The 56,725-nt window shown below is 57.2% G+C and carries 50 protein-coding genes and 6 pseudogenes (1 of these 56 cut by a window edge); 23 read left to right on the top strand and 33 right to left on the bottom strand.

The genetic code is table 11. The annotated features are described in order from the left end of the window. Positions 1-73: 73 nt before the first annotated feature. The 9 genes and pseudogenes from AC0L8G_RS07180 to gcvA all read right to left on the bottom strand — a co-directional run. Positions 74-605 (bottom strand): annotated as a pseudogene (locus AC0L8G_RS07180) (integrase core domain-containing protein); the annotation flags it as partial. Beyond that, a pseudogene (locus tag AC0L8G_RS07175) lies at positions 591-764 on the bottom strand (efflux RND transporter permease subunit); the annotation flags it as partial. The pseudogenes AC0L8G_RS07175 and AC0L8G_RS07180, both read right to left, overlap by 15 nt. Before the next feature lie 56 nt (positions 765-820). Then, positions 821-3,001, bottom strand: a complete 2,181-nt coding sequence (locus AC0L8G_RS07170) for a zinc-dependent metalloprotease (RefSeq protein ID WP_473388830.1) — start codon at positions 2,999-3,001, stop codon at positions 821-823. Positions 3,002-3,038: 37 nt separating this feature from the next. Beyond that, on the bottom strand, positions 3,039-3,488 hold the full coding sequence (locus AC0L8G_RS07165) for a hypothetical protein (protein WP_473387989.1): 450 nt from the start codon (positions 3,486-3,488) through the stop codon (positions 3,039-3,041). A gap of 94 nt (positions 3,489-3,582) precedes the next feature. Further along, positions 3,583-4,836, bottom strand: a complete 1,254-nt coding sequence (locus tag AC0L8G_RS07160; protein ID WP_473387987.1) for a TonB-dependent receptor — start codon at positions 4,834-4,836, stop codon at positions 3,583-3,585. Continuing rightward, a complete protein-coding gene (locus AC0L8G_RS07155; RefSeq protein ID WP_473387986.1) occupies positions 4,721-6,640 on the bottom strand; it encodes a TonB-dependent receptor plug domain-containing protein in 1,920 nt (639 codons plus the stop codon). Before AC0L8G_RS07155 ends, AC0L8G_RS07160 begins: the two co-directional genes overlap by 116 nt. Before the next feature lie 100 nt (positions 6,641-6,740). Continuing rightward, positions 6,741-7,745: a FecR family protein gene (locus tag AC0L8G_RS07150; RefSeq protein ID WP_473387984.1), complete on the bottom strand. Its 1,005-nt coding sequence runs from the start codon at positions 7,743-7,745 to the stop codon at positions 6,741-6,743. Next, entirely contained in the window at positions 7,742-8,308 is a 567-nt protein-coding gene (locus AC0L8G_RS07145) for an RNA polymerase sigma factor (RefSeq protein ID WP_473387982.1), read from the bottom strand. The genes AC0L8G_RS07150 and AC0L8G_RS07145 overlap by 4 nt, the downstream gene beginning before the upstream one ends. A gap of 493 nt (positions 8,309-8,801) precedes the next feature. Further along, on the bottom strand, positions 8,802-9,695 hold the full coding sequence (gcvA, locus tag AC0L8G_RS07140; protein WP_473387981.1) for a transcriptional regulator GcvA: 894 nt from the start codon (positions 9,693-9,695) through the stop codon (positions 8,802-8,804). Positions 9,696-9,804: 109 nt separating this feature from the next. On the opposite strand from gcvA, the pseudogene AC0L8G_RS07135 reads away from it, so the two are divergent. Together AC0L8G_RS07135 and amaB are read left to right on the top strand one after the other, a co-directional pair. Then, positions 9,805-11,089 (top strand): annotated as a pseudogene (locus tag AC0L8G_RS07135) (NAD(P)/FAD-dependent oxidoreductase). Between the two features lie 36 nt (positions 11,090-11,125). After that, a complete protein-coding gene (gene amaB / locus AC0L8G_RS07130) occupies positions 11,126-12,643 on the top strand; it encodes an L-piperidine-6-carboxylate dehydrogenase (RefSeq protein WP_473387979.1) in 1,518 nt (505 codons plus the stop codon). A gap of 97 nt (positions 12,644-12,740) precedes the next feature. On the opposite strand, the gene AC0L8G_RS07125 is transcribed toward amaB, so the two are convergent. The 12 genes from AC0L8G_RS07125 to AC0L8G_RS07070 all read right to left on the bottom strand — a co-directional run bounded on the left by AC0L8G_RS07125 (position 12,741) and on the right by AC0L8G_RS07070 (position 26,503). Continuing rightward, on the bottom strand, positions 12,741-14,120 hold the full coding sequence (locus AC0L8G_RS07125; RefSeq protein ID WP_473387978.1) for an FAD-binding oxidoreductase: 1,380 nt from the start codon (positions 14,118-14,120) through the stop codon (positions 12,741-12,743). 12 nt (positions 14,121-14,132) lie between these two features. Next, on the bottom strand, positions 14,133-15,041 hold the full coding sequence (locus tag AC0L8G_RS07120; protein ID WP_473387977.1) for a M14 family metallopeptidase: 909 nt from the start codon (positions 15,039-15,041) through the stop codon (positions 14,133-14,135). A 13-nt stretch (positions 15,042-15,054) separates the two neighbouring features. Then, entirely contained in the window at positions 15,055-16,569 is a 1,515-nt protein-coding gene (locus AC0L8G_RS07115) for a DUF885 domain-containing protein (RefSeq protein ID WP_473387975.1), read from the bottom strand. A gap of 275 nt (positions 16,570-16,844) precedes the next feature. Then, a complete protein-coding gene (locus AC0L8G_RS07110) occupies positions 16,845-18,458 on the bottom strand; it encodes a gamma-glutamyltransferase (RefSeq protein ID WP_473387974.1) in 1,614 nt (537 codons plus the stop codon). Between the two features lie 92 nt (positions 18,459-18,550). Then, entirely contained in the window at positions 18,551-20,275 is a 1,725-nt protein-coding gene (locus AC0L8G_RS07105) for a prolyl oligopeptidase family serine peptidase (protein ID WP_473387973.1), read from the bottom strand. Next, positions 20,265-20,678 carry a hypothetical protein gene (locus AC0L8G_RS07100; protein ID WP_473387972.1) on the bottom strand — a complete coding sequence of 138 codons (414 nt, stop codon included), beginning with the start codon at positions 20,676-20,678 and terminating at the stop codon, positions 20,265-20,267. The genes AC0L8G_RS07105 and AC0L8G_RS07100 overlap by 11 nt, the downstream gene beginning before the upstream one ends. A gap of 15 nt (positions 20,679-20,693) precedes the next feature. Beyond that, entirely contained in the window at positions 20,694-21,545 is an 852-nt protein-coding gene (locus tag AC0L8G_RS07095; protein WP_473387970.1) for an alpha/beta hydrolase, read from the bottom strand. Between the two features lie 145 nt (positions 21,546-21,690). After that, positions 21,691-22,983 carry an MFS transporter gene (locus AC0L8G_RS07090; RefSeq protein ID WP_473387968.1) on the bottom strand — a complete coding sequence of 431 codons (1,293 nt, stop codon included), beginning with the start codon at positions 22,981-22,983 and terminating at the stop codon, positions 21,691-21,693. 173 nt (positions 22,984-23,156) lie between these two features. Continuing rightward, complete coding sequence (locus AC0L8G_RS07085) at positions 23,157-23,942, bottom strand: TonB-dependent receptor domain-containing protein (protein ID WP_473388828.1); 786 nt, start codon at positions 23,940-23,942, stop codon at positions 23,157-23,159. After that, the gene (locus AC0L8G_RS07080; RefSeq protein ID WP_473387967.1) at positions 23,888-24,919 is read right to left on the bottom strand and encodes a TonB-dependent receptor plug domain-containing protein; all 1,032 of its coding nucleotides are present in this window, start codon (positions 24,917-24,919) and stop codon (positions 23,888-23,890) included. The genes AC0L8G_RS07085 and AC0L8G_RS07080 overlap by 55 nt, the downstream gene beginning before the upstream one ends. Further along, positions 24,903-25,244: a TonB-dependent receptor plug domain-containing protein gene (locus AC0L8G_RS07075; protein ID WP_473388827.1), complete on the bottom strand. Its 342-nt coding sequence runs from the start codon at positions 25,242-25,244 to the stop codon at positions 24,903-24,905. The genes AC0L8G_RS07080 and AC0L8G_RS07075 overlap by 17 nt, the downstream gene beginning before the upstream one ends. A 251-nt stretch (positions 25,245-25,495) precedes the next feature. Then, positions 25,496-26,503 (bottom strand): GlxA family transcriptional regulator, encoded by a 1,008-nt coding sequence (locus tag AC0L8G_RS07070; protein WP_473387966.1) that lies wholly within the window; start codon positions 26,501-26,503, stop codon positions 25,496-25,498. 56 nt (positions 26,504-26,559) lie between these two features. On the opposite strand from AC0L8G_RS07070, the pseudogene AC0L8G_RS07065 reads away from it, so the two are divergent. The 5 genes and pseudogenes from AC0L8G_RS07065 to AC0L8G_RS07045 all read left to right on the top strand — a co-directional run bounded on the left by AC0L8G_RS07065 (position 26,560) and on the right by AC0L8G_RS07045 (position 32,843). Beyond that, positions 26,560-27,826, top strand: a pseudogene (locus AC0L8G_RS07065) (sarcosine oxidase subunit beta family protein). Between the two features lie 3 nt (positions 27,827-27,829). Next, entirely contained in the window at positions 27,830-28,087 is a 258-nt protein-coding gene (locus tag AC0L8G_RS07060) for a sarcosine oxidase subunit delta (RefSeq protein WP_473387964.1), read from the top strand. Further along, positions 28,084-31,037, top strand: a pseudogene (locus AC0L8G_RS07055) (sarcosine oxidase subunit alpha family protein). The gene AC0L8G_RS07060 and the pseudogene AC0L8G_RS07055 overlap by 4 nt, the downstream one beginning before the upstream one ends. Continuing rightward, positions 30,931-31,530, top strand: a complete 600-nt coding sequence (locus AC0L8G_RS07050) for a sarcosine oxidase subunit gamma (RefSeq protein ID WP_473387963.1) — start codon at positions 30,931-30,933, stop codon at positions 31,528-31,530. Before AC0L8G_RS07055 ends, AC0L8G_RS07050 begins: the two are co-directional and overlap by 107 nt. Before the next feature lie 65 nt (positions 31,531-31,595). Next, positions 31,596-32,843 (top strand): metal-dependent hydrolase family protein, encoded by a 1,248-nt coding sequence (locus tag AC0L8G_RS07045; RefSeq protein ID WP_473387961.1) that lies wholly within the window; start codon positions 31,596-31,598, stop codon positions 32,841-32,843. A gap of 51 nt (positions 32,844-32,894) precedes the next feature. On the opposite strand, the gene AC0L8G_RS07040 is transcribed toward AC0L8G_RS07045, so the two are convergent. Then, positions 32,895-33,782 carry an alpha/beta hydrolase gene (locus AC0L8G_RS07040; RefSeq protein ID WP_473387959.1) on the bottom strand — a complete coding sequence of 296 codons (888 nt, stop codon included), beginning with the start codon at positions 33,780-33,782 and terminating at the stop codon, positions 32,895-32,897. A gap of 572 nt (positions 33,783-34,354) precedes the next feature. Here AC0L8G_RS07040 and AC0L8G_RS07035 point away from each other — a divergent pair. Both AC0L8G_RS07035 and AC0L8G_RS07030 read left to right on the top strand, forming a co-directional pair. After that, on the top strand, positions 34,355-35,089 hold the full coding sequence (locus tag AC0L8G_RS07035) for a cysteine hydrolase family protein (RefSeq protein ID WP_473388826.1): 735 nt from the start codon (positions 34,355-34,357) through the stop codon (positions 35,087-35,089). 212 nt (positions 35,090-35,301) lie between these two features. Further along, the gene (locus AC0L8G_RS07030; protein WP_473387957.1) at positions 35,302-35,787 is read left to right on the top strand and encodes a YHS domain-containing (seleno)protein; all 486 of its coding nucleotides are present in this window, start codon (positions 35,302-35,304) and stop codon (positions 35,785-35,787) included. A 70-nt stretch (positions 35,788-35,857) separates the two neighbouring features. Here AC0L8G_RS07030 and AC0L8G_RS07025 read toward each other — a convergent pair whose 3' ends face one another. Continuing rightward, on the bottom strand, positions 35,858-36,166 hold the full coding sequence (locus AC0L8G_RS07025; RefSeq protein ID WP_473388952.1) for a hypothetical protein: 309 nt from the start codon (positions 36,164-36,166) through the stop codon (positions 35,858-35,860). Here AC0L8G_RS07025 and AC0L8G_RS07020 point away from each other — a divergent pair. Next, on the top strand, positions 36,071-36,562 hold the full coding sequence (locus AC0L8G_RS07020) for a GFA family protein (protein ID WP_473387955.1): 492 nt from the start codon (positions 36,071-36,073) through the stop codon (positions 36,560-36,562). The two genes, AC0L8G_RS07025 and AC0L8G_RS07020, sit on opposite strands and share 96 nt — an antisense overlap. An 87-nt stretch (positions 36,563-36,649) precedes the next feature. Here AC0L8G_RS07020 and AC0L8G_RS07015 read toward each other — a convergent pair whose 3' ends face one another. Both AC0L8G_RS07015 and ligA read right to left on the bottom strand, forming a co-directional pair. Further along, the gene (locus tag AC0L8G_RS07015) at positions 36,650-37,492 is read right to left on the bottom strand and encodes a class III extradiol dioxygenase subunit beta (protein ID WP_473387954.1); all 843 of its coding nucleotides are present in this window, start codon (positions 37,490-37,492) and stop codon (positions 36,650-36,652) included. A 4-nt stretch (positions 37,493-37,496) separates the two neighbouring features. Then, complete coding sequence (gene ligA, locus AC0L8G_RS07010; RefSeq protein WP_473387952.1) at positions 37,497-37,901, bottom strand: protocatechuate 4,5-dioxygenase subunit alpha; 405 nt, start codon at positions 37,899-37,901, stop codon at positions 37,497-37,499. A gap of 350 nt (positions 37,902-38,251) precedes the next feature. Between ligA and AC0L8G_RS07005 the strand changes: the two genes are divergently transcribed. After that, on the top strand, positions 38,252-39,475 hold the full coding sequence (locus tag AC0L8G_RS07005; protein ID WP_473387951.1) for an MFS transporter: 1,224 nt from the start codon (positions 38,252-38,254) through the stop codon (positions 39,473-39,475). On the opposite strand, the gene AC0L8G_RS07000 is transcribed toward AC0L8G_RS07005, so the two are convergent. Continuing rightward, on the bottom strand, positions 39,472-41,073 hold the full coding sequence (locus tag AC0L8G_RS07000) for a phytoene desaturase family protein (RefSeq protein WP_473387950.1): 1,602 nt from the start codon (positions 41,071-41,073) through the stop codon (positions 39,472-39,474). The two genes, AC0L8G_RS07005 and AC0L8G_RS07000, sit on opposite strands and share 4 nt — an antisense overlap. Before the next feature lie 83 nt (positions 41,074-41,156). Between AC0L8G_RS07000 and AC0L8G_RS06995 the strand changes: the two are divergent. From AC0L8G_RS06995 to AC0L8G_RS06980, 4 genes and pseudogenes are all read left to right on the top strand, one after another. Then, a pseudogene (locus AC0L8G_RS06995) lies at positions 41,157-42,300 on the top strand (aromatic ring-hydroxylating oxygenase subunit alpha). 11 nt (positions 42,301-42,311) lie between these two features. Continuing rightward, positions 42,312-43,640: an NAD(P)/FAD-dependent oxidoreductase gene (locus tag AC0L8G_RS06990; protein ID WP_473387948.1), complete on the top strand. Its 1,329-nt coding sequence runs from the start codon at positions 42,312-42,314 to the stop codon at positions 43,638-43,640. 79 nt (positions 43,641-43,719) lie between these two features. Beyond that, on the top strand, positions 43,720-44,556 hold the full coding sequence (locus AC0L8G_RS06985; RefSeq protein ID WP_473387947.1) for a metallophosphoesterase family protein: 837 nt from the start codon (positions 43,720-43,722) through the stop codon (positions 44,554-44,556). 47 nt (positions 44,557-44,603) lie between these two features. Then, positions 44,604-44,936, top strand: a complete 333-nt coding sequence (locus AC0L8G_RS06980) for an anti-sigma factor family protein (protein ID WP_473387945.1) — start codon at positions 44,604-44,606, stop codon at positions 44,934-44,936. 88 nt (positions 44,937-45,024) lie between these two features. Here AC0L8G_RS06980 and AC0L8G_RS06975 read toward each other — a convergent pair whose 3' ends face one another. The 4 genes from AC0L8G_RS06975 to AC0L8G_RS06960 all read right to left on the bottom strand — a co-directional run bounded on the left by AC0L8G_RS06975 (position 45,025) and on the right by AC0L8G_RS06960 (position 47,158). Further along, entirely contained in the window at positions 45,025-45,201 is a 177-nt protein-coding gene (locus AC0L8G_RS06975; RefSeq protein WP_473387944.1) for a hypothetical protein, read from the bottom strand. A 116-nt stretch (positions 45,202-45,317) separates the two neighbouring features. Then, complete coding sequence (locus AC0L8G_RS06970) at positions 45,318-45,830, bottom strand: RNA polymerase sigma factor (protein WP_473387941.1); 513 nt, start codon at positions 45,828-45,830, stop codon at positions 45,318-45,320. Between the two features lie 319 nt (positions 45,831-46,149). Then, complete coding sequence (locus AC0L8G_RS06965; protein ID WP_473387940.1) at positions 46,150-46,413, bottom strand: hypothetical protein; 264 nt, start codon at positions 46,411-46,413, stop codon at positions 46,150-46,152. Positions 46,414-46,591: 178 nt separating this feature from the next. Next, positions 46,592-47,158 (bottom strand): hypothetical protein, encoded by a 567-nt coding sequence (locus AC0L8G_RS06960; protein ID WP_473387937.1) that lies wholly within the window; start codon positions 47,156-47,158, stop codon positions 46,592-46,594. Positions 47,159-47,291: 133 nt separating this feature from the next. On the opposite strand from AC0L8G_RS06960, the gene AC0L8G_RS06955 reads away from it, so the two are divergent. Then, a complete protein-coding gene (locus AC0L8G_RS06955; protein ID WP_473387935.1) occupies positions 47,292-48,197 on the top strand; it encodes a diacylglycerol/lipid kinase family protein in 906 nt (301 codons plus the stop codon). Positions 48,198-48,201: 4 nt separating this feature from the next. Here the strand turns inward: AC0L8G_RS06955 and AC0L8G_RS06950 are convergent, their stop codons facing one another. Together AC0L8G_RS06950 and AC0L8G_RS06945 are read right to left on the bottom strand one after the other, a co-directional pair. Next, the gene (locus tag AC0L8G_RS06950) at positions 48,202-48,651 is read right to left on the bottom strand and encodes a hypothetical protein (protein ID WP_473387933.1); all 450 of its coding nucleotides are present in this window, start codon (positions 48,649-48,651) and stop codon (positions 48,202-48,204) included. 3 nt (positions 48,652-48,654) lie between these two features. After that, positions 48,655-48,996, bottom strand: a complete 342-nt coding sequence (locus AC0L8G_RS06945) for an ElaB/YgaM/YqjD family protein (RefSeq protein WP_473387931.1) — start codon at positions 48,994-48,996, stop codon at positions 48,655-48,657. Between the two features lie 323 nt (positions 48,997-49,319). Between AC0L8G_RS06945 and AC0L8G_RS06940 the strand changes: the two genes are divergently transcribed. From AC0L8G_RS06940 to AC0L8G_RS06925, 4 genes are all read left to right on the top strand, one after another. After that, positions 49,320-49,976: a hypothetical protein gene (locus AC0L8G_RS06940; RefSeq protein ID WP_473387929.1), complete on the top strand. Its 657-nt coding sequence runs from the start codon at positions 49,320-49,322 to the stop codon at positions 49,974-49,976. Positions 49,977-50,078: 102 nt separating this feature from the next. Beyond that, a complete protein-coding gene (locus AC0L8G_RS06935; protein WP_473387928.1) occupies positions 50,079-51,296 on the top strand; it encodes an AI-2E family transporter in 1,218 nt (405 codons plus the stop codon). Positions 51,297-51,393: 97 nt separating this feature from the next. Continuing rightward, a complete protein-coding gene (locus AC0L8G_RS06930) occupies positions 51,394-51,567 on the top strand; it encodes a DUF1328 domain-containing protein (protein ID WP_473387926.1) in 174 nt (57 codons plus the stop codon). 207 nt (positions 51,568-51,774) lie between these two features. Beyond that, on the top strand, positions 51,775-51,972 hold the full coding sequence (locus AC0L8G_RS06925; protein WP_473387924.1) for a CsbD family protein: 198 nt from the start codon (positions 51,775-51,777) through the stop codon (positions 51,970-51,972). 102 nt (positions 51,973-52,074) lie between these two features. Here the strand turns inward: AC0L8G_RS06925 and AC0L8G_RS06920 are convergent, their stop codons facing one another. Then, positions 52,075-53,535, bottom strand: coding sequence for an SLC13 family permease (locus AC0L8G_RS06920; RefSeq protein WP_473387922.1), 1,461 nt, complete (start codon positions 53,533-53,535; stop codon positions 52,075-52,077). 557 nt (positions 53,536-54,092) lie between these two features. Between AC0L8G_RS06920 and AC0L8G_RS06915 the strand changes: the two genes are divergently transcribed. The 3 genes from AC0L8G_RS06915 to AC0L8G_RS06905 all read left to right on the top strand — a co-directional run. Beyond that, positions 54,093-55,496 carry a CmpA/NrtA family ABC transporter substrate-binding protein gene (locus AC0L8G_RS06915; RefSeq protein WP_473387920.1) on the top strand — a complete coding sequence of 468 codons (1,404 nt, stop codon included), beginning with the start codon at positions 54,093-54,095 and terminating at the stop codon, positions 55,494-55,496. Between the two features lie 195 nt (positions 55,497-55,691). Then, on the top strand, positions 55,692-56,690 hold the full coding sequence (locus tag AC0L8G_RS06910; RefSeq protein ID WP_473388824.1) for an ABC transporter permease: 999 nt from the start codon (positions 55,692-55,694) through the stop codon (positions 56,688-56,690). Positions 56,691-56,702: 12 nt separating this feature from the next. Next, positions 56,703-56,725: the start of an ABC transporter ATP-binding protein gene (locus AC0L8G_RS06905; RefSeq protein ID WP_473387918.1), read on the top strand. 1,738 nt of this gene lie beyond the right edge of the window; only the first 23 of its 1,761 coding nucleotides appear in the window; its start codon is at positions 56,703-56,705; its stop codon lies off the right edge, out of view.

Raw genomic sequence — 56,725 nt, 5'->3', positions numbered from 1 at the left:
CGACATAAACGTGGCCTGACCCATCGAGGTGATCCGAGCCATTTGTTCGACTCTGCGGGTTCTGGGGCGGCGTTCATGCCGCCACGCTCTGAACGTAAGACGGCACGAACAGCCATGGCAAGATGGCTTTCGGCGAAGATGGTTTATAGCCGCGCGATGAGTGCGAACGAAACGTGTTAAAGTGCGCCCGCCACCATTGATCAGGGTTTTTGCTTCGTTCATCGTGTAGAAGATCTCCCGCGCCAGCAGCTCGTCTCTGAGCTTGAAGTTGAAGCTCTCGCAATAGCCGTTCTCCCATGGCTGCCGGGCTCGATGAACAAGGTTTTGACGCCAAGTCGGCCAAACCATTCACGAAGCGCAGTCGCAATGAACTCAGGATCATTATCGCTGCGAATATTTTGCGGCGGCCCGTGCTTGAGGAAGAGATCGGCGAGAATTTCCAGAATAATCCTGGCGTTGAGGCGACGTCCAACGCGGGTCGCCAGGCATTCACGCCTGAACTCATCAATCACGCACAGCATGCGGAAAGGCTTTCCATCATAGGTGCAATCCATGACAATATCACAACCCCAAACATGATTGCGACGTTCCGGCCGCAAGCGCAGTTCGGTGGCGCGCGGAACGGCGTCGCGCACGTCAAAGCCGGGTTCACGTTGTTCGCTGATGAAATTGACAAGCACGATGCCGTTCAGCATAGCGACGCCGAAGACAGCGATGAAGCCGACTGCCGACGACACGGACAGATACTGCCCGGTGACGAACAGCGCAAAGAGCTCGCTTCTGATCGGTTTTCCGTTATGGGTTTTGTCCCTGACCGCTCCTAATGCGCTGTCATTTTTCGACGTAAATGATTTCGGTGACCGGCGATTTCGCTACCGACTACAACATTGCACAAACCCGAGATGCGTCCGGAAACCTTCGATAGACTTACCTCGGCCGCCGCTTTGGCGTTGTCGTCATAAGCACTATCAGATGCAATCTGAATTAATTTTTCAAGATAGCTGGCCTGCCCTGCACGTAGAATGGGATCCGGCTTTGAAAAACACGACTTTCCGAAAATCGCATCCGTAAGCGTATCGAGAAGTTCGTGCGATGTGTATTCGCCGCCCAGCGCCTCATGGGCGCTCAACCTGTTCAGGCGCAAAGGCGACACCAAATACGAAAGAAGAAATTCCCGCTCCGAAGCGACGGCATCCAGCACTGACAGCGGCTCGCCCCGTCCTGGCGCGCCATAATCGAATCCGCGCCGGACATATTGCGCATGTTTCAACAAAGAGGGCGACAGCGCGTCATAAGCGCCGGGCGCATACACAAGCTTGACAATCAGATCGACAGCACGCGCCTGCTCTTCCCGGGAAACAGGCTCGAACGGGGTCTTTCCACTCTCATTCAGTTGTTTCGTGGTCGCCACTTCCATATGCGCGCCGCCAACAACCATTGCGACTGTGGTGACCAGTTGTCGCCGGCTCGACAGCAATGAATTCAGAGTATCTCGAAGATCCTGAAAAATCTCGTCGCTGTTCGTGTGCGTTGCTTCCAGCCTTGCAATCGCCGCATCAATATTCTCCGCCTGCAATGACGCCCAACCAATAAGGTCGCTCGACATATCGTAAAGTAGTGTGCGTGGATCGACGCCGAGATTATATTGCACGACTTCCGCATCGTTGCCGAAGGCGAGCGCTGGATCAGTTGATTGGGCGAGAAGAGTCCGCACGCGCTCCGCTTCCGCCGCCGGTTCATCAAGCGAGGGAAGATAACCGAACTCGATCGCCCAATAATCATAAGGACCAAGTTCGGTTTGATAATATTGTTTGCGAACGCCATTGGTCGGCATAAAATTCGCCGGCAAATAGTCCATGATCGAGCCTGTGATCAGGCCGTCTGGCTCCTTAAGCGTATCTAGCGAAACCGAGCTCGAAGCTTTCATATTGTGGGTCAATCCCAGTGTATGACCGACCTCATGAATGACAACGGAAACCATAAGCTGGTCAATGACCTGCTGGCGCTTCTCCTCGGAAACACCGCGCGAGCTCAAAATGGCGCGCGTCACCGCGGACTGCGCCTGCATGAAAGCACCCATTTGGCATTTCTCGGCATTTTCAAACGAAAACATTCCGTCAATCAATGAACCGCCAAACGCCTCATCGCCCGCCCCAAAAGACCGCGCGTAACGATCGCCGTTTCTCACAATCCCAAACTCAAGGGCAATGTCAGCGCCAAGTATCTGTCCCGTCCGTGGATCAACAAGAGAGGGCCCGTATCCAAGAAATGGAACTCTGGGGCCGGATGCAAAATAAAGCGTATTGTAACGCAGGTCCCCGGCATCCCATTCCGCATCGTCAGGTTGCTGGCGCACAATGATGGCGTTGCGGAAACCGACACGCTCCAGCGCTTTGTTCCAAACAAGAACACCACGCTCGACCTCATCGCGATATTCAACTGGCGTTGAGTTACTGATCCACCAGGTAATCGGCTCCACAGGTTCCGAAACGGCCTGTTCTGGATGCTTCTTCCTCAAGTCCCAGCGTGAAATGAAGTCATGATATGGCGTTGCGCTCAGGGTTGAGAGGTCTTCCCGCTTGGGCCCAAAATAGCCAACGCGGAAATCCGCGCGGCGCGGCGCAAAACCGTTATTATCCGGCGCCTCAATCAGGGTATGGCTCACTTGCAGCGAAACGTTGCGCGGATCCGCGAGCAACGCTGCATTCGCGCCTACTGAAAACCGTTCACTGTCGGGATGGGATAATACGTATTCGACGCGCACGTCTGTGTTTTTTGGGTAATTGCGATGATCGATAATCTTTGATTTGGATGCATCGACATTGCCCACACTGTATTTCGCCGGGACGCCGGGCTCGCCAGTCGCCGACCCCCGGCGCGGCGTTACAGATGCAAGCGCTTCGCTTTTAAAAACCTCGTTTGCGCATATCAAATAGCGCGCGTCATCGCCCGCATCATCTTGAGCGAGGATTTTTGTGGAAACCAACAGCCCGTCGCTAATGCCGTCTTCCGCCGCACGCGCGAGCGGGCTCTCAGGGTCAACATAGAAATTCGTATTCTTTTGTTCTATCTCGATCTTTTCGAAGTGCCGAACTCAGTTTCAACATTTTTGTTGGATGATAGACAGTCGGAACGGCGCCCATAATGACCGTCCCCTGTATTACCTGCATGTGATAGATAAAAGACTTATCGTCGTTCATTTGGGCGCCGCTGATCTCCATAAAGAGATCACCGTTTTTCGGGTTTTCATAAAGCGGGAACAAACCGTCAGTGCGCGTCAGACCATTCGTTGCGTCGGCCAGCAAGAGAGGACCTGGACTTTCAGCATCAGGTCCGTTCTTGCCGCCTTTTTGGGAAGGAAAAGGCTGACAAGACGCCCCGCCTGATCTGGAAGGCGGCTTGCCAGGCTGAGCCCAGACCGGCGCCGCCGCAAAAGAACAAGCGGCGCAAAATGCGAACAGCATCACGTAACGCACAGACATCATCATGTAATTTCCTCGGGTATTGCGGCCGTGTCAGGCGGAAAACTCCAGCCCTACAGCACCGGATCATTTCCGGCGCTGGAGAGAATTTGTGAGGCGTTTAAAAGTCTTTGGATACAGAAAGTGAAAACCTTCGCCCGAAAGGGTTGCCATTCAGAACGTCGAAACCGAGCGTCGTATCCAGAAACGGGGTCTTTTCGTCGAACACATTATTGACACCTGCAAAAATGCGCCAACCACCCGTGAACGGATCATACGTCTGGTCGAGACGATATGAGACGAACAGGTCAAACATCGTAAATGAATCAACTTGCTGCACAGTTGTAGAGCCAGTCGACGTGTCGCGACCACGCGCGCCGACGAAATGGCGGTATCCAGGCAGGTGATTAATATCCAATGTCAGCGTGGCGTTAGGCAACACGGCCGGACTGAAACTCATACTCGCCCGATGACGCCAATACGGTCCGCGATAGCTCGTACCCGCTAGCGCTAACGCCGGCGTCCCTGGCAAAATGGTTTCGTTCAACCGCGCCTGATAAGTTCCGTCATAAGACAGCAGCACCCTTCCCATACCGGTTGCGAAATTATAGTCAGCAAACACATCGTAAGCCCGGCTTTGGGTTTGTGCGAGATTAATCGGAATCGCGTTCAACGACATGAGCAGGCCTGCTCCGTCCCGCACTATGATGCCCGGGAACAACGCCGTATTCGCCGTTGTAAATTCCAGCCCGAACTCGCCAAGCGGATCGATAATACGGCCGGTGAAATCGATGTTTTGCATTTCGGCGCCAAATCTCAGGCCAGGCGCGAATACAGGCTTGATTTCCACGCCAACGGCCCAGCTTTCGCCCTTTTCAGGTTCAAGATCGGCGTTGCCGCCAAAGTTGTTTTGCGTCAGCCCGAAACAAGGCGGCCCTCCCGCAAGCGCTTGCGGGCAGCCGAAATCCGGAGTCGGTGTGTTGATGCCGCTGAGTGGTTCGCTGAGGTCGAAGACGCTCGGCGCCCGGAACGAGGTGCCGTGAGAAGCCGTCACTTTCATGCCTTGAACAACAGTCCAGCCGAGACCAATACGATAAACAGTTGCATCGCTGACATCAGAGGAATGCGCATATCGCACGGCGCCCGTCAGTAAGAGCTCCTGAAATCCGGGAATGGCGTAGCCTTCGCCAATAATGGGAAAAGCAAGTTCGCCAAAGACAGACGTTGTCTTGCGCGACGCCGTTCCCACAAGGTCCTGGTTAGTGCCGATGCCCTGTATATTCGTGCCCACCGCCGCGGCGCGGTCTTCCCGAAACTCCCCGCCAACGAGACCGACGACAGCGCCGCCGGGCAAACTGAAGAGATCGCCCTGCATGTGACCCGAGAGCATCCGAAGGCTGGTCTTGGAATCGTTGACTCTCAGAATCATTCAGCTCAAGAACCGCAAAGGCGACAGGGTCGGCATTCAGCCCGTCTCCGATGATGTTGATGGCGCCAGCGAGCGCGCCGGTTCGGAGCGCCTGTTCAAACGTGTACCGATCAAGCGACGCCTTGTCGCTCGAGTAAAAACCGGTAAGGCTCCATTTCCAGCTCGGCAGGAAAGGCGCCTCTCCGGAAAGGTTGGCGCTGATCGCCAATTTTTCGGTATTGCTCTCCCGTGTCACATTCGGCAAAAGGCCCGCCGCCGATTCATTTTCAAACTCGTAAACATAACTTGCGGACAAAGGCCCAGGAAACGCCGCCGAAAGAAATGGCGCCGACGACGGACTGGTTATCGTGAAACCCAGCGAATGCGGTCCGGAATCTGTATTCACCTCGCGTTTCGACGCCAGAACGTCGAGCGAGAAGTTTATGGTTTCCGAGAGTTCGGCTCCTGCGTGGAGGAAGGCTGAGTACACATCGGATTCGCCGGTGAATTGTCCGTCTTCAAAGTCGTCTGGCACCGCACCGGGCTGAAGGTCGCCCAGAGTGAGCGTATCGCGCGCGCCCGGAAGCACAGTCGCAAAAGTGCCGCCAATCCCGGGAAGCGAGCCTGCAATGCTTTGAAATCGCCCCGGCTGCGCTAGATTATTGCGATAATCCCCTCCTCCCAGCGCCGTGTAATCCCGGTTTGTGCGCCCGAGATCCACATAGCTCGTTGCATCGCTGGTCAGATAGGAAAAGCTGCCCAGAATGTTCCAGCGATCACCGCTAACGCCACCAAACAACGACGTCTGAAGACTATCGCCGCCAACGCCATTGCCGTTGAAATTAACGCTCGCCTGCAGCCCGTCATAACTGGTGCGCGTGATGATGTTGACAACGCCGCCAATAGCGTCCGTGCCATACACAGCCGATGCGCTGTCGTTGAACACCTCGATGCGCTCAATCGCGGACGACGGCAAACCGGCGATATCTGCAAAATTTGCACCGCCCTGCGCCAGCGCACTCGCTGTGATGGGGCTTCCATTGAGCAGCATCAGGGTCGAGCCAGAGCCAAGCCCGCGCAGATCAGCAGAGGCGCTTTGGTTAAAGTTATTAAAGCCGCTACCCGTGGTGCTGTCATTGCCCGGCGTTGAGGAGCCGACCGCCGAGTTATTTTGCAAAAGAATAGAAAGGGCATCCTCGGCGGTTTGAAGATTGCGCAGCTCCATTTCCTCGCGGGTAATCACCGTGATCTGCGACGTGGGTGCGAATTGTTGCAGGCGCGTGCCGGTAACAACGATGACATCGGAACCGTCGTCCTCGGACCCATTGCTGAGTTCTCGCCCGGCGCCTGTCTGTTCCTCAATTTCAGTCTCAACAACCGTTGGCGCCGCCTGCCCTGACACGTTCGGCCCTTGCGCACCTGCGGCCGACACAGCGTTGTCAGCAATCAACATGATTGCGCCGGATGGGTCGCGACGCGCCACCAATGCGGATTCGCTCAATAGCGCGCCCAAGGCTTCATCGGCGGAATAGGCGCCGGAAACAGCCCGGGCTTGCTCGCCGCGAATCTGATCTTCGACGTAAAGCAGTTCCTGATCCGATTGCGTAATATAGGAGCGTAGCGCGACGACCATGTCGCCGGCCGGAATATCAAATTGCTTCACATGACCAGGCGTAGTCGTCTGCGCCTGCGCCCCCGCAGCCATAACAATTGCAAGTAGACTTACGCCGGCGGTCGCCGCCGCCTGCCTTACCCTGATTACCTTGTTCATTGACTTCGTATCCCCTGTAACAGACGCCGCGTATGCACCCTCGCATACTGGCTCGTTCACAGAATTAAGACGAAGCTCTCCCAATTATCCGGCACCCGGATTACGAATAAATTATGATGCGGTCGCCTTCGCGGCGCAAATTCAAAGAAAAGGCCTCAGAAAGGAGGCGGGAGAATGCCTCTACATTATTCACCCGAAAGCTGCCGCCAACACGGATTTCTGCGATATTCGGGTCTGTGATTTCAAGCTGAACAACATTGTACCGGTTAAACTCACTTACAGCCACGGACAGCGGCGTCTGATCAAAAACCAGAAACCCTTTTCGCCAGGACAGCGTTCTCTCGACTTCCTCCGGCGCCTTATAAACGACCAGCACGCCGCCATTATCCGAACGTGCTATCTGTCCGCCATTCAATACAGTCGACGGTTGCGCAGCATCATCGGCGCGGTTGGAAACGCGGACACGCCCTTCGGTCACCGCCACTTCAATGCCCGCGCCAGTGCGTCGCACTGAAAACCGTGTGCCCAGCACCGTCACCTGTTGTTCGCCCGCATAGACGACAAAGGGCTTGGCGTCGTCATGGGCTATTTCGAAATACGCCTCCCCCTTGGTCAACACCACCGACCGCTTTTCTTCAGTCACATTCGCCGTAAGGGTCGTATCAGTGTTGAGTTCAACGCGGCTGCCGTCCGGCATCGCGACTGTCTCGTATCCGCCTACATATGTCTGGTACACCGGAGATGGCGCGGCGACGCGGCCGTGGATCGCAAAGCCGGCAACCACGAGCAAGAACGTCGCTGCGATGCTTGCGCCATAAGTTGCCATACTCCACCGACGGCGGCGCGGACGCTCCATGTTCGACGAGCTGAGCGCCGCGAGGCGGTCCGCCTCGGACCAGCCGGCGATTAACCGCAACAGCGCCACGCGGTGCGATAGCGAAGCACAAAGCCATTCGCCAAACGTGGGGTTTTCATGGGCATAAAAGGCCAGCTTGTCGGCATCGACGCCGTTATGACGACGATCAAGCCACGCCAACCAATCCGCCGCCGCCCGCTCGACTTCAGCGGCAGTTTCTTTCGGAATCGGCTCCTCCGCTAATGTCATTTCATCTCCTCCCCCTTCAAGCGAAACTCAAAGGGCGATTTTTCGCTTGTCGCCGCCCCAAATAACGCCTCCGACAGCCGGCGAACCCCTTTGCTCACATGTTTCTCAACAGTGCACTCCGCGATCCCGAGTTGCATCGCTGTGTCGCGCTGCGAGAGTCCATATACCTTTCTGAGCACAACGACATTGCGACAACGCGGCGGCAAATCGTCGAGCGCGGCCTGCAATAATCGCAATTCCTGACGCGCAGACACCCGCTCATCCTGCAAAGGTTCATCTATGAAGACGTGCAACGCCTCCAAATCCAGCCCCGTGTCTATGGAAACAACGCGGGATTTTCGCACACGGTCGATCACCAAATTGCGAGCAGTGCTGAAAATAAAGGCCTTCGGAGATTTGGGCCGCTCTTTTCTCGCAGCGGCATAAACTCTGGTAAAAGTCTCCTGCCGTAGATCCTGGATCTCCGAGAGATCGCGCCAATTGCGCCGTAAAAACCGCTCCAACGCTGCTTCATGAGGCAACACGGCCCTCATAAACCAGGCATCGAGACTCTCTTCCGACATGCCGCCCCTCCGGAGGGTTACACCTTCCCAACCGAGAAGAACTGATCATCAGCGGCAAGACTTTTCCAGAAAAACGCCGACGTCAACCCACCGTGACGATCCACGACTGGACGCCAACCTCTCTTCATCGTCATCGCATAGAGAAAAGTCTGACCGCGCAAAGTCGTTTCCCTACGTGAGCGTTATTTGAGTCACTCGGATCCATAGTCGATAAATCATCCCATACGTAACAATAGGGACGTAACACAATTTTCCCCCACCTTAACAATGCCTTATCCCCACCCGCCAATTCGCAGTTCTACTGCTTATGGCGCGCTATATTTTGATAACTTAGCGTTTTTGCCTCGGGACTTTTTACAGCCTAAGCGGCGGATTTTTCCGATGCCGTGCGCGCTTTCCTGTCACCAAAAATACCTTCGATAAAGTTTGCGAGCAGGACTATTGTGCGCATCTTGCAGAACTGCGCTTGGCGCCGCCCGATCCCGAAGCGCGCCTAACTTCGTTGCGCTTCCGACAAAATCCAGCGGCGGAAAGCATTCAGCGGCGGGTGATCTTCGTGAGTCCCAGGCCAAACGAAATAATACGACTCAATGCAGGTCAATGGAGCGTCAAGAAACTCGACCAGATCTCCCCGCTCCAGCTCCGGCTCGACGAGAAATGTCGGCAGCAAAGCGATGCCGAGCCCGGCGCGCGCCGCTTCGAGGCTGAGCGTGAATTGATCGAGCAACATGCCGTGCAACTCGCCGTGGTCTATTTTCATTGCTGCGAACCAGCGCTCCCATGCATCGGGTCTGCTCGTCAGATGTAATAAAGGCGCGGCGGCAAGGTCGGCTGGCGTCGACGGAGTGAGCTGCGCCTTGAGACCTGGCGCACAGACCGGCGACACAGTTTCCCCCATCAGCGAAACGACCTCGGCGCCCGGCCATTCGTTCAATCCATAGTGGATCGCCGCATCAACAGTATCAGCGCGAAAGTCAAACGGGCTTAGCCGCGTGGTGAGATTGACCGTTATATCCGGATGGGCGGCTTTAAAAGACGGCAAGCGCGGCGCCAGCCAACGCGCGGCGAACAACGGCAACACCGCAAGATGGAGCGTGCCGCCGACCGGATTTGCACGAAACCCGAGCGTAGCGCTTGATATGCGCGTCAACGCCTCGCGTATGTCGCGCGCATAGGCCGCCCCCGCAAGAGTAAGGCGAACCTTTTGCTTTTCGCGATGGAATAACTCTGCGCCCAGCATCTTTTCCAGCGCGCAGATCTGGCGGCTGACCGCGCTTTGGGTGAGATTGAGCTCATGCGCCGCGGCAGTAAAGCTGAGGGTTCGCGCCGCTGCCTCGAAAGCGCAGAGCAGAGAGGTCGGAGGATAAAAACGGCGCGGGACGCCCATATCATTCCACTTTGGAACTAACTGTTTCAAAAACCTCGTTTGCACCAAAATCTTTTCCGCCGCAACATTCCATTTGCGCATGATTTGATGAGCAGAAGTGCGAATTGGAATGCTTGGCGACAAAAACAGTCACGGCTTGTGGGAAGCCTCGGCCCCTGCGGCTCCGGCTACGCCCGCCCTATACGGCTCGATCGAAGCCGAGGTTGCAGTCATTGGCGCCGGATACGCCGGTTGTTCAGCGGCGCTGCACCTCGCCTTAGCGGGCGCCAAGCCTGTCGTCATAGAAGCATGCGAAATCGGGTTCGGCGGCGCCGGGCGCAATGTCGGCCTGGTCAACGCCGGCCTGTGGACTATGCCGGACGAAGTGCCGGCTACTATAGGCGAAGCGCGCGGCGAGCAACTGCTGGCGCAACTGTCGAAGGCTCCCCAGCTGGTTTTCGACCTTATCGTCCAACATGACATCGACTGCGAAGCAGTGCGCACTGGGACGCTCCACTGCGCGGTGAAGCGAAAAGGCGTAAAAGCGCTTACGGAACGCGGACGGCAATGGCGCCGACGAGGCGTCAGTGTGGAGCTGATTGAAGGCGACGATGCGGCGCGGCTCACAGGTAGCGATGCGTTCCCAGCGGTGCTGCTTGATCGGCGTGCGGGAACAATCCAACCCCTCGCCTATGTTCGGGGTTTAGCGGCGGCGGCGATACGTAACGGCGCCAGAATCCATGCACGATCCCCGGCGTTAAGCTGTGAAGATCTCGGCGGCGCCTGGCGAGATCGCGACGCCTGGCGGCGCCGTAACGGCGCAGCGCGTAATCGTCGCCACGGACGCTTATTCGACGGGCCCATGGAGCGCGCTTAAACATGAACAGGCGCCCCTCCCCTATTTCAACCTTGCGACCGCACCGCTTGCGGCAAAACTTAGGGACCGCATCCTCCCCGGCCGCCAAGGCGCGTGGGATACAAAAACAATTCTCTCCTCCTTCCGCCTTGATGCAAGCGGCCGGCTGATCTTCGGCAGCATCGGGGCGCTTCGAAATGGCGGCGCCCGCGTGCATGCCGACTGGGCGCGGCGCAAACTCGCCCGGCTATTTCCAGCGCTTGGCGGGATCGACTTCGAATATGGCTGGTACGGAACTATTGGCATGACCGGCAACGCCTTGCCGCTCCTTCATGAACTGGGCGACGGCATTGTGTCGATTAGTTCTTATAATGGCCGCGGTATCGCGCCTGGCACGACCTTCGGCCGCGATCTCGCGCGCGTCGCGCTGGGTGAAGTTGATTTGGGCGATCTTGCCCTTCCGCTGACCCCGATTCGAGAAATGTCCCTCCGCACCCTTAAAGGCGCCTACTACGAAGCTGGCGCACAAATCGCTCACATTACCGCCGGACGTTTTTGACGCAATTTCGATATCGGCATCTTAAAGGATAAGCTCATGAAAAAAGACCTCGCGACCGAAACACGCGCGCTAATCGCCAACCTCGGTGTTAACGCCGCGCAAATAGATGGCGGAACGCTGACCGTCATATCGCCGATCACTGGCGAAGCAATCGCTAAAGTGCACGAAACCAGTGCTGCAGAACTCGATAAGAAGGTCGCAAAAGCTGAACAGGCGTTCCGCGCCTGGCGTCAAATTCCGGCGCCGCGTCGCGGCGAATTCGTTCGCCTTCTCGGAGAGGAATTGCGGCGGGCCAAAGATGATCTCGGCAGGCTGGTTTCGATCGAGGTCGGTAAAATTCTTTCCGAAGGACTTGGCGAAGTTCAGGAGATGATTGATATATGTGATTTCGCAGTCGGCCTCTCGCGTCAACTTCAAGGACTTTGTCTGCCCTCTGAGCGTCCCGACCATCGCATAACGGAACAATGGCACCCGATCGGCCCAGTCGGGGTGATCTCCGCCTTCAACTTCCCTGTCGCGGTGTGGAGTTGGAACGCCGCACTTGCCTTCATTTGCGGGGACAGCGTGATCTGGAAGCCGTCCGAAAAAGCGCCCCTCACCGCGCTTGCGGTCAGCGCGCTTACCGCACGCGCCTGCAAAGCATTTGGCGACGAAGCGCCGGACGGATTGGCGACGCTAGTCGTCGGCGGGCGCGACATCGGCGAAATGTTGGCTGACGATGCACGCATACCATTGATTTCGGCCACCGGGTCGACGCGCATGGGACGAATTGTCGGAGAACGCGTTGCGCGCCGGTTCGGCAAAACAATCCTTGAACTTGGCGGCAACAACGCCTCGATTGTCACGCCATCGGCTGATCTCGAGCTGACGCTGCGCGCGGTCGCATTCGGCGCTATGGGAACCGCTGGACAACGATGCACAACGCTTCGCCGGCTCCTGGTTCACGATTCCCTCTATGATAAACTCGTCCCCAAACTAAGCGCAGTTTTTGAAAATATCGCAGTTGGGGACCCTCGAAATGAGAGCACTCTCGTTGGCCCGCTGATCGACGCCGACTCTTTCGCAGCAATGGAGCGCGCAATCGACGCGGCGCGTGATGCCGGCGGACGTGTACATGGCGGCGGCCGCGTCGACGTGAATGGCGGAAACTCCTTCTACGCCCGTCCCGCGATAATTGAGATGAACGAGCAGGCTTCGTGCGTTCGCGACGAGACCTTTGCGCCGATCCTCTATGTGCTGCGTTACCAAACGCTCGATGAAGCGATTGCACTACAGAATGACGTGCCGCAGGGCTTGTCTTCGTCGATCTTCGCCACTGATATTCGCGAGGTTGAACACTTCCTTTCCGCAGCAGGATCTGATTGCGGTATCGCAAATGTAAATATGGGCACTTCCGGCGCGGAGATCGGCGGCGCCTTTGGCGGCGAAAAGGAAACGGGCGGCGGACGCGAAAGCGGATCCGATAGCTGGAAAGCCTATATGCGGCGCCAGACCAATGCGATCAATTACGGTCGCACGCTGCCGCTCGCCCAGGGCGTCAAATTTCCGATTTGACAGCTTTCAGCCCTTTATTGAGGACGAATGATGCCGCGCCTTTTCGCAATGACAAAGCTGATTGCTGGCGAGTTAAAAGGAGATACGCCCCCGCTCGTCAGCCTGTCGTTTCAAGAATTTTTCCGGGGTTCATGATGTTTTGCGGATCGAGCGCCTGCTTGATGCTGCGCATTAGGGGCACGGCGGCGCCCAGCTCCTGTTCGAGATATCGGATCTTGCCGCGGCCAATGCCGTGCTCTCCCGTGCAGGTGCCATCCATGGCAAGAGCGCGCTCAACGAGGCGGTGGTGTAGCGCATCAGCCTTTTTGAATTCTTCTTCGTCGCCATCCTTGGCGCAAATGCCGAGATGAAAATTCCCGTCGCCCACATGGCCGAGGATCGGAGCAAAGAGCCCTGTCTTTTTGATGTCTTCCTTGGTGGCGAGAATGCAGTCCGCCAATCGCGAAATCGGCACGCAAACATCTGTCCACCACTGGCGCGTCCCAACAGCGTAAGCGGAAATAGACAGCGCCGCCTCATGGCGCGACCGCCATAGCGCCGAACGCTCCTCAGGCTTTTCCGCCCATTTGAAGTTCTCGCCGCCATTGCCGGTCATGATTTCCTTGGCGAGATCGACTTGCTCGCTGACGGATTTCTCGGTTCCGTGAAACTCAAGGAACAGGGTCGGCTTTTCCGCAAGCCCCAGTTTGGAGACATGGTTGACCGCCTTGATCGTATCTTCATCAAGAAACTCAATCCGCGCTAACGGCACGCCGATCTGGATCGCCTCAATCACCGACCGGATTGCGCCTTCAAAATTATTGAACGCGCAGACCGCCGAAAGGATTTTCTCCGGAATGCCGTAAAGTTTCAGCGTCAGTTCCGTAATCACGCCAAGCGTTCCTTCCGAACCGACAAATAGCCGGGTCAGATCATAGCCCGCCGAGGATTTGCGCGCGCGTTTGGCGGTGCGGACGATCTCGCCCGAAGGGGTAACAACCTCAAGGCTTAAGACATTTTCCTTCATCGTGCCGTAGCGCACTGCATTGGTGCCCGACGCTCTGGTCGAAGCCATGCCGCCCAGCGTTGCGTCCGCCCCCGGATCGATTGGAAAGAACAGCCCCGTGTCGCGAAGATATTCATTGAGCCGCACACGCTTGACGCCCGGCTGGACAACCACATCGAGGTCTTCCTGGTTAACCGACAAGATCTTGTCCATGCGCGACAGGTCGATGCTCACGCCGCCTTTCAATGCATGAATATTGCCTTCTAATGATGTTCCGGCCCCATATGGCACGACCGCCGTCGCCGTCGCCGCACAGGCCTTGACGATAGCCTGAACTTCTTCCGCCGTTTCCGGAAACACAACCGCATCCGGCGGCTGAGGGTCAAAATGCGAGATGTCCGTTCCGTGTTCAGCGCAAACGCCGCGCGAGGTGGTAAATCGATCGCCGAGAATTTGTTGCAGCGTCGCCGCCGTCTCCTGCGCCAAGCTCATGACGGTTCCTTGTCAAAATTCCAGGGCGAAATCCAAGGCTGCACACACTGCCGTCATTTGCGCGCGAACGCACTCTTCAGGCGTCGTGCGCGGGCTGTCCGGATAAACCTCAGTCGTTGTCTTGAAACGCGCATTTGTGATTGAGGTGCAAAGCGCAAGCTCGGTCAAGGGGTACTCGATGACGCCATGCGCGATGACGGGCGATCCGATGATCTCCCCCGTCTCATCCGGCGGAGCGATATGAGTCACCTTTTCCACCGCAGAAATGATAGCCTGCTGAAACGCAAGCTGCCGATCCTCGCTGTCAGCCACCAAATAAAACCCGTCCGGTATAACACCTTCCTTAAAGACAACGCCGTCGCGGGAACTCAAGGCGGGCCTGAACTCGGTTTCGTCGCTATCTGTCGTTTCATGGAGGTCGATATGAAGGAGATAGTCGCTTGCGACGGTGCGCGCGAGTTCCATCAATGAGGTCGCCTCAAGCGGCCCTCCAAGCCGGAAATTTCGATTCGGATCGACAGCATCGTAATTCCATCGGTTGATGCGCTCATACGCCCAAGGGCTGACACAGGGGGCAACAAGCAAGTTGACCCTGCCCACGTAGGCGTCTGCGCATTCATTCAGAAAAGCAAGCGCGCCCAATACGCCGCTGGTTTCGTAACCATGCACGCCCCCGGTCACAAAAGCAGTCGGAAGCGCAGGGTTCATCTCACAGCTGCGCAACGCATAAACAGCGTATGCATCGCCTGCATATTCGATCCGGCCATAGGCCAACTTTTCAAAGCGATCGCTAAGCGCGTCGATGCGCGAAACGATCTCTTTGTTATAGCTTCGCTGGCGTGACTGAAGAGATCGCCATTGGTTAAGCTCGTCACCACCCCAAGACTTTCCCGCTACGCCTATTGAGGGGTCGAATATCATGGCGGTCTCGCTTTTATGCTGCGTCTGCGTTTTTCTTGCCTGCAATCCAGTCGTCGATCAATAGTTCAAGCACCGGGAGCGTCACCGCGCCCGCCGCCATCAGCGTGTCATGGAATTCACGAATGCTAAAATCCTCGCCAAGCATTACTTCCGCGCGCGCGCGAAGTTCGCGGAATTTGAGATTGCCAAGCTGATAGGCGAGCGCCTGGCCCGGCATGCCAATATAGCGATCAACCTCGGAGGTCAGCGTTTCGAGCGGCATGGCCATATTATCCTGGAAAAAGGCGAGCGCCTGTTCTCGTGTCCACCCCTCAGCATGGATGCCGGTGTCAAGCACAAGCCGCACCGCGCGCCACATTTCCATCTCCAGACGGCCATAGCGTTTTTCCGGCGTGTCGTAGAACCCCATATCCTCGCCCAAAGCTTCGCAGTAGAGCGCCCAGCCTTCGAGACAGGCGGTATATTTCAGAGCGCCGAAGCGGCGGAAATCGGGAAGCTGATCCATCTCCTGAATCAGCGCCAAGTGCATCAAATGTCCGGGCCATGCTTCATGCAGCGCGAGAGGCAGGTGCATGTAGCGCGGACATTTGCCGGGAATTGAGGTGATCCAGTGAACGCCTGCGGCGCTGCCGTCGGCAGGGTTGGGCTGTGCATATGCCGGCGGCATCTTGTCGGCGATGGCCACGGGTATGCTGCTGACGCCATAGGTGGTGCGCGGCGTACGTCCGAAAAATTCCGGTATCCGCGCCTCGATGCGTTTTGACAGGACTTCGATCTGCTCGCGCAACGCTTCCGCGCTTTCAGCGAATTGATGGTTGTCAGTTTGCAAGTGACGGCGAAAGCCTTCGAGATCGCCAGGGAAACCGGCGTCTTTCGCAACGTCTAGCATTTCTTCTTTAACACGCTCGACCTCAGACAGGCCAAGGGCGTGTATCTCCGCAGCCGGCAAATCGAGAGTGGTGTACGAAGCAATATGGAAATTGTAGTGCCGCTCGCCATCAACATCGTTAGTACAGCCTAAGCTGTCTCGCGCGGCTGGCAATATCGCAGTCTCAAGATAGTCGGCGTAATCAAGAAACGCCGGCTTCATTTCATTTTCGATTAACGCCCTTCCTGCATCAACCAGATCAGTCATCTTGCCGCCCCGCTTCGCGATTTTGGCGAAGGGACCGAAAAAGGCGTTGTCCTCAATCGGCGCTCCCATCTGACCTCGAACCTGCTCAATGGCGCGCTCGACGACAAGGCGCGGGTACGACATGCCGGCTTCCAGGCCTTTCGCCAGACTTTCGTGAACAGTTGCAAATGACGCCGGAATCGCGGCGAGCCGCCGCAAATAGAGTTGCGCGTCATCGACAGTAGCGAGCGCGGTAGAATTCGCCCAGTAGATCAGCGTAAACTCCGGCCCCAAAGGGAACAATGCCGGCCGAAGATGCGCACCGCTTTCCACCATCTCGGTTAGGAGCCGGAATTCGAATTCTAGAAGCTGGTAGGTTGCGCGGTCCTGAACTCCGAGGCGAGACAGAATCAATCGCAGCCAATTCTTCAAGGGCCGAGCGCGCCCATGCGGCCCGTCGTTCGTGGTCGGCGGGCGCCTCTCGCATCAATTGCGCGGCTTGTGTAGGCAAACCTGCGGAGATCGCGCTGATCGGCGACTCCTCGCACTGGAAAGCCCAAAAACGGTCAGCGAGTTCGGTCAGTTTAGAGGACGTTTGCAAGATATTTCTCCTTGTACGACGCTTTTACGATTCCGCGGCGTAATTTCTTATGCGAACCGTCGATCGATGAGAAAGGATCAGAATCCTTTCAATTCGCGACTGCCGCACCTGTGCGGCGCGGGTCGGCGCAGGCGCTAGCGAGCCCGTCCGGGGAGATATGCACGCCCTCATAGGTGCCGTGATGATAGTTCCACGGATTGACCAATTCGATTTTGATGCCGCGCTTCCTGACTTCTTGATGCATGTCCGGCGTGCCGCAGTCGGCTTCCAAGGTGAAGGCGTCCGGCGCCAGACTGTCGGGGCCGTAAGTCGGCCCGCCGATACGCGGCTGGTGCACCGAGGTTTCAATGTCCATGCCGAAATCCAGAATATTGAGCGCATTGGTTATGCAGTTCTGGATCAAGCTGACGCTTGGCGATCCCGCCGCGAGCACGGGCCGATCTTCAGCATCAAAAATGATATGCGGCGCGACATAGCATGTGCCACGATCGCCGGGTTTGGGCATGTTTCGGAAAAAGTGCACGCCGCCGGCCCACAAATTCATGCCGTCGACGATCAAGCCGTTTGACCAGGCATTAGACATAACGGAATGCAAAACCGTTGCAATGTTGCCGTCACGGTCGACGACCGTCAGGTGATCCGAGCCGGGATAAGGCGCTGCGCCCGGAGTCTTGGGATCACGCATTTGCATCAACTCAAAGCGCGTTGCCGCATATTCCTTGGAGAGAATTGTCTCCAACGGCAACGGCCAACTCTTCGGATCGCCCTGGCCCGCGCCCTCTGCGAACACCTCTAGACAGAATCGCGACAGCCAATACATAGAGTCCGCGCTTTCGGTTGGCATGCCCCACTCCTTCAGCGGAATATGCTCAACCAGATTGAGAATTTCGATGAGATGAGTTCCGCCATTGTCTGGCGGCGGCGAACCGGCGATCTTGTAGTCGCGATAGGTTCCCCATGCAGGTTCCATCCAGCGCACATCGTATCGGTCGAAATCCTCCATAGTCAAAACGCCGCCGGCGCGCTTGACCGTCTCGACCACCTTCTCTGTAAAAGACGAACGATAGAAGTAGTCTACGCCGTCCGCCGCCATCCGCTCCAGCGTGTCGGCCAGTGCGTGGTTGACCAGTTGCTCGCCGGGATTGCGCAAGCAATTGTCGCGGAAATAGATGCTCCGCCCCTCTTCACTCATGCCAATCTTTTCGGCCTTTTCAAACATCAGGCCATAGAGAAACGGATAGATCGGAAAGCCGTTGCGGGCGAGTTCGATCGCCGGCGCCGACAATTCTTCGCGTGACTTGCTTCCATAGCGCTCGCGCGACGCTTCCCACGCCGCCCAAAAGCCCGGAACCGCAACGCTGCGTCCGTTCTCTATGTCAGCTGCTGAAAACCCCGGCAGCCCGGCGAGAGGCGCGTTCATCGAACCGTTGACATACTGCGTCGCGCCGGTCGCCTTTTCGTAATGCATCATGCTCAGCACACCGAAGGCTGTCGTCATGTGCGGCTCGACAACCGTCTGCGCAAGCGACGCGGCGAGCGCGGCGTCCACCGCATTGCCCCCGTCCTTCAACACATTGGTCGCAACATGCGAAACGATCGGGTGCGAACTGACGGCAATGCCGTTCTTCCCCGTTGCTTTCTGCTTTCGTCCAAACACCGCAGCGCTAGTAAGCTGCGTGATTTCTTCCTGATCGAACATCATCTGGTTCTCCTCGTGACCCGGTCAAATCCCGCGCTTTTTCGCGACCGACCTGTTTTACTAACGATTTTGTTCCCACCTCCGGACCAGGAGCGTCATTCGCTCCCGGCGGGTTTAAATTCCGGCGGCACGGAAAGACCGAGATATTCTGCGAAGAACGCAAGCACTTCAGCCGACTGACGTGTTTGGTCATCCTTGCTTATCGCCCCGTGCCCCGCTTCGGCGCGCACCCGCAGCAATACGGGCAGCGTATTGGATGTTGCAGACTGCATTCGAGCTGCGAGCTTGCGGCCGTGCCATGGCGGGCAACGTGGGTCGTTGGCGCCGCAGTCGATCAGCATGGCGGGATAGCTGATGCCGTCTTCGATGTTGTGGTATGGCGACCAGTCGAAGAGTGTCAGCGCCATGGCCGGATCCGAAGGGTCGCCATAGTCCAAAGTTGCGGCCATGGTGAATGGATCGCGTGATCGTTCCAACAAATCGCAGACCGGGGCCTCTGGGGATGCAGCGCGGAACAGATCCGGCCGCTGCACCGCGGCGACCGCCGCCATGACGCCGCCATTTGATCCGCCCGTGACACCAAGTTGTCGCGGCGACGTTATGTTCCGCGCGATCAAATCTTCCGCTGTCGCATACAAGTCGTTAAACGTGTTTTGCTTGTGCTCAAGGCGGCCCTGCTCCCACCAATGAGAGCCTAATTCGCCGCCGCCGCGCAGATGACTTAGGACCAAGACGCCGCCCGCCTCAATCCACGTCGTCCACCTGCTGCCGAACCAGCCGGGAAGCACAGCAACATTATACCCGCCATAGCCGGTGATGATGGTCGGTAGCGGCTTTGACAGATCGGCGTCGCGACGGGCGATCACATGATAGACGACTTCCGCTCCGTCCTTGCTGGTCGCCGTATAATCCAGCACCTGCGCATCGAAAGTCCACTCCGGCGCCGTTATCTGCGTAAGCTCCAGCGTCTTCACATTCGCCGTGTAGTACGCAGGAGAGACAGCCGGTGTCGCAAACAGGAAATCGACTTGATCACCACAGCCGCGCACCATGGTGTTTGTGACGTTGAAGAACGAAAAGAAACTTCCCGTTCGGTTCACAAGCCCCTTCCCCGGAAGCTCAATCTCGCCTTCAAATTTTCCAAAACGATCGAAAACGCGTAGACGCGAATATGCATCCACAAAATCGAGGACGACTGCGCGATCGTCAAACGCGACAATATTGGCCAGAACATTTTCAGATGCCGGAATGATTTCCCGCCACGTCTCAACTTGCGTCGGCGTAGCGAGCGGAATGGAGACCAAACGCCCGCCGGAAGCGCCGTCATCCGTAATCGCGAAGAAACGGTCGCCAACAATATCGCCCCGGAATATGCCTTTGACGCCTTTCAAGAAAGGCCGCCAAACACCGTCGCCTTGCGTATCAAGAATATATTCCGGCTTTGGCGAGAGATGATTTACGAACAACAAAATATGTCGATTGTCCGCAGCTACTACCGGCCGAACATAGAAGTGACTGGGCTCGACCTCTTCAAGCGTGGCGACCGTCGGGTGATCGACCTGCACGCGATATAAGGTCTTTCCTGCCTGGATATCCTTCGAATCCAAGCTCATATAGAAAAAACCGCTATCGTCGGGCAGCCAAGTGAATGTGCTTAGCCGCTCGCTCGGCAATCCCTCGGACAGGACCCTGCCGGTTTCGACATCGACGAGTTGGGCGATAGGCTTTTCGCGCCCGCCGGACGTGTAAGCCATGATCGCCAATTTGCCGTTGTTCGATAGCGCATACGCGGCCATCTGCAACGGTTCGTCAACACGCATGGCATTCAGATCGACGACCCGCCGTGCGGGACCCGTTGGCGAGATCCGAAAGTTCAACGACCGCAAGGTCCTGCCCCTCAGGAATGAACCGCCGGACATATTTGTTTCCGGTAAACGCAGGGAGAACGTCATCCTCGGGCATGCTTGCGGACTGGAGCCCTACAAGAAACGTTTCATATGCCGGCAGGCTCGTGAGATGGCCGCGGGCGACTTCGTCCTGAGCCATTTGCCAGCTAGCGACGGCATCATCCGCATCATCCTGGAGCCAGCGCAGGGGATCGACATAGCGCACTGCCCCGGCGCCGTATTCGACAACTTCTGGACGCTTCTCAGCGGCCGGATAGGTAAGCAGTCCCGCCTGCGCAGGAGAATTGAGGTCCGTCGCCCCGTGCGCTTTCTTCATATGCATATCAAGCTTTCACGCAGACGGTGTATTCGCCGGATTGACCGTGTCCGCCCACACCGCTCGAACCCCTTCGGCAATGACATCGGCAATTACGGAGCTATGGTCCTTGCCGGGGAAGATTCGTGTCGTAACCGTTAGCGACGGATATTGACGCAGAAAAAGCGTCTCAGCCATCAGGGCCGAAGCGCTGACGACCCCCCATGCGGCCAAACCTGGTTTGCCTAGCTCAAGCTCCCCAACGCCGAAGAAAACATCCGCCTTAAGGTCTTCATTCGCGGCGGCATGCGCGGCCTCAAGCTGAAACGCAGCGCGTTCCGCTGCATTGCTGGACGGGCTGCCTATGATGTAGCGACGAAAGGCGCCGGGTCGGGCGAACAAAGCATAGTTGGCGAACATGCCGCCGCCAGAATGACCCAAAAGACCATGGTCGTCATTCATGCGGTATGTTTGCGACAGATGCGGCCTTACCTCTTCCACAAGAAAGGCCAAAAGATCGTCAGCTTTCTGCTCCAGCCCTCCTTCCGGAACGCCAAGCTTGCGAAAATATTCGCCGCCAAGCCCATCAAACAACATGGTTTTCCCGGGAGGCGCGAAGTCAATCGCGCGTCGCCGGCCAAACTCGGACGCGCCCGCTTCGCTGGGACAGCCGACGCTAACGACGATCATCTCAGGCGCGTGCCCGCCGAAGACCAATGTGTTGAGCAAACCAACAGCCAGATGGAATAGAAACGGCCCGTCGGTAAGCCACAGGACAGGATACCGCTTGTAAGGCATGACGCCGTAGCTCGCTGGCAAGGCAACCTGAACCTCGTAATCCCAATCGAATGCGGTCGTCGACATCGTAACCGCCGGTTCGATTGACATTGTGCATCGAGCGCCAGGCCGCTGCCAATCCGCTAGGCGCGGTGTTGATTCTTCTTCGCTCATCGCTGAACTCCTGCGGCCGCATCAAGCAGGCATGCACCGACCCACGCCGCAAACCCGTCGATCATATTGTCGTAATGCCGTGTCACGCGGCGCCTCCGGTCGGCGCAGGGAGATCGAGAGGGTGTTGCATTCCCGTGCTGCTGCGCGCCGTCACTTCGAACGGATTCTCCGCAAGACGCATCAACAAGATACAGATGATCCAGGTCGGCAGAGTTATGCATACGCCACCCCAGAACATACTTTGCGGCCCCGCCTGAATGACATCCCCGAGCGCTGCGGACCCGGCAACGCCAATGCCGATCGCCGGCCCGTTCGTCATCGCACGCAGCGCCATAATCCGCGCCCGGATCGCCGGCAGCGCCAGATCCTGCAACAAGGTGACGCTTGAAGCCCCGGCGATCGTCGAAGCAACAACTTGAACGCCGACGCATGCGAAAACCTGCCAGGGAGATGTTGCAAAGGGGATCAGGCATACAAGGGGAAGCGACACAATCAGCGTCACCCAAATCGCACGAGGTGCGGCGCGATGGCCAATTCGCCTTTGCAGCAAGCGCAGAACGAAATTTCCGGCGACGACACCAATGATGCTGGCGGCGGCAATCACCAAACCCAGGACCATGCCGATATGAGCAGCGCTGAGACCAAAGATTCGTATGAGAGACAGCGGGGTCCACGCCAGAATGCTCGTCACTCCTAGAGCGAAGAAAGTCATGCCCGAAAAGACGAGGCCAACCGACCTAAAATTTTCCTTCAGATAGGGCAGGATCGGCTCGACGGTTCGTTTTGCTTGCGCGTGTACGCGCTTCACCGATCCGACCGGCAGAAAAAACACCATCGCCATAAAAATCGGAAACGGCGCTGCGGCCATCAAGAAAGCCAGACGCCAGTCTTCGAGACCGTTCAACATACCGGGCAGAGGCTTCAACGCATCAATCAGCGCAATCATCGCGCCGATCAAAAACAAGCCTGCCGCCATGCTCAGTGACACCGCGGTATAATAGATCATGGTCGCGGTAATCCGCGCCTGCCCACGGAACAACTCCGGCAGCATCGACATGAATATCGGCGCAATGCCGGCCTCTGAGGCCGCGACCCCGGCGGAGGCGATGAACAAGCCGACAAATCCGCCGGCAAGGCCGCAGGCGGCGGTTCCAACAGCCCAGCATAGAATGCAACCGGCGAGCACCCAGCGGCGATCATACCGGTCTGCCAGCCAGGCGATGGGATAGGCGGCGACGAATGTAAGCGCGGCAAAACCCAACCCCTGAATCAGACCAAGCTGCGTGTTGCTGAGGGATAGCGAGTCGCTCATATCGGCAGCGACCACGATGAATACCTGACGATCGATGATCGCATAAAGCATCGTTGCGACCATTACTGCGAGAGCAAGCCATCCGCGTATGTCAGATATCTGTCGGGTCGTAGATTGATGCATGAACTCATCCTTGGCTTGCAATGTTCATATCCGACCGGCAGACGCCGGAGCAAACGCCCGCCGGCCGGCTGCGCGCTGCTATGCGCAGCAACGCATCAGGCCAGGTCTCCCCCTTAATACTTGGCCTTGAAATTGACGCCGATCACGCGCGGCATCGGTTCGATATCCTCACGATACACCCCAATCGGGCCGGGGATGATTGGTGTGTCTTCGTCGGTCAGGTTTGTTGCGAAAACAGAGAACTGGAAATCGCCAAAGTCCAATCCGACTTGCGTGTTCAAGAGGTCCCGCGACCCGATTGCAACGTTCACCGCGGCGCTGCGGTTTATAATTGAGGACTTCCCGGCATGCTGATAGTCGAGACGGGCGAAGCCCTGTACATCGCCGAACACTGGCCGACGATAGTCGATAGATCCAGACCAGCTTTCACGAACGGCGTAGTCGACGGGATCGCCAGGAGCATGTTCGGCGGAGGTGCTCTCATATTCCAGGTTATTCCAGCCATAGGTCGCACTCAGCGTAAGACCAGTGACAGGACGCGCGCTCAGCGACACGTCGGTCCCCCAACCGTTCACCTTGCCGCCATTTGCGGTATATCCAAGCACAGCGCCGGTTGGAATGACTGACGTTTGGATGTCGTTCCAATCGTTGTAATAGACAGCCGCATCCAAAGCCACGCGTCGATCAAACCATTCGCTCTTCGCGCCCGCTTCATAGGTCCACAAATTCTCAGGATCATAGGCAGGCGGGCCGCCCGTCGCCGCCGAGTTGAAACCGCCGCTGCGGAAACCCTTTGCGGCGCTCACGTAAAACATCGCCGAAGGCGTGACCTTGTAGGAGACATTCACCCGCGGATTGACGCTTGAGAAATCACCGCTGCTGTCTTGTGGCGACGCAATCCCGAAGCTGGTCGAAGCCCCTGTGAACGTGCGTTCTTCTTCGTAATAGCGCAGCCCCCCGTGACGGTTAGCTGCTCGGTTGCATGCCAGTTCAATTCACCGAAAGCCGCCCACGCTTCAGATTTCTGAACGGCCGTGACGGCAAGCAAATCGAATGGCGCTTCGCCCGGTGCAGTGAAAGTGACCGACGTCCCATTCCGGTCGAGCTTGCGGCCGTAGAGCCCCACTGACCAGTCGAAGGCTCCGCCAGGCTCTGAGCTGAGGCGAATTTCGTTGGTCAGAACCTTGATTTCCGACGCAGACCCCAAGCCAACGCTTGTTATGAATCCGGGAGTGAACCCGAAAAATGGCAAAATCGGCACGAAAGTCGCCGAATAGTCAGTCGCGGTGTCATTCTGCGCATTCTGATAGCCGAAGCTGTTGACCAGCGAGACGCCGCCAAGATCCCAACGTAAAACAGCGTTTACCAGATCGTAGTTCGGATTGTTTCTCTGCGGTACAAGGATGGCGGTTTCCCGGTCGACGCCGAAATTTTGATAATCCTGTGTCTGCTCTTGATGCAGGACCATAACCGACGCCTGAAAATTGTCCGTAACCTCAGCCAGGAGCTTGCCCCGAAGTGTCAGAATCTCCGCTTCGTTGACGTCTTTCTCGCCCGTCGCCAAACTGTCGACCCAGCCCCCGGTGTTTTCATACCCGGCGACAAGACGCAAACCCACGCGATCCTTCACCACCGGCAAGTTGAGGACACCATTTACCTTCCACGCCGTGCTGCCGTCATTGACCGAACCTGCCTGGGCTTCCACGTTGCCGCCGAAGCGCTTGAGGTCCGGATCAGCAGTTAAAAAGCGGATCGTCCCACCCATCGAGCCTTCGCCATAGAGCGTGCCTTGCGGACCGCGGAGGACCTCCACTTGCTTGATATCAATAAGTCGCGGACCAAGGTTTTGACTTAGATCGTCAATGCTGATGGGCATTTCGTCCAGATATTGGCCGACTGTCGGCAACCCGTTCGAATTCGCAATGCCGCAGAATCTGGGCGCGTTGCTGTCCTGGGCCCTGCTCAACCAGAGACAAGCCGGGCACTGAATACTGCAAATCCGCGAGGCTTGAGGAATTGCGACGTTTGATTTCATCGCCGGTGATGGCCGTGATCGCCATCGGAACATCCAGAAGGCGCTCTTCGCGTTTTTGCGCCGTTACATAGATAACGTCCTGGACAACGTCCTGGCCCGCCGTCGCATCCTTATCGATGTCAGCGGCTGCGGTCTGCGCAGACGCGCCTGTCGGAGCTGCAATCATCACTGCGGCCGCGCCGCAAAAGAGTTGATTACGCATCCGAGACAAATATTTGTCGCCTTTTCCCATGTCTTAACCCCTCCAATTTTTCGACATTTGACCCTCTTGGCTGACTTTTGTGATGACTTGTCAGCATCAGGCCGTTGATTGACGATAAGGCGAAGCGACGCGGGAAAGTGCCTTGGCGCGACGAAAAAGGGACCAAAGACGACACAAGCGTGATGCCATTGGGCGCATGTTTGGGGTTGATGCGTCTATGAACGGTTAAAGGACGCGCGCGCTTTTCCGGGCGAAATAGCAAACCGGCGGCGAAAACTGCGCGAGAAATGGCTTGTACTCGTGAACCCGCAAGCCACCGCGACCATCGTTCTCGACAGCTCCGTTTCGCGCAAGAGTCGCATGGCTTCATCAAGCCTGATTTTCAGGTAGTGCTCGCAGATCGTCGTGCGCATTTGGACTTTAAACAGCCGCTCAAGTTGACGAAGCGACAGGCCCGCGGCTGACGCCAGCGCTTCGCGTTCAAGCGGCGCTTCTTTGTTCCCTTCCATCAACTCAAGCGCGATCACGAGGCCGGGATGCGACACCCTATATCGCTGGCTGACGGCCGCCCTTTGCGCCCCCTCGGCTGGACGGGTCTGGGTGCGAATGTACCAATCGCTGACGAGCTGGGCGAGATCGGCGCCATGCGCATCTGCGATGAGCTCCGCGACAAGGTCCAATCCTGCAATGCCTCCGGCGCAGGTAATCCGCCTACGGTCGATAACAAACAGCCCCCGCACGAAATCAAGGGTCGGAAAGGACTCAACAAACGCAGGCTCATGCTCCCAGTGGATCGTGCAGCGGTAACCCTCAAGCAATCCGGCGCGCGCGAGGAGGAAAGCGCCGCCGGAAACCCCGCCAATGGTGATACCGCGCATGCTCAGCCGCCGTAGAGCGGCAAAAGTCGCGCGGTGATCAAACACCGCAGGGTTGCCCCCAGCGCATACGAGCAGCAAATCGATGTCGAGATCGCCGTTGACAATTCCGTCGACCTGCAAGAGCGCACCCGTCGAGGGCCGGACAGATTGACCGTCCACCGAATAATGACGCCATTCATACAATTCCCGCCCGGAAAGCCGGTTGGCCGCACGAAATGGCTCGATCACCGACGCATAGGACATCAGCGCGAATTCTTCGATCAGGAGAAATCCAATCCGCGTCGGGCGGACGCCTTGCCGAGAGATGTCGTTTTTAGAACCGCCATTGTCGTTACTGTGCACCATAATCCTGCAGTTACGATACAGAGGAGTATGAGGCAATAGGTCGAGAGGAGAACGGCGTGCGCTATTCATGGGCGGCGCTCATCGCGCAGTCACTTCGCAAGCACCGCGGCTGGAAACCAGCCTGGGCCGACCGGCCGCTGCAATCCCATTATGACGCTATCATTGTCGGCGGCGGCGGCCATGGCCTCGCGACCGCCTATTATTTGGCAAAGAACCACGGGATCAACCACGTTGCGGTGCTCGAAAAAGGGTGGATCGGCGGCGGCAATGTCGGTCGCAACACAACGATCATCCGCTCGAACTACCTCTTGGACGGCAACATCCCTTTTTACGATTGGTCGCTGCGCCTTTGGGAAGGGCTGGAACGGGATCTGAATTACAACGCGATGGTGAGCCAGCGCGGCGTCCTGAACCTTTTTCACAATGACGCACAACGAGACGAGATCCGTTAGACGCGGCAACGCGATGCGGCTTCACGGGGTGGATGCGGAATTGCTAAACCGCGATCAGGTTCGCCGGATGGCGCCATTTCTCAACTTTGACGATGCGCGCTTCGCAATAGAAGGCGGTCTCTTGCAACCGCGTGGCGGAACGGTGCGGCACGACGCCGTTGCTTGGGGATACGCAAGAGCCGCTTCAGCGCTGGGCGTCGACATCATCCAAGGATGCGAAGTCATCGGGATTGAACGCGACGCATCCGGCACCGCCGTCGCCTTGGAAACAACCCGGGGGCGAGTCGGCTCTGAACAGATCGGTCTTGCGGTCGCCGGACACAGTTCGCGTGTCGCGGCTTTGGCCGGCTTGAGGCTGCCTATAGAAAGTCATGTCCTGCAAGCTTTTGTGTCCGAAGGACTGAAACCCGCCATCCCCGGCGTCATCACTTTCGGCGGCGGGCATTTCTACGTTAGCCAGTCCGACAAGGGCGGGCTCGTCTTCGGCGGCAACCTCGACGGCTATAATAGCTACGCCCAACGCGGCCAGATGCCGACAGTGGAAGACGTTTGCGAAAGCGGCATGGCGATCATGCCGATGATCGGCCGCGCACGCGTCTTGCGCAGTTGGGGCGGGATCATGGATATGTCGATGGACGGCTCTCCGATCATCGACGCAACGCCAGTACCCGGTCTCTATCTCAATGCAGGCTGGTGCTATGGCGGCTTCAAGGCGACCCCCGCCAGCGGCTGGTGCTTTGCACACCTGCTCGCAACCCGTTCGTCCCATGAGCTTGCAGCGGCCTATCGCCTCGACCGTTTCGCAACGGGCGCGCTCATTAACGAAAAGGGCGAAGGCCCCCATACGAGATCTTCATTGAGGCATTACTGAACCATGCAAATCCACTGCCCCTATTGCGGGCCGCGCGACTCTGGAGAATACATTTATCGTGGCGACGCTGCTCCGGTCCGGCCAGGCACGTTCGATGCCGGCGAATTCGTCGAGTATGTCTACATGCGCGATAACGTAGCCGGACCAATGAACGAGCATTGGTATCATTTGCATGGCTGCCGGCAGTGGCTTTTAGTCCGGCGTGACACGGTCTCCCACGAGATAAAGTCTGTCTCTTTAGCGACGGAGTCCCCCTTATGAGCCGGCGGGCGAATGGTGGGCGGATCGACAGGTCATGCCCTCTCAATTTCAGTTTTGATGGCCGCAACCTTTCGGGCTTCGCCGGCGACACCTTGGCGTCGGCGCTGGTCGCAAATGACGTGAAGCTATTGGGACGGTCGTTCAAATATCACCGGCCAAGAGGCTTGCTCTCCGCTGGTTCGGAGGAACCCAACGCGCTCGTGACACTCCGCGAAGGAGCGCATGCCGAACCAAACACGAAAGCAACCCAAGTTGAACTTTTCGACGGGCTTAAAGCCGCCAGTCAAAACCGCTGGCCGAGCCTGCGGTTTGACTTGCTGGCCATTAACCAGACCATCGCCCCCCTGCTTGTCGCCGGCTTTTACTATAAAACTTTCATGTGGCCCGCTGCCTTTTGGGAAAAGGTGTACGAGCCAATCATCCGCCGCGCGGCGGGTCTTGGCCGCCTCTCCATGCTCCCCGATCCGGACTGCTATGATCGCGAGCACGGTTTTTGCGACCTGCTCGTTATCGGCGGCGGACCTGCCGGACTTGCTGCGGCGCTTGCGGGCGGACGATCCGGCCTGCGCGTGATCCTCGCCAATGAGGATTTTGAACTCGGCGGACGCCTTCTTTCCGAAAACCATGTCATCGATGACATCGCGGGAGATGTTTGGGCGGGCCAAGCAGCCGAAGAACTGGCTTCGTTGCCGAATGTGCGGGTGCTGAACCGCACGACCATAGTCGGCGCCTATGACGGCAAAGAATATATCGCCATCGAGCGGCTGACCGATCACGAAGCTCAAGCTGCGCCGAAGCGCCCAAGGCAACGTTTGTGGAAAATCATTTCTTCTGAAGCCATTCTTGCATCGGGAGCAGTGGAACGCCCGCTTGTCTTTGGAGGCAATGATCGCCCAGGCGTAATGCTTGCATCAGCCGTATCGGCATACATAAATCGCTTTGCTGCAGTTCCCGGAAAGCGCGCCGTCATCTTCACCACAAATGACAGCGGATGGCGCACTGCAGCGGACCTTCTCGCCGCAAATGTCGAAATCGCCGCCATTGCCGACAGTCGCGCCTCCGTACCGCCAGAGGCAAGAGCGCTTCTGCCAAAAGACGCACCTGTTTATGTCGGCGCCCGCATTAGCGACGCCCATGGCGCCTCGCTTCATTCTGTTGATCTTTACAGAGATCAAAAACGTCATCGCATTCGCGCAGATCTGCTGGCGATGTCCGGCGGCTGGACCCCCGCCATCGGGCTTGCTTCAAATCTTGGCGCCCAACCGGTCTGGTCCCAAGCTCAAGACGCTTTTCTGCTGGAAAAGACTCGACAGGGCCTTCGCGTGGCTGGCGCTGCAAACGGAAAACTTTCGCTCGGTGACGCCTTACGCGAGGGCTGGGAGAACGGGAAAGAAGCAGTCCTTTCGCTCGGTCGCCGAGCCGCCAGCGAACCAACCTTCACCACAAGCGACGATCCGTGTTCCGGTCGCGCGCTCTGGCATATAGGCGAGCGACGCGGCAAAACATTTGTCGATTTCCAAAACGACGTCACCGATAAAGATATCGGCATTGCCATTAGGGAAGGCTTCACCTCGCCTGAACATTTGAAACGGTACACGACGCTCGGCATGGCCACGGACCAAGGCAAGACCAGCAGCGTCAACGGGCATGCGCTTCTTGCCATAGCAACTGGCAAGACAATGGCCGAAACAGGCACGATCCGTTCGCGTCCGCCCTGGCAGCCAGTCGCAGTCGGCGTGTTGGCCGGCCATCATCGCGGCCCCGACTTTCGACCGACACGCCTGCCCCCAAGCCACGATTGGGCCGTCGCACGCAATGCTGTTTTCATGGATGCGGGCTTGTGGAAACGCGCACAATGGTTCCCGCAGCATGCCGACGAACATTGGCGCGACGCAGTTGATCGAGAGGTTCGCCTGACCCGCTCCGGCGTCGGCGTCTGCGACATCTCCACGCTCGGCAAAATCGACATCCATGGCCCGGACGCCGGGACGTTCCTGGACCGGCTTTACACTGGCACTTTCTCAAAACTGGCCGTTGGACGCGCGCGCTACGGCGTCATGTTGCGCGAGGACGGGTTTGTCTTTGACGACGGCACGACAAGCCGGTTTGCTCCTGATCGTTATTATGTCACGACGACAACGGCCAATGCTGGACGCGTCATGCAGCACATTGACTATGCTAGGCAGGTTCTTTGGCCGGAACTTGACGTACAGGCAGTATCAGTAACCGAACAATGGGCAGGCTTTTCCATAGCAGGTCCGGCGTCTCGCGCGCTGGTCGCAGATGTCCTGCCCGGCATTGACGTATCAAACGCTTCATTCGCACCCATGGCCGCCATGGAGCTGGAATGGCAGGGGATGCCCGCTCGGCTGTTCCGTTTATCCTTTTCCGGCGAACTCGCCTTTGAACTTTGCGTTCCGTCTTATGCGGGAGATCGTTTGCTGCGCCGGCTCTTCGAGCTGGGCGAGCAATACGGCGTCACTCCATATGGCACAGAAGCGCTCAGCGTCATGAGGATCGAGAAAGGCCACATCGCCGGACCGGAACTCAACGGTCAAACCACAGCGGCGGATCTTGGGCTCGGCAGGATGATGTCGACCAAAAAGATTATGTCGGCCGGGTCCTCGCCGGACGCCCCGCCCTGGTCGATCCTGATCGCGCTGTTTTGGTCGGACTGAAGCCAATTGATCAAGACAAGCTATTTACGGCTGGCGCGCATCTCATCCGGCCAAACCGCGCCGTAAGCGCGGCGAACGCCGAAGGGCATGTCACATCCGTCGCTTACTCGCCGATGCTCGGCCACAGCCTCGCCCTCGCCCTCCTCTCTCGTGGACGAGAACGTCATGGCGAACGGATTGTTGCGCACGATCTCCTTCAAGGTTTCGTTGTGGAGGCGGAAATCTGCGATCCAGTATTCTTTGATCCAGAAGGAGCGCGTGTTCGTGGTTGACCCCGTACTGATTGAAGAACGCACATGCCTGTCCATGGCGTCGATTCTAGCGCGCCGCGGCGCAAGCGCCGCCTGGATTGGCGAAGCGATAGGGATCGACATGCCGACCGGTCCGCGCTGGACAGCAAATGATTCCATCGCAATGATCGGAACCGGACCGGGAACGTGGCTGGCGCATCACTACGACGCGCCCCTCAATTGGTGTGGAGACTTGCAGCGCCAGCTCGCCGGGTTGGCGAGTATTTCAGATCAGTCCAGCGCCTATCGCATATTTCGCCTTAAAGGCCCGCAAGCACGCACCTTGTTACAGCGCGGAATGGCCATCGACTTGGACAGCTCGGCGTTTCCGGCGGGCGCCGCCGCAGTCGCAGCGATTGCGCATGTCGACGTGATCGTCCGCAGCCTTGAGGCGGAAAGTTACGAAGTCGCCGTCTACCGCAGCTATACACACAGCTTTTTGTGTTGGCTCGACGACGCCGTGGCGGCGCTCTGACCCGTGAAAGCCACTGATTGGTGCGAAGGGCATTCCATTCGGCAAAATCATGAACGGAGAGAATAATGGCGCAAATCGTGTTTGAAAATGCACGGATCTTCGATGGTGTTTCGCCGGACTGCTTGGGCGGTATGTCCGTTCTCGTCGAAGACGGAACAATCCGCGAAGTGTCTGAGCGCCTGATCAAAGCGGCCGACGCGCATCGCATCGACATTGCAGACAAGACGCTGATGCCGGGACTGATCGACCTCCATATCCACGCTTACTTTTCAGATCTCAACGCACAGGTCGTCGATCATCGCGACACCCCCTACCGCACCGCTCACGCCGCCAGAATGCTCGGACACGCGCTCGACTGCGGCTTTACAACGGTCCGCGATGTCGGCGGAGGCGATTACAGTCTCGCCTGCGCTATCGCCGACGGTTTGATCCGCGGGCCGCGCTTTTTCTATGCGGGCAAAGCCCTTTCAATGACAGGCGGACATGCCGATCTGCGCCTGCCAAGCGACTCTCAACATACACATGGTTATTGTTCATGCGGATCGGCTAATTTCGCTGGCGTAGTTGTCGATGGTGTGGATGAATGCATAAAAGCTGCACGCGAGGAACTCCGCCGCGGCGCTCATTGCATCAAGATTATGGGATCGGGCGGGGTCATGTCGCCGACTGATCCCATCTGGATGAATCAATTCCGCGAGGATGAAATCCGAGCGATCGTTCAAGAGTGCGCAGAACGGCGCACCTATGTTGCTTCTCATTGCCACCCGGTGAGCGCCATCCGGCGTGCGGTTGATTGCGGCGTGCGCTGCATCGAACATGGAACGCTGATTGACGCCGACACGGCGGAATATGTCGCCGCGAACGACGCCTATGTGGTGCCGACCATGTCGGTTATCTTTGCGACGATGGAAGCCGGGGAGCGCCTCGGCACGCCGGCCGAAAATCTCAAGAAATTCAAGGAAGCGCATGAGAATGCTTTGTCCGGATTAGATCACATGCGCAGCGCTGGCGTTAAGCTCGGCTATGGCACCGATTTATTTGGCTCGACTTACAATCAACAGTGCCGCGAATTTAAAATCCGCGCGGAGGTGTTCTCGCCGCTTGAATTGTTGCGCCAAGCTACATCACTAGGAGCCGAAATTCTGATGCAACAAGATAAGCTCGGCTGCGTGAAACCAGGAGCTTATGCAGATCTGATCGTGGTTGATGGCGACCCTCTCGATGACATCGGGCTGATTGCCGCCAATGGGCAAAAACTGGATCTGATTATGCGTGGTGGCGAAATCGTAAAAATGCAAAGGCAGTCTTGCTGAAACGAAAAGCTGTTGCTGCAAGTCGCTGAATTGTGCGCGCCTCGACAAGCCCTAACCATCGCAGTTGCGCTCAATAAACGCGCCGATGCGTTCGACAGCGCTTTGCGCCTCCGGAACATTCGGAAACATTTGCCAGACATGGATCAGGCCTTCCTCGATTTCGAGAGTGACCTCTACGCCTGCGGCCCGCGCTTTGTCGGCGAAGCGCGTGCTGTCGGACAAAAGCACCTCTCTGGTCCCGACTTGAAGCAACAAGGGAGGCAGGCCCTGTAAATCGCCATGCAACGGCGCCGCCAACGGATTGCGCAAATCTGCAGCGGCGTATTGCCGGCCGCTTGTCCGCAGACCGTCAGGGGTCAGCATCGGATCATCCACAGCCCCCGGCGCCGCAGTCGGACCGGTTCCCTCAAGATCCGTCCAGGGTGACAGCACCACTGCGCAGGCCGGCAGAGGCAACCCTTCCGACTTCAGTGCAAGCAGCGTGGCCAGCGCCAATCCGCCGCCTGAGGAATCGCCTGCGACCGCCATGTGCTGCGGCGCATAACCTTGCGCAAGCAACCAGCGCCAGCACGTCACTGCGTCTTCGACCGCTGCGGGAAAGGGATGTTCGGGCGCCAGCCGATAGTCGGGCAGCAGCACACGCGCCTTTGCTGCTCGCGCGATACGCCCAGACAGAGCACGATGGGTGTTCCGTGAGCCCATCACATAGGCGCCTCCATGAAAATAGAGCACCACATGATCGGCTTCGCTTTCATCGACGGCGACCCAATCCGCCGGCGTCCCGTCTGCATCGACTTCACTGACGCGAACATCCGTCGCCACCGGAAACATATCCGCTGAACCTTCCATGACTGCGCGTTGCTCTTCCACGGACAATTCTTCCAGGCCGAGGCCTTCGCTCATCATGGCGACGATTTGTTCGTGCTCAATGCTGGGCATATTGGGGTTCCCGTCCAGGACTGAAGAGTGCGCGCAAGCGTAACACTCGGACGCGTTGCAGTCGCCGAGTGCGCCCGCTCCCCTCCCGGCATTTTTATCCGATGTGAACCGGTTAGCTGTACCGCCCATACGAAACAGGGCCAGGGGCACGACAGCGGGCGGATTCGCCAAAAGCCACCAAAACATTGACATATCTGTTTAGGTTGCATCCAGAGGACGACACTGGAGAGAGGGAATTTTTGTTAGAATTTACATATTGATACGCACTTCCAGCATACCCAACCCAAACTTTCTTCAAAATTTTACGCGAAAACACGTTGACAGAACGGTCACCCTTCAATATTTAACGTTTACCGGTCGGTTAATGTTCTGATCGGCCGCCCGGGCGGAGGCGCTTCCGCTCCAGACAGTTGAAACAAACTCAAAGGAAAGGAGATGGAGAGATGGAAAAGTCGCTTCGTCATTTTACCCGCCGACGCGCAGGCGCCTCAGCGCTCGCTTTCACGATCCTCGCGAATTTGGCGCCGTTTGCTGCGCTCGCTGGCGCGTCACTGACAATGGCTTCGCCGGCGATGGCCGATAATCAGCCCTCCCGCGCCGCAACCGCCAAGACGCCGCCGCTCAATGACGGCTTGCCGGAGCCGGGCTTTACAATCTCACAAGGCGACACTGCGATCGTCATTACTGATCCGCAGAATGATTTTCTGTCTCCTGACGGAGTCACCTGGGGCGTCGTCGGACAAAGCATCACGGAAAATGGAACGGTCGAAAATCTTGGTGCGCTGTTCAAGGCCGCCAACGACACCGGCATGCCGCTCTTCGTATCCCCACACTATTACTATGAACACGATCATCAATGGCAGTTCGAAGGAACGCTCGAAACGCTAATGCATAAAATCGGCATGTTCGATCGCAAAAACGCGCTCAATCTCGAAGGGTTTGAAGGCTCCGGCGCCGACTGGCTCAACCAGTACAAACCATACATCAACAACGGAAAAACCGTCGTCACCAGCCCGCACAAAGTCTACGGGCCGGCCAGCAACGATCTCGCGCTTCAACTGCGCAAGGCTGGCGTCAACAAGGTCATCCTCGCCGGCATGTCGTCAAATCTGTGCACGGAATCGCATATGCGCGAGCTCATCGAAGCCGGATTTGAAGTGATGGTCGTCACCGACGCCACCGCCGGCGCCATCACCGAACATTATAATGGCTATGACGCGTCGCTCACCAATTTCCGGATGATCGCAAGCGCCGTCGACAACACGGAAAATACGGTCAAGGCCATCAAGGCCGCGCACCGCCGCTAGCCCCAAAAGCCATCCTTCCCCGCCCTTCGCGGATGGCTTTCCGGCGCCCGGCTGGCGCTCCCCTCCCAAGCTAGGCCAGCCGGGCGCCCCTCCCCACTCAACTCGCAGGCTCCGTAGCTTTTTTCGCCTGACATACGCTTCCCGTAAACCGCCAGGCCGCTTTTGAGGAAGCCCGCATCACCAAGGCCTGAACCCAACCAAAGGAACCAACCATGACCAATGCACTTAAAACTTTTGCCGCCGCCATCGCGCTTTCGTTCGCCGGCCCAATCGCCGCCTACGCCGCTGACGAACACAATGTCTCCGCCGGCGTCACCACCGCCGGGGCGCCCCTCGGCCTTCACGGCGTCGACCCGGTGACGCTGACAACACTGAACGCGGTCGCCGAGGGCGACGCGGCGCACACTGTCGTATATGACGGCGTTGCCTATTATTTTGCATCAGCGGAATCCGCCCGTCAGTTTAAGACGGCGCCGGCGAGCTACGCGCCGCAATATGGCGGCTTTTGCGCTTATGCCGTCGCGCTCGGCAAGAAATTCGATGGCGACCCGCATTTTGCGGATATTGTCGACGGCAAGCTTTATCTCTTTGTGAATGCGCAAATCTTCGAGAAGTACAAAAAAGACTCCAAGCGCATTCTCAGAAAAGCCGAAAGCACCTGGCCATCGATCAAGCACAAAGCTGTCAAAGATTTGTAGGGTGACAATAGCGGCCGGGCGCAATTGCCCGGCCGCTTACAATTCATTCGATCAGTACAAGTCTTTTTTTCTAAACCGATATTTCACCGCCAATATTCAGCGCCAGCATTTTTTGCACCCAGTCATCCAAGCAAAGAAGCCGCTTGCCCGCATTTTTACGCCGCAAATAAAACTTTGCTGACTCCCGAAGAATAGCCTTTAATGTGGCGCGCGCCGTTCTCGCGCCGACAAGGCGGGCCGCCCCAGGCAACGGGCGGCCTGAAATAGGCCAAGGGGGAAACCAATGAGTAGCAACGCGATAGGCAGTGAAGGCGGCTGCACCTGTGGAAATATCCGATATCGGATCAGCGGCGACCCGCTGATTGTCCATTGCTGTCATTGCCGGTGGTGCCAGCGACAAACCGGAACTGCATTCGCGTTGAACGCCTTGTTTGTCGCTTCGGATGTCGAGGTGATAGCCGGCGAGCCGGAAGACGCGCCAGTTGAATCACCAAGCGGCAGGGGTCAAACCATCGCCCGTTGCCCCGACTGCAAAGTCGCCGTCTGGAGCAATTATCATATGGGCGGGCTTAAAGAGCGAATCCGATTTATTCGCGTCGGCTCATTGGATAATCCGGATTTGCTGCCGCCTGATGTGCATATCTACACATCAACCAAACAACCCTGGGTGATCCTTTCGCCCGATGTGAAAGCAGTTGAAGAATTTTACGATATTCAAGCGACCTGGTCGCAGGAAGCATGGAACCGCCGCAAAGCGCTAGAAGCGGAGCTTTAAAGTCATTGCTTGCTAGCATTCCAGAGTGCGGCGCCGGCCCATTCTTTTTTGCCTGCGCGATACGCCCGAACGAAGCGCGCCTATCGGTCAGGTTTTCGACTTGTAAACGACATGCCCCACCGCGGTGTTGCTGGCCGGCACACGATAAAACCGGTGCAACTCATCAACGCCATAGCCAAGCGATGCGCGCATGATCAGCCACATGATCAGTTCGATCCCTTCGGTGCCCGCCTCGCGCAGATATTTAAGCCGCGTCCAGGTGGCGAGCTCCTCTGGCTCGTGGGCCAGCAGGTCAAGGAAGCGATTGTCGAATTCCTTGTTGATCAGACCTGCGCGCGTGCCCTGCAACTGATGGCTCATGCCGCCCGTGCCCCAGACCTGCACGTCGAGATCTTCAGGAAATGTCTTCACGGCATTGCGGATCGCTTCGCCAAGTTTCCAGCAACGCTCTCCCGACGGAGTCGGAAACTGCGTGACGTTGACCGCGAGCGGAATGACTTTGCAAGGCCATTCTTCGACCTGACCAAACACCAGACTGAGCGGCACGGTCAGCCCGTGATCCACATCCATTTCGTTGATGATGGTGATGTCGAATTCGTCGATGACAAGCTGCTCGGCGACATGCGCAGCAAGGTCGATATGGTTGTGCACTAGTGGCACAGGCCGTCGCCCCCACCCCTCATCCGCCGATTGAAACGTGTCTGCAAAGCCAATCGCAAAGGTCGGCACAATATCCAGCATTAGCGCCGAGGCGTGATCATTATAGGCGAGGATCACAACATCAGGCGTGTTGTCTTTGACCCATTCCTTGACGAATTCGTAGCCTTTAAAGACCGGCGCCCAATATTCATCCTGGGTCTTGCCGAGATCGATCGCGGCGCCGATGGCGGGAACATGACTGGTGGCGATGCCGGCGGAAATTCGCGCCATAGTTCTAATTGCCTTCCCGAATTGAACGCATGCCTTCCGGGCTGCGCCCGCCTTCGCGCATCATGGTCGCATATTCCTCCGGCGTCATGCCGGTCATGGAGCCAACCGCTTTCTGTGCGCTCCAGCCATCGGTGGAAGCGATCTTGACGAGGAAATACATATTGCCGCCGAGCTCGATGAGTTTGTTGAAGTCGCGATCCAGCACCGCTTGCTTCTGGCCCTCGGTCATCGCGAAACGATCAAGATAGGCGTTTTCGTCCGCTTTGAATGTCGTGCGGTTTTCTTCCTGCATCAGGCTCATGCAGAATTTGTGAAGATAATAGCCTTCCCGGCTGCGTCGCGCCGTAAAGACTTTGGTGCCCGGAATGTCTTCCAGGTCTTCGAGCGGGTAAAGGCGTTGGCGTGGCATAATCGATGGCCTACCACAGCCCGGATCACACTGTCCACGCTTGCATCACGGGTAGCCCGCATGCGCGCCATAGCGTGGGACATGTATGTAGCATCGCGCGATAATGGTATTGGCGGCGCCCCGAGTCAGAAAGGCGCCTTTTCGTCTTTGCCGCGATCACCGGCACGGGTGAAATGCCAGCATTACGAGGCTCTATAGATGCCGCCCGCTTGCTGGCGCCGACAATATCGCCTTACACTCATAGAACCGGCAGTAATCGTATCGCCGGAAGCAGTGTCAATTTTGGACGACCATCAAATCCAGAAGAAGAAGAAAACAGGCCAGAAAGCGCCGGGATGAAGGATGATACGATGTCGCAATCCCGTGGGCTGGTAAGCCGTTATGTGGTCATGGCGGTGCTTGGACTATCCGGCACTGTCATCTATCTCCTCCCTTTTCTGCGTGAAATCTATTACGAGCCGCTGCGCCTCGCACTCGGGCTGACGCATTCGCAATCCAGCGTGCTGATGGCGACCTTCGGTTTCACCTCGATGATCGCCTATATTCCCGGCGGATGGATCGCCGACCGGGTTGAACCTCGCATCCTGATCGGGGCGTCGCTTGTCTCCACCGGGATGTTGGGGTTCTTCTTTTCTACCTTCCCGTCTTATCCGGTCGCGATTGCAATTCACGCGCTATGGGGCGTCACGGTCACCGGCATGATGTGGGGCGCCCTGATCAAAGCGACCCGCGAATGGGCGAGCGGCGCGGAGCAAGGCAAAGCCTTCGGACTCCTAGAGGCCGGACGCGGCGTTTCCGAAGCGGCTTGCTATTCAATCTTCCTCGCCATCTTCGCCAGCCTGGGCGGCGACGCCAAAGCCTTCGGCGCGATCATCGTGCAATACTCCATCCTGCATATTGTGCTTGGAGTCATCGCTTACTTCCTGATCACGCCGGGCCGCGGCGAGCCGTCAGAGGACTCTATTTCGCCGAAAGACATTCTTCGTGTATTGAAAATGCCGCAGGTCTGGCTGATCGCGGTCGTCGTGCTCGCTGGTTACAGCGCGTATTGGGGCGCGTATTATTTCACGCCCTATGCGTCGGATGTGTTCATGATGAGCGCCGTCGCCGCCGGCGCAATCGGCGCCGGAAAGGTTTGGCTCAAGCCGGTCGCGGCCACCGCCGCCGGTCTGATCGCCGACAAGATCGGAATTTCAAAATCAGTTGTCGCGTGTTTCTTCGTGCTGATTGCGAGCTTCGCAGTCTTCATCATCATGCCCGGCAGCCCGGGCATGATCGCTTTCATGCTGGTCAATATCGCCATCGCATCGCTGGCGATATTCGCCCTGCGCGGGATTTACTTTGCGCTGCTTGAAGAAGGCGGCATACCGATCGCAATAACCGGCACCGCCGCCGGCGTGGTTTCGATGCTGGGCTTTACGCCCGATATTTTCATGCCACTTGTCGGCGGGGCGTTGCTTGACGCATATCCGGGCGAAGCGGGCTATAAATTCTATTTTGGCTTCATCATGTTTCTTTGCGCCTGCGGCGCTGCTTCCGCAATGGCGTTACAGCGCATGCATAAAGCGCGCTAACGCCGCGCGCTTTTCAACACCGCCAATGCCGCATTCCGCCCCGGCGCGCCCGTGACGCCGCCGCCCGGATGCGCGCCTGCGCCGCAAAGATAAAGGCCTTTCACCGGCGTTGCGTATTGCGACCATTGCGATGAAGGGCGCATGAAAAACAACTGGCCCAAATTCAGATCGCCATGAAAGATATTGCCTTCGGTAAGGCCATATACTTCCTGCAGGTCGAGCGGCGTCAACACCTTCCGCGCGATCACGCTGCTTGCAACATTCGGCGCTTGCCTGCTGATCAGTTCAACGACGCGGTCGCCAAAGGCTTCGCGCTTGTCATTCCAGTTCCCCTCGCGCAGATGAAACGGCACATATTGAACAAAGCAGGTCATCATATGCCGGTCCGGCGGACAGAGCGTATCGTCCACTTCACTCGGAATAACGCAATCAACCCAGAGATCGTCGCTTAGCTCGCCGAACTTCGCCTTGTCATAAAGCCGCTGAACAGCTTCCAGATCATCCATGATGCTCAGCACGGCGCGCTCTGCCAGCGTTGCATCGTCGGGAAGCCCAAGAATTTGCGGCCGCTCCGACAGCACCAAATTCACTTTTGCCGCGGGGCCGTCCATGCGAATGGCGGATATGTCGCCGGCAAACTCGGCATCGAGATCGCGCTGCTCCACCAGTCCCAGAAACGTCCGCTTCGGATCGGCGTTGGACAGAACAACCGGCGCGGAAAACTCACGTCCGTCCGATAGCGCAACGCCGCAAGCGGCGCCGTCTTTGACAATGATCCGCGCAACTTCAGCGTCGGTCAGAATATCGGCGCCTTTGTCCCGCGCCGACTGCGCCAGCGCCCCGGTGATGGACCCCATGCCGCCAATGACATGGCCGGTGAAGCCTTGAATGCCTTCATCGCCCCCCGACAGCAGGTGAAACAACAGGCCAAGCATCGACCCGGAATCATATGGCCCCCCATGCTTGCCATAGACATTATTGCCGAGCATGAGCCGCTTGGTTTCCGGCGCCTCAAATCGGTTGTCGAGAAACTCGCCCAGCGATCCGGTAAGGAAGCGAACCATCGCCGCCGCCTCCGCACCGCTGAGATTCCAGAACCGCTTGGCCAGGCGCGCAACCTCATAGAGCCGGTCCAGCCCCTTCGCCGCCAGATTTGGGGGCGGCTCCAGAAAGAACGGCTGTAAATAGCGCGCCAGCTTTTTGAGTTCCGCATCCACTTGCAGATAGGTTTGCGCATCGCGCGCGGAATAGCGGCGAATTTCATCGGAAGTCCGCTGCGGATCGGCCCAAAGACGCAACAACCGCCCGTCAGAGACCGGCATGTTGAGCGCAGGGTCGCACGGAACCATTCGCAATCCGTATTTGGCGAGATCAAGATCGCGAATGACCGCAGGCGTCAGCATCGATGCAATATAGGAGCAAGACGAAACGCGGCAGCCCGGCGCGACTTCTTCGGTGACGGCTGCGCCGCCGACGATGCTGCGGCGTTCGAGCGCTAGCACCGACCAACCGGCGCGGGAAAGATACCCGGCGGCGGTTAACCCGTTATGCCCTGCCCCGACAATGATCGCATCATAGCGAGACTTAAGCGCTGTCATAATTTTTCCGTGATATGGACATTTGAAGTTCGCCGATCCACATTTGGGTGTTGATCCGTATTAAGACTAGGGCAAGCATCGCGATGACAGACACCCAAACACCCGTCGACTTGCAGGAATCGCTTCCCAGCGATTCCTACACGGAGGCTTCTGTGCTGTCACGGGAGAAGATCGACATCTTCTCTGCGAACTGGACTTGTGTCGGCCGCGAGGAAGACGTCGCAATGGCGAATTCTACGCTTGTCGTCGAGTTTTTGGGCGAGAGCGTAATTGTCGCACGCCTTCAAGACGGCTCCTTGCGCGCGCATTATAATGTGTGCCGCCATAGAGGCTCGCGCATATGCGGCGACGATTCAAAATGGGGGCTTTCCTTGCGCGGCGGCGTGATGGGGGAGTTTATTCGCTGCCCCTATCATCAATGGACCTATGGCCTTGATGGCGCTCTCATTAATGCGCCGCATCTTTCCGACAAACCGGGCTTTGACAAAAGCGAATTCAGCCTGCGCTCTGTGGGCGTCGGTGTTTGGGGCGGTTTTATTTTCCTGAAACTCAATGCTGACGGGAATGATATCATTTCCAGAACGCTTGGTGAGGAGATCGGTGAAGCGCCGAGGCGGCTTGGCAACTATCCGCTTTCGGGGCTGAAAACGGCGCGGACCATCACCTATGACGTGGCCGCAAACTGGAAGCTGATCGCCGAGAATTACAATGAATGTTATCATTGCGGCGGGGTACATCCGGAATTGTGCGCCGTCGTGCCGGTATTCCGGTCTAATGGCGGCATGAATCTCGACTGGGACGATGGCGTGCCCCATCGCGAGGGGGCATGGACCTATACTTTTTCCGGCACCACAGAATCGCAAACCATTCGACGGCCTGAGCGAGACAGAAAAAGTCCGCCACAAAGGCGAGCTAATCTATCCGAATTTGCTATTGTCTATGAGCGCCGAGCATGGCGCGGCGTTTATTTTATGGCCGCTCGCCGCCGACCGGACGCGCATTGAAGTGCGATTCCTTTTCGACCCGGAAGAAATGGCGCGAGACGATTTCGATCCGTCCGACGCAGTCGATTTCTGGGACATCACCAACAAACAGGACTGGGCGATTTGCGAACGCGTGCAACAGGGCGTCAGTTCGATGTCCCATGACCACGGCTATTACGCGCCGATGGAAGATGAGAGCCTCGATATTCGGCGCTATGTCGCCGCGCGCGTCAAAGATCGTTAGAGCCCCTTTTCATGTTTCTCTATACAGACCAATCGCCGATACAGTTTCAGGATGAGTTGCCCGAAGCGGTCGATGTCGTGATCATCGGCGGCGGCGTTATCGGCGTCAGCACAGCCTGGCATCTCGTCAAGCGCGGACATTCAGTTCTGATTTGCGACAAGGGCCGTGTCGCAGGCGAACAATCGAGCCGCAATTGGGGCTGGGTGCGCGTCAATGGGCGCGACGAGGCGGAAATTCCGGTCGCTATTGAAAGCCTGCGCTGCTGGCAGGAGCTAACCGACGAACTGGGAGACGAAATCGGCTTCGTTCGCCGCGGCATTGTGGAACTCGCGGAAACCGAAGAGGACTGCGCGTTCTTTGACGATTGGATCAAGCTGGCGAAACAGCATGATCTCGACACCAAGCTATTGTCGCCCGCAGGGATCAAAGACCTCATCCCCGCCGCAAAAGGGCAATGGCGCGGCGCCATGATCACACCCAGCGACGGGCGGGCGGAGCCTTTCCGCGCGGTGCCTGCAATCGCACGAGGCGTCAGGGCGCGCGGCGGGCATATTCGCGAAAATTGCGCTGTCCGCGCGATCGACATTCAAGCCGGACGCGCAACAGGCGTCATCACCGAACATGGCGCCGTGCGCGCAAACGCAGTCGTCTGCGCCACCGGCGCCTGGTCAAACATGTTTCTTGCAAATATGGGCGTTTCGCTGCCGCAGCTTGTGGTGCGCGCGACCGTCGCCCGAACCGAAACCGCGCCCAATGTTTTTGATGGCGCCGCCGGCCTCAAAGACATCTACGTCAGGCGGCGTGCAGATGGGGGCTACACTGTCGCCAGCGCCATCACCGAACATCTTCTCGGCGCCAACAGCTTTCGATATTTTTTCAGTTTCCTGCCATCGGTGAAAAATGCCGGCGACATTCGTCTGGGTTTCGGCCGGGACGTCACGCAAGCTGCGGTTCCGCGCAAATGCTGGAGCGCTGACGAAGTTTCTCCATTTGAATCCAACCGCGTTCTAAACCCTGCGCCGTCCAGCGCGATGCTTGAGATTATGCGGAGCAATCTCGACAAACGCTTGCCGGAACTTTCAAAATCGAAATTCGCCGAAACATGGGCGGGCATGATTGACGCCATGCCGGATGTCGTTCCGGTGATGGATGCCCTTCCCAGCTGTGAAGGTCTCTTTCTCGCAACGGGATTCAGCGGACATGGCTTTGGCATCGGCCCGGGCGCGGGTAAGGTTGTCGCCGATCTCGTGGAAGGCCGCACGCCGCAACACAACCTGTCGCGTTTCCGGTTCTCGCGATTTTCCGATGGGTCAAAACTGAACCCGGGCCCCGGCCTGTAGCCGGGCCGCGCAAACCGATATGGATCGCGCCTGCATATCGCTGGATGAATTATTTCTGTCCTGACGTGTTTGCTCTCATATGACGAATACCGCGATCAAGATCGCCCACCTTTCTGACCTTCACTTTGGCGCGGCGTCGCCCGACGCCGTAAGCGCGTTGCATGCCGATCTCGCGCAGCGCAATCCCGAATTTGTGATCATCACGGGAGATTTGACGCAAGAAGGCAGGAAGAAAGAATTCGAAGAGGCGCGTGATTTTCTGGCCGCGATAAAGGCGACCTTGTTCGTCGTTCCGGGCAATCACGATTTGCCAGTTCGAAATTTGTGGGCCCGCTTCATTTCACCCTATAGCCGGTTTCAGCGGTTCATCGCCAACGCAACGAATCCGGTTTACGCCGACGGGCGCATCGCCCTCGCCGGCCTCAATTCCGCCCGGCGCGCAGCGCTGGATATTAACTGGTCTTATGGCCGATTGTCCCGGCGCCAAATACGCGATGCCGCCTGTCATTTCGGCCATGCAGAACCTTCGACCATCAAAATCGTCGCGGCGCATCATCCCTTTATCAAGGGCGCAGGAAAAGCCGGCGCGCGCATTGTGACGCGCGGCGAAGAAGCCTTGCAGGAATTTTCGAAAAACCGGGTCGATATAATTCTCACCGGGCATGTGCACAAATCGGGCGCGATTGAGGTTGCGGCAGGCTCCCGGAATATTGTCATTATCCAGGCCGGAACCGCCACTTCAACGCGAACACGCGACGAAAAACCTTCCTATAATTTGATCACCGCAGACATGAATCGTATCAACGTGCAGACCATCACCCTGCAAAAGGGAAGCTTTTCCCCTGTAAATACAGCCGATTTCGCGCGCCATGACAGTGCTGGCTGGGTGCGGGACAAATCGGCGGGAGCGTTGTAGTCTTGTCCAGGACTTGCCAAATTAGCAGAATAAAGGGGCGGTCTGACGTGGGAAAAGCTGACAAAGCAACTCCATCGCAGCAGGATCTTCACGCATATATCGATGACGAGCTAACGCCCGAGCAACGTATGCGTGTTGAAGCCTGGCTGGAGGAAAACCCCGACGAACGCCGCGAGTTGATAGAGCTCAAATTGCGGGAGAATCTGCTTCGGTCTGTTTTTGCAACGCCAAACGACCAGATTTCCGGGTCCGCCGAAAAAAGCCACCCGACATCAGCGCCCTTTGAAGAAGACCAAAAGCACCCAAAAGGACGTGCTATTTTCTGGGTAGCGGCAGCGGGCGCCATTGTCTTGGCTGCATATTTAATAGCAGCCCTATAACACCCGCACCACACACGAACGCGCCGGCGGAGACCGGACAAGCCGGGCACTGCGCCGGACGCGTTACGTACTCAACTTGTCTTTAAATTCAGCTGGCGTCGTCGGCGATATCTTCTACGCCGTCGGCGAAGTCATCTGCTGCGTCATCGATATCTTCCGCAGCATTTTCCAGCGGGCCTTCATTTGCTTCGTTGAAAAGCACAACAGCGCCGCCGACAATGACGATTAACGCGACCAGTCCGATCAATCCATTCTTCGAATTCATTTCGATTCTCCTTTGCTTAGCTTCTCAACGAACATTGCATCGCCGACAATCGTTCCGCTGGAAAATCCTGGCAGCCAATGAACCTTCATCAGCCGCCACCTCTCATGCTACCGGCGTTACGCCGTTGCAAGGCGCTCAGCGCCGGACTCTGTCATATCTTTAAGGCGCGAACGAGCGCGCGACAGGCGCGAACGCACCGTGCCAACAGGGATCTTCAAACGCTGTGCAACTTCTTCATACTTCATGCCTTCTACGACAATCATCGACAGAACAATCTTGTCGCGCTTGGGCAGCTTTTCAAAGCAGCCAAGCATTTCCTGGCATTCAACCGTCATTTCCTGCGGCGCAGTGACGGAAAGTTTTTGCTGTGGCGCATCACTTAGTTCGACGCTTACGCCGCGCGTTTTTTGTTTGCGAATTTGATTTAGGAATAAACGCTTGCAAAGCGTAAACATCCAAGAGCGAAGGTTCGTACCCGGCTCATAATACTCCGACTTCCGCAGCGCGCGCTCAATGCTGTCTTGAACAAGATCATGCGCTGCATCCTGGTTTCGCGTTAGCGACAATGCAAATCGCTGCAAAGCCGGGAGAACATCGTTGAGTTCGTTTGCTGTAAATGTCGTGCTCATTGTTTCACCTATGTGTTGCTGCGAGCACTGACCCATCTACGGGTGAAACAATGAAAAAGCAAAGTAATTCGTGTACATATTACCATGAAGACATGTATCGACAGGGGCTTACCTGTTCGCGTGAAGCGGTTGTGCTTCTACAAGGCGCGGCGGCGGCGTTTGCGCCGTCAACGACGCAAACAACCGCATAGCGTCAAGCCATGCGCGATACACAACATACGTATGTTGCGTATGTGTCCCCAATTAGCGGTAATTATGGCGAAATTTGGCGCAGCCAGGCGGCCTGACGCTTGTGGCTAGGTTCTAGCCGAGGCGAAAATCAGGCTTTTTCGCCATTTTCGCGGTCCAGGACTGCTTTGACGTCTGCATCGACAACGCCAAAATCCCTTGTCGTCGCGTCTTCTGTATCGGGATCCTCAAAATGCGGGTCGGAAATAAGGCCGCGCCTCAAAAGCTCACGAATGGCCGCGGCGCGCGTCGGCATGCGGTTTTCAAAGCGCCAGTCGTCAATCGCCTTCAACTCCTCTTCATCGAGCATCAGTTGAAGCTTTTCTGTGCGCTTCAAATTCTGAGAATCCGGCATACTTTGACGACCCTTTTCGAAAATTTCTTGCTGATTTGGCGCTGTACGCCCTGATTTTGGAGTAAGTTACTCCAATAGAGTTGCAAGGGCTAGTTGCAACGCCCAGGAAATTCTTCGCGAAATCGAGCGTCAAAGGGCGACGAAAACGTCTTCAAATGTCTAATTTGTAAGGCAATGCTCAGCAAAATGCCTGCGCCAGCCGCGTCAGGCGAAATAGGTCATTGTCGATCTGAGCGATCCAGCCGGCGGTTTTCGCCTTCCAAACCGGCGCCTGAGTGACGGAAAAAGCGAGACGCAGCTCCTTCGCCAGTTCTGATTCTCGTTTTAGGACCCGGCGAACTGCAAGCGCGCAGTCGATGGCTTCCTCGCCGTTGCCCGCGCGCAGAGGCGGGGCGGTGCGCGCCGCATCGCTTGTGAGCAGGCCGCTTATTTCGGTTATCAGCTCTTCACGCTGTGCAGCGCGTTCTCTGGCGAAATTCAGGAGATCCGGCGGCCCCTCGTCAATGCGCAGCATGGCATTGTAATCCTCAATGCACTTCCGGCAAACCACGAGCGCCGAAACCAGCGCCCCCTTCATCGCCGATGACGGGGAGGAATTTGCATCATGGTTCGCCGTTTCCAGAACAAGCTCCCTGGCGCGGTCATCGTCAAGCAGCGTCAATTCCACATCAAGACGCTGAGATTCCGGCAGGGAGTTTTCAGCATATCGCTTCACATCTCTGGCTGTTACTATACTCAAAACCATATTTGAAACCCTCTCATTCATGACAAACAAACACATGAAAAATCGGTAGGTTCGCCGCCCAAGGCGTGATTATTCAAATATTTACAGCCGCGAACCGCGAGGAACTTTCGCAAAGAACCGGGGTTTCCTGCGCATGAAAAAAAGCTTGATTCTGATCAATGAACGCTCTGGCGCCCTCAGCGCCATCGGCGCCGCCCAATGCCTTGACGCGTTAACGCAGGTCATCACCGGCCCCTATGAGGTTGAGATCGCCAGTGGCGATCCTTCCCGGCTGGTGGATGCAGCGCGCGCCGCCCTGAGCTCAAACACGATCGAAAGCATCTACCTTGCGGGGGGCGACGGAACCTGCGCCGCCGTTTCGGGCGTGCTTGCGGGCAGCAATATTGCGCTGACGCCCCTGCCCGGCGGCACCATGAACGCATTTGCGCGCGATCTTGGATATGACGCGGATCTGCTGACGGCTATTTCGCAAGTTTCTACTGCAAGAGAACGCCTTATCGATATTGCCTTTATCGGCGAGTACGCTTTCTTGAACAATATCGTGTTCGGCGCATACACCGCTGTCGCTGAGTCTCGCGAGCATTTGCGCGAAGCCGACGGCGTCGGTGAAATCCTTGAGAGCGTTGCGGAGATCGCCGGCACGCTCGTTCACGTCGATAAAGAACGCTATAAAATAATCATCGACGACGAGACCCGGCAAATTCAGACCAACACGATCATGATCGCCAATAACGTTTATGACGGTGCGGATCAGTTGCGACCCACGCGCACGCTGCTCGATCAGGGATTGCTAGGCTGCTATGTCGCGAACTCCACTTCCGCCATCGATTTTGTGACTGTTCTCATTGACGCGGTAACCGGAAAGATCGCGGAGTCAGAACTCATCGCCTTCAGCGCGTGCAAGGCTTGCAAAATCGACTGTGAAAGCGGAATTCTGGCGGTCAGCATTGACGGCGAAGCCGTGGAGCTGGCTTCACCGGTTGATATTCGCATCGCCCCTGCCGCGCTGCGCGTTTTGGCGCCGATTGCGGCCGCTTAAGCCGCTAATCATCATCTACCGCCGCATCCGCCAGCAACGCCCCTATGGCGCCAATCGCCGCCGTCGCGGCGATTGTGGCGATCGGGGATTTCTTGAGCTGGCGCGCAAACAAGCCCGATGCGACAATATCCAGCGGCGCGCCCATGGATGAAAAGGATTTCGTCAGCGCCGCAAGCGGCGAAGCGCCCGCGCCATCATTGGCCTCAGGCAAAACCTCCGCCGTGTGATCGCGCCGCCCCAGAAAATAGACGATGGCCGCGAAGCCCGCGGTAAGCGCCGCGACGATGAACAGCGCGAAATGCATCGCCATGATTGTGGACAACCAGATCGCGGCGCCCGCAACGGCGAACAAAAACGCCCCGCATGCCAGGCAAATGCTCGCCAGGCCAAAGGCGGCCTCTGTCGCCACATCGCCCACAACGTCATGGGCTTTTTTTATAGTGGATACAAACATGATCTATTTTCTGGAAGCTGCGAGAAAATACCCGATCGCAAGCGCGCTGGCGATTGCGGTTAACGGCTTTTTCCGCACAGCTTTTTCAGCCTGCTTTTGAATTTCCTGCAATTCAGATGTCGCCGCTTCCACGGCCTCCCGCGCCTGCTCTTCGGTGCTGGCAAGCCCGTCCGCCAGGGTCTCTTTTGCGTCGCGGACGCCGGCGGAGGACAGAGCGGCCATATCTTTCTTCAGCGTGCTCAAATCTTCACGCAGCTTCGCAAAATCCGAAGCCAGCTCGCTATAGGCTTCCTTCGTTTCAGACTCGGGAAGATTAGCCTGTTTCATTTGGCTTGGTGCTGACATATTCGCCTCCAATTGCTGCTGCAAAATTCGGCCATGATTTTCATGGCTTTCCCGCCATACAACACGGGCCGGTATGAGTGGTTCCTTCGCCCTTGGCGGGATTGCCCGCTGAAACACCCTCTATGCATGGGCCAAAAGGAACCAAACCTGGGCAAACTGGTTTGCCGGACATCCGCCGCCAGCGCGGCGACAAGCAGCTCGCCTCGCCTTCGCGCGAGAACGGGCGTTGTTACCTGAGGGCGAAGCCTGTTAAGGCTTGTCAACCACAATCATCGAAACCATATGCCGAGCAAGCGGCGCGAAAACGGGAAACAATATGCATCATGCTCGTTAGGCTGGTCATCATGGCGGTCTCACTGGGTGGTGCGGCGTTGCTCGGCCGGCGCGCAGTGAACCGGCAAATCGAACAGCGCTTGCCGACTGAAATTGAAACCGCGCGCAATATCGCGATCCTGGAGCTGGACAAGCAGATCCAACAGGTCATCGCCGAACGGCTCGCTTCTTTCAGCCTGAGCCTGCTTATCAAGGCCGGCCTGATCGGCGCCGCCTATCTGATGTTTACGCAAGGCCACCTGACGGCGACAGGCTTGCAGATTGTTGTGGCGTTTTTGCTCGTCTTGTTTGTCGCCCGCGACATCTTAAAGACGCTTCCCTTCTTGGCGCCGGCGCTACATCTGGTCAGGCGGCATCACTGGAACTTTCGCACTGCCGTCAAAGAATTCGTAGCAGGCGTCGCGTTTGAACGCGCCTATGCGGAAGCCATGGTGGCGATGGAAAGCGGTCCGAACAGGCTTTGGATCGCATTGTCGAAATATACAGCCCACAGCCTGTCTGAAGATGTCGCCAATGCCGTCGCGGAGGTTGCGCGCACCACAAGTTTTCGCCGCGCCAGAAACCGCGTTTTGCTGGCCTTGGGCGCAGCCCTGGTCATGTCCGCCGCCTATATTGGCTTTTTTCTGCTCACCATCGGCAACGCCTAGCGCGCACGATACGGGGCGTTGCTTTTGCTCATTCGGGAACCAGCCCCACTGTCAGGGGTTTGGGAGGTCAAGATCAATCCGTAATGAGCCGAGGTGCGCAACATGGCGACAATTTTGGACAAACCGACCTCCCCTCATTCGCCGTCTTCGCGCGCGCGTAAATCCGACCGCGCATTTCCGCCGCCATGGGCCTTCCTGAAGCCGGAAAGCACGATGGCGTTTTCCGAGCGCGCGCTTTTCATCACCGCAGTCAGTGCAACAATCGTGGCGATTTTGGCGACATGCGCCGCCCTGCTGTTTGCGCGTCCGGTATTGGTTCCCATCACGACAGCATTCGTGTTGAGCATATTGCTTGCACCGGCGACGGAGTGGTTGCGCCGGCGCGCCGTGCCAAGCGGCTTGCGCGCATTTATCGCGGTGTTCCTTGCTTTTGGTTTGTTCGTCAGCGCGCTTTATCTCGCCATTCAACCGGGCGCGGCGTGGATCGAAAGGCTGCCGGAAGTCGCCGATCAGGCGCGCGACAAGCTCACAGGGGTGCAGGAAGCCGTCACCAAAGCACAAGATGTTTCAAAGCAGGTGAACGATCTCACCGATCTTGGCGACAAGACAACGGAAGAGGTTGTTTCCGTCCAGGCGCCGACGCTCAGCACCAAGCTGTTCTCGTCTGCGCGCAATATCATCGTGCAAATTCTGTTTACGGCGGTGCTAACCTATTTTTTCCTGGCCTCGCGATTAGATCTGCGGCGCAAGCTTATATTGTTGCGGTCGAACCTCGCCGGCATGCGCCAGACCGCACGCATGACGCGCGCCGTTGAGGAAAAAGTCGGCGCTTATATGTTCACGATGCTGATCATCAATATCGGCCTTGGCGTCGCTACCGGGATCGCCATGTGGGCGATCGGCATGCCCTCGCCTCTGGTTTGGGCGGGTCTCGCGGCTCTGCTTAATTTTGTGCCCTATCTCGGCCCGATTACGCTGACCTTTTTGCTGGCGCTCACCGGTCTGGTCAATTTCGACACATTTGCAGGCGCGGCGACGGCGCCGGTCATATACATCATTCTCAACTTCATCGAGTCCAACTTCATCACCCCCACTTTGATCGGGGTTCGACTGACCATCAGTCCGCTCGCCGTCATTTTGAACATCAGTTTCTGGACATGGATGTGGGGGCCGGCCGGCGCGGTGATTTCGATTCCCGTTCTCGTGATCTTCAAAACGGTGTGCGACTACTCAACCTTTTTGCGGCCGATTGGATTACTGATTGGCGATCCCGATACGTTTCGCCCGTCAAAGCCGAATTTTCGCCATTTGAAAATCTGACGGATTTTCGGAACCAATCGGGTTTCCCGGTGTTTCCTATATAGCAGCCGCGCAAGACAGCGATTGTCGTGCGCGGCGGGAAAGACAGGAGGATATCATGCTCGGTTGGGCGCTTACATTTTTTGTGATTGCAATTGTCGCAGCTATTTTTGGTTTCGGCGGCATCGCCGCCGGCGCAGCGGGCATTGCAAAGATTTTGTTCTTTATCTTCGTCGTGTTGTTTATTCTCGCCATGGTGGCGCGTGCGGTCAGAGGCCGACCGCCGGTTTAAACTGACGCGACAGACTTAGTTGTTTGTTCCAGGGGGCGCTCTTGCAGCGCCCCTTTCTTGTTTCGTTTTCAGCATGCGCCAGGCAACGAAACAACCGGGCGAACGAAGCGCCAAATGATGAAAAGCCGGACACATGCCGCCACTCAAGGAACGATCAATGCGTTTCACTGTTTCATCTACAGAGCCTAGCAACCAAGGAGAAATTCAATGAACAGCGATCAAATCGAAGGAAAATGGTCCCAGCTAAAAGGCGCCGCAAAAGCAAAATGGGGCGACCTTACCGATGATGATCTGACGGAAATCGAAGGCAACACGGAAAAACTGATGGGCAAGCTTCAGGAACGCTACGGCATTGAGCGCGAAGAAGCCAAGCGCCGTGTCGATGAGTGGCGCAATTCTATCTAGCGTCAGCCCATCCCCCGCCTATTTGAGAAAAGGGTTTTGCATGGCCATCATGCAAAACCCTTTTTTATGGCGCAAAAAATCGCGCGCAGCTTATCGCGGCCCCTAAAAGATTCGCGGCGCGAGAAACAAGGCGACGGCGGAAAGCACAGCAACCCCGATCAGGTTCAACACCACGCCGGCGCGCATCATTTTCGGGATGGAGATATATCCGGAGCTGAACACAATCGCATTTGGCGGCGTTGCAACGGGCAGCATGAAGGCGCAACTCGCCGCCAGCGTGACGGGAATGACAAAGACCAGCGGGTCCTGCCCTGTTTCGACAGCGATCGCCGCCATCACCGGCAAAAACGTCGCCGTGGTCGCCAGATTGCTGGTGAGTTCGGTCAAAAATATCACCAGCGTCGTAGCGGCGATGATCAAAATCGCGATGTGAACAAGACCAAGCGGCGCAAGCTGAAGGCCCAGCCATTGCGTAAGGCCTGAAGCAGTCAATCCGCCCGCCAAGGCCAAACCGCCGCCAAACAGGATCAGCACGCCCCAGGGGAGCCGACGCGTATCCTCCCACACGACAAGCGCCTCGCGCTTTTTCCCGCTGGGGATCAGGAAGGCCGTAACCGCCGCCGTGATAGCGACGCCCGCATCTGAAATCTCACCCGCACCCGTAAGCGACGCAATCGGCTTGCGCAACAGCCAGCCGCCAACAAGCGCAAGAAAGACGAGGCCCGTTCGGAATTCCGCTTTCGATACGGCGCCGAGTTCCTTTTGCAGCGTGTTGATATGATCTTTCGCCTGATCGGATGCCAGAAAATTGACCGGATAGATGAATTTTGTAAGCACCATCCAACTGATGGGCAGCATGACGAGACTGATCGGCACGCCGACCATCATCCAGCGCGCAAAATCTATCTCAACATTATAGGTCGACTCCATGAAGCCGGCCATGAATGCGTTGGGCGGTGTGCCGACTAGCGTTGCAACACCCCCAAGCGTTGAACCATAGGCCAATCCCAGCAACATTGAGGTTTCGAAATTCGCCAGGCTTTTCCCGTCCAGCTTCGGCATAGTCTCTCGAATGACCACAACAACAGACACCGCGATCGGCAAAAGCATCAATGTGGTTGAAGTGTTTGAAATCCACATGCTGATGATTGCAGCGGCGGACATGAAACCACCCACAAGCGAGCGGCCGTTGACCCCGACCAGATGAAAAATGCTCAACGCCACGCGCCGGTGCAGCCCCGACCGTTCAATAGCGAGCGCAATGATAAATCCGCCGAGAAACAGATAAATTATCGGGTGCGCATAAGAGACCGCCGTGTCGGCGATAGGCGAAACACCAAGGGTCGGAAACAGGACAAGGGGCAGGAACGCGGTCACCGCCACGGGCGCCGCTTCGCTCGCCCACCAGACCGCCATTAACACGGCGACCGCCGCGGTACGCGCGCCCGCCTCCGACAACCCTTCAGGCCGGAAGAACAGCAGGATGAGCAAGGCCGCAGCCGGCCCGGCAATCAATCCAATCGTTTGATGCAATGCGCGCGGTGGCGCTGAGTCTGGCGTCACGATGTTTCTCAGTTCTGACATTGCACTGGCGGCGATTGAGGGCGCCCCCGCCTTGCGTCATTTTCCGTTATCATATTCGCGCCCCTCCACCCCCCTATAACGCCAATCGGGCGGCGTGTTCAGTTTTGCGCCCGTCGCCCTCGCGGTTTTCAAGAAAATATTCCGCCGCAGGCCGGGCGGCGGCGCCCTTGCGCCGTCTTTCTGAAACGAAGGCGGGCGGTTTTCGCAGATCGCCGGGGTTCATTTTGGGATCGCAGCCTTAATCGGGGTGCGGAACAACCATCTATACTCGCCGCCAGGACTTGAGGATTTGTGCGTTGCAATATTTTTGTTGACAGAAGACGCCGGATCTGTTTTTTTTAACTTGCTCAAAGAAGAGCACAAAGTCGGCCCAGCGAAGGGTCAGCGCCGCAGCCAAAATTCCTGATTGGTTGCGAGGCCATAGTCTCTGGCGAAAGAGATACATCCACAAGATTGGGCGAATTTCACACGCAGCGCGTGCGCGCGCTTACGCTCAATCGTTCCGTTCACACACGAGACTTGGAGCTCATTCAGACATGGCAGACTTTCGCAAACTCAACCGATTTGTCGCAATCGCCGCTTTGTGCGTTTCCGGACTAACCGCAACCGCCGTTTCATCCCCTTTGGCGGCGCAAGAACTCGAGCTCGAAAAAGACGAGCTGACCTTTGGCTTCATCAAGCTCACCGATATGGCGCCTTTGGCCATTGCCTATGAGAAGGGCTATTTCGAAGATGAAGGCTTGTACGTCACCCTTGAGCCGCAGGCGAACTGGAAGGTTCTGCTGGACAGGGTGATCGATGGCGAACTTGACGGCGCCCATATGCTGGCGGGCCAGCCGCTCGGCGCAACGATCGGATTCGGCACCAAGGCCGACATCGTCACTGCGTTTTCCATGGACCTTAACGGCAATGGCATCACCGTTTCCAACGAAGTCTGGGAACAGATGAAGCCCCACATTCCGATGCAGGATGATGGCCGGCCGGTTCACCCGATTAAAGCGGACGCGCTCAAGCCGGTTGTCGAAGCCTATAAGGATGAAGGTACACCCTTTAAAATGGGCATGGTTTTCCCCGTCTCTACACATAATTACGAGCTGCGCTACTGGCTGGCGGCGGGCGGCATTCACCCCGGCTTTTACGGCACGCGGGACACGACCGGTCAGATCAAAGCCGATGCGCTGCTTTCGGTTACGCCGCCGCCGCAAATGCCGGCGACGCTCGAGGCGGGCACTATCTTTGGATATTGCGTCGGCGAGCCCTGGAACCAGCAGGCGGTCTTCAAAGGCGTCGGCGTTCCGGTGATCACCGACTATGAAATCTGGAAAGACAATCCGGAAAAAGTCTTCGGCGTGTCCAAAAGCTGGGCCGACGAAAATCCGAACACGCATAAAGCCGTCGTAAAAGCGCTGATCCGCGCCGCCATGTGGCTTGATGAAAATGACAACGCCAATCGCGCAGAAGCGGTGAAAATCCTGTCGCGCTCCGATTATGTCGGCGCCGATGCGGAAGTCATCGCAGCCTCCATGACCGGCACATTCGAATATGAAAAAGGCGACAAGCGCCCGGTGCCGGATTTCAATGTGTTCTTCCGCTACAACGCCACCTATCCGTTCTATTCCGACGCGATCTGGTATCTGACGCAAATGCGCCGCTGGGGGCAGATTCCGGAAACCAAGCCGGACAGCTGGTATATGGATGTGGCGAAAGAAGTTTATCGCCCGGATGTCTATCTCGAAGCCGCGCAGTTGCTGATTGACGAAGGCAAGGCGAAGAAATCGGATTTCCCATTCGGCACGGACGGTTTCAAACCGCCGCAGTCTGAGTTCATTGACGGCGTGACCTACGATGGACGCAAGCCAAATGAATATCTCGCGAAATTTCCGATCGGCCTGAAGACTGGCGAAATTGTCACCGATGGCGGCGAAATTGTCTCAAACTAAGCTGCGCCAAACCAACAACCGCACCTTTCCGGATGCTTTGAGGACCAAGTCATGAGCGCGACAAAGTTAAGCCCGAGCGAAGAGACCGAGGCGCCGGTCAGTCCGCCAGCCGAGATCGAAGCGGCGGCGCCGGAACCGCAAGACGTAAAGCCGGCGAAATCCAATGGAGGCGCAGCCTTGTTCCTTCAAAAACTGATGAATGTTTTGTCGGTTCTCGGTCTCGGCTTTATCAACCCGTTGATCCGTCTTGGCTTGGGTGAAAGCCCGAAAACCCAACTGGCGGATTTATGGAAAATGATCGGCGTGCCGGTGCTCGCCATCATGATCTTTCTGGCCGCCTGGTCGGCGGGCGCGTCCCAGGTGAACACAAGTCTCGGCAAAATTCCGGGGCCCGGCGCCGTTTGGGAGCAATTCGGCGCGCTGATGGAAGACCACAAAGTAACGCGCGAAAAAGAAGCGGCGTTTTTTGAGCGTCAGGAAAAGCGCAATGCCGCCTTTATCGCCGAAGGCAAGCCGGAGAAGGTCAAAACCCGCGCCTTTACGGGCAAGCCGACCTATATCGATCAGATTTTCACCTCGCTCAAAACGGTGTTCTTCGGATTTATCATCGCCACCTTGATCGCCGTGCCGCTCGGGATTTTTTGCGGCCTCAGTTCTACGGTCAACGCCGCGTTCAATCCGTTGATCCAGATCTTCAAACCAGTGTCTCCCCTCGCCTGGTTGCCAATCGTGACGATGGTCGTCTCCGCCCTCTATGTGAACAGCGCCGAAGGATTGTCGAAATCATTCGTGATCTCGGCGATCACCGTCACCTTGTGTTCATTGTGGCCGACGCTGATCAACACCGCGCTCGGCGTCGCCTCCATCGACAAGAATCTCCTGAACGTCTCAAAAGTTCTGCAGCTCAAGACAACCGACAAGATTTTCAAGCTCGTCATCCCCTCATCCCTGCCGCTGATCTTTACAGGACTTCGCTTGTCGCTGGGGGTTGGCTGGATGGTGTTGATCGCGGCGGAAATGCTCGCGCAAAATCCCGGTCTTGGAAAATTCGTCTGGGATGAATTCCAGAATGGCTCGTCGACCTCGCTCGCACGCATCATGGCTGCGGTGCTGACCATTGGCGTCATCGGGTTTTTGCTCGATCGTGTCATGTACACGCTGCAAGCGATGTTCACCTTCTCTGAGACGCGGTAGGGGGGCGGTTCAATGACAATCTTGAGCTTGAAAAA

This window comes from Hyphococcus sp. D3-15 (assembly GCF_055809375.1).
Note: the sequence above shows the minus strand (reverse complement) of the source record. Positions and strands in the feature narration are given on the sequence as shown.

What these genes read in the sequence shown, in the direction of transcription:
- AC0L8G_RS07040 (WP_473387959.1), bottom strand. Translation starts at nt 33,782, where the DNA reads ATGCCCAGCATTGAGCACGAACAAATCGTCGCCATGATGAGCGAAGGC.
- AC0L8G_RS07060 (WP_473387964.1), top strand. Translation starts at nt 27,830, where the DNA reads ATGCAAATCCACTGCCCCTATTGCGGGCCGCGCGACTCTGGAGAATAC.
- AC0L8G_RS06970 (WP_473387941.1), bottom strand. Translation starts at nt 45,830, where the DNA reads ATGAGCACGACATTTACAGCAAACGAACTCAACGATGTTCTCCCGGCT.
- AC0L8G_RS07000 (WP_473387950.1), bottom strand. Translation starts at nt 41,073, where the DNA reads ATGACAGCGCTTAAGTCTCGCTATGATGCGATCATTGTCGGGGCAGGG.
- AC0L8G_RS07145 (WP_473387982.1), bottom strand. Translation starts at nt 8,308, where the DNA reads ATGTCGGAAGAGAGTCTCGATGCCTGGTTTATGAGGGCCGTGTTGCCT.
- AC0L8G_RS07095 (WP_473387970.1), bottom strand. Translation starts at nt 21,545, where the DNA reads ATGTCAATCGAACCGGCGGTTACGATGTCGACGACCGCATTCGATTGG.
- AC0L8G_RS07020 (WP_473387955.1), top strand. Translation starts at nt 36,071, where the DNA reads ATGAGTAGCAACGCGATAGGCAGTGAAGGCGGCTGCACCTGTGGAAAT.
- AC0L8G_RS07125 (WP_473387978.1), bottom strand. Translation starts at nt 14,120, where the DNA reads ATGAGCTTGGCGCAGGAGACGGCGGCGACGCTGCAACAAATTCTCGGC.
- AC0L8G_RS07030 (WP_473387957.1), top strand. Translation starts at nt 35,302, where the DNA reads ATGACCAATGCACTTAAAACTTTTGCCGCCGCCATCGCGCTTTCGTTC.
- AC0L8G_RS06990 (WP_473387948.1), top strand. Translation starts at nt 42,312, where the DNA reads ATGTTTCTCTATACAGACCAATCGCCGATACAGTTTCAGGATGAGTTG.
- AC0L8G_RS07165 (WP_473387989.1), bottom strand. Translation starts at nt 3,488, where the DNA reads ATGATGATGTCTGTGCGTTACGTGATGCTGTTCGCATTTTGCGCCGCT.
- AC0L8G_RS06930 (WP_473387926.1), top strand. Translation starts at nt 51,394, where the DNA reads ATGCTCGGTTGGGCGCTTACATTTTTTGTGATTGCAATTGTCGCAGCT.
- AC0L8G_RS07080 (WP_473387967.1), bottom strand. Translation starts at nt 24,919, where the DNA reads ATGCCCATCAGCATTGACGATCTAAGTCAAAACCTTGGTCCGCGACTT.
- AC0L8G_RS07105 (WP_473387973.1), bottom strand. Translation starts at nt 20,275, where the DNA reads ATGCGTGTTGACGAACCGTTGCAGATGGCCGCGTATGCGCTATCGAAC.
- AC0L8G_RS07050 (WP_473387963.1), top strand. Translation starts at nt 30,931, where the DNA reads ATGGCGAACGGATTGTTGCGCACGATCTCCTTCAAGGTTTCGTTGTGG.
- AC0L8G_RS07160 (WP_473387987.1), bottom strand. Translation starts at nt 4,836, where the DNA reads ATGCAGGGCGATCTCTTCAGTTTGCCCGGCGGCGCTGTCGTCGGTCTC.
- AC0L8G_RS06935 (WP_473387928.1), top strand. Translation starts at nt 50,079, where the DNA reads ATGGCGACAATTTTGGACAAACCGACCTCCCCTCATTCGCCGTCTTCG.
- AC0L8G_RS06925 (WP_473387924.1), top strand. Translation starts at nt 51,775, where the DNA reads ATGAACAGCGATCAAATCGAAGGAAAATGGTCCCAGCTAAAAGGCGCC.
- AC0L8G_RS07090 (WP_473387968.1), bottom strand. Translation starts at nt 22,983, where the DNA reads ATGGTCGCAACGATGCTTTATGCGATCATCGATCGTCAGGTATTCATC.
- AC0L8G_RS06940 (WP_473387929.1), top strand. Translation starts at nt 49,320, where the DNA reads ATGCTCGTTAGGCTGGTCATCATGGCGGTCTCACTGGGTGGTGCGGCG.
- AC0L8G_RS06985 (WP_473387947.1), top strand. Translation starts at nt 43,720, where the DNA reads ATGACGAATACCGCGATCAAGATCGCCCACCTTTCTGACCTTCACTTT.
- AC0L8G_RS06915 (WP_473387920.1), top strand. Translation starts at nt 54,093, where the DNA reads ATGGCAGACTTTCGCAAACTCAACCGATTTGTCGCAATCGCCGCTTTG.
- AC0L8G_RS07110 (WP_473387974.1), bottom strand. Translation starts at nt 18,458, where the DNA reads ATGATGTTCGATCAGGAAGAAATCACGCAGCTTACTAGCGCTGCGGTG.
- AC0L8G_RS07005 (WP_473387951.1), top strand. Translation starts at nt 38,252, where the DNA reads ATGTCGCAATCCCGTGGGCTGGTAAGCCGTTATGTGGTCATGGCGGTG.
- AC0L8G_RS07045 (WP_473387961.1), top strand. Translation starts at nt 31,596, where the DNA reads ATGGCGCAAATCGTGTTTGAAAATGCACGGATCTTCGATGGTGTTTCG.
- AC0L8G_RS07150 (WP_473387984.1), bottom strand. Translation starts at nt 7,745, where the DNA reads ATGACATTAGCGGAGGAGCCGATTCCGAAAGAAACTGCCGCTGAAGTC.
- AC0L8G_RS06975 (WP_473387944.1), bottom strand. Translation starts at nt 45,201, where the DNA reads ATGAATTCGAAGAATGGATTGATCGGACTGGTCGCGTTAATCGTCATT.
- AC0L8G_RS07025 (WP_473388952.1), bottom strand. Translation starts at nt 36,166, where the DNA reads ATGACAGCAATGGACAATCAGCGGGTCGCCGCTGATCCGATATCGGAT.
- ligA (WP_473387952.1), bottom strand. Translation starts at nt 37,901, where the DNA reads ATGCCACGCCAACGCCTTTACCCGCTCGAAGACCTGGAAGACATTCCG.
- AC0L8G_RS06960 (WP_473387937.1), bottom strand. Translation starts at nt 47,158, where the DNA reads ATGGTTTTGAGTATAGTAACAGCCAGAGATGTGAAGCGATATGCTGAA.
- AC0L8G_RS06945 (WP_473387931.1), bottom strand. Translation starts at nt 48,996, where the DNA reads ATGTCAGCACCAAGCCAAATGAAACAGGCTAATCTTCCCGAGTCTGAA.
- AC0L8G_RS06965 (WP_473387940.1), bottom strand. Translation starts at nt 46,413, where the DNA reads ATGCCGGATTCTCAGAATTTGAAGCGCACAGAAAAGCTTCAACTGATG.
- AC0L8G_RS06955 (WP_473387935.1), top strand. Translation starts at nt 47,292, where the DNA reads ATGAAAAAAAGCTTGATTCTGATCAATGAACGCTCTGGCGCCCTCAGC.
- AC0L8G_RS07070 (WP_473387966.1), bottom strand. Translation starts at nt 26,503, where the DNA reads ATGGTGCACAGTAACGACAATGGCGGTTCTAAAAACGACATCTCTCGG.
- AC0L8G_RS07120 (WP_473387977.1), bottom strand. Translation starts at nt 15,041, where the DNA reads ATGATATTCGACCCCTCAATAGGCGTAGCGGGAAAGTCTTGGGGTGGT.
- AC0L8G_RS07100 (WP_473387972.1), bottom strand. Translation starts at nt 20,678, where the DNA reads ATGAAGAAAGCGCACGGGGCGACGGACCTCAATTCTCCTGCGCAGGCG.
- AC0L8G_RS06950 (WP_473387933.1), bottom strand. Translation starts at nt 48,651, where the DNA reads ATGTTTGTATCCACTATAAAAAAAGCCCATGACGTTGTGGGCGATGTG.
- AC0L8G_RS07015 (WP_473387954.1), bottom strand. Translation starts at nt 37,492, where the DNA reads ATGGCGCGAATTTCCGCCGGCATCGCCACCAGTCATGTTCCCGCCATC.
- AC0L8G_RS06910 (WP_473388824.1), top strand. Translation starts at nt 55,692, where the DNA reads ATGAATGTTTTGTCGGTTCTCGGTCTCGGCTTTATCAACCCGTTGATC.
- amaB (WP_473387979.1), top strand. Translation starts at nt 11,126, where the DNA reads ATGAAAAAAGACCTCGCGACCGAAACACGCGCGCTAATCGCCAACCTC.
- AC0L8G_RS07075 (WP_473388827.1), bottom strand. Translation starts at nt 25,244, where the DNA reads ATGATTGCAGCTCCGACAGGCGCGTCTGCGCAGACCGCAGCCGCTGAC.
- AC0L8G_RS07035 (WP_473388826.1), top strand. Translation starts at nt 34,355, where the DNA reads ATGGCCGATAATCAGCCCTCCCGCGCCGCAACCGCCAAGACGCCGCCG.
- AC0L8G_RS07155 (WP_473387986.1), bottom strand. Translation starts at nt 6,640, where the DNA reads ATGAACAAGGTAATCAGGGTAAGGCAGGCGGCGGCGACCGCCGGCGTA.
- gcvA (WP_473387981.1), bottom strand. Translation starts at nt 9,695, where the DNA reads ATGGGCGTCCCGCGCCGTTTTTATCCTCCGACCTCTCTGCTCTGCGCT.